Origin of the sequence: Anaerostipes butyraticus, from assembly GCF_016586355.1 — a bacterium.
GTDB lineage: Bacteria > Bacillota > Clostridia > Lachnospirales > Lachnospiraceae > Anaerostipes > Anaerostipes butyraticus.
Map to the genome: position 1 here is coordinate 173,015 of NZ_BLYI01000062.1, position 57,671 is coordinate 230,685.

Here is a 57,671-nt window from a genome sequence, read left to right on the forward strand (position 1 = left end):
GTAATCTTGGCAACCTCTGCGCCTTTTCTTGGAATCATCACAACCAGGCCTTCCAGTTCCAGTTTTCTGATGGCTTCTCTGACTGGCGTCCGGCTGACTCCCAGACGGTTTGCCAGGGCAATTTCCATCAGACGTTCTCCCGGAGCGAATTCACCGGTTATGATTGCCTGGCGCAGCGTATTAAATACCACATCTCTAAGAGGCAGGTATTCATTCATATTTACTTTTAATTTATCACTCATCGTTTCTTCCTCCTGCTTCCTCTATTGTTATACTGGTCTGACCACATAAGCCTGCTTGACATCCTGTATTCCTCTCAGAGATTCCAGCGCTCTGCGTGCCGTATGTTTCTCTTTATAAATTCCAAAAACCGTCGGCCCGCTTCCGCTCATGAGCGCCCCCTCTGCTCCGTGTTCCAGTAAATGTTCCTTCAGATCACGAATAACCGGATGCTTCGGAATCGTCACAGTCTCCAGGACATTTTCCAGTTTGCTGCAGATCCCATCCAGATCCTGATTCTCCAGGTCTCTTATCATTCCATCAATATCCGGATGTTTTTCCAGCTGATCCAGCTTCAAATTCTTATACGCGAACGCGGTAGACACACTGATCCCCGGTTTCGCGATCAGGATCCAGCAGTCCGGCATCGGAGAAAGCCTCGTCAGTTTCTCTCCGATTCCCTCCGCAAGAGCCGTCTTTCCCCAGATGCAGTATGGAACGTCCGCTCCCAGTGAAACTCCGATCTCGCACATTTCTTCTATGGAAAGATCCAGTCCGAACAGCTGGCTCATTCCTTTAATCGCCGCAGCGCAGTTGGAACTTCCCCCTGCCATGCCTGCCGCTACCGGGATCCTTTTCTTCAAATCAACTGCTACGCCGGAGGAAATATGATATCTCTCTTTCATAAGTTCGATGGCCTGATATACCAAGTTTTTCCGATCTGTGGGCAGGAAAGAAAGATCACACTTCATAGAAATCTTTTCTCCCTTTGTTTTTCTCATCGTCAGCGTATCACAAAGGCCGACGGTCTGCATGATCATACGAACTTCATGATATCCATCCGTCCGCCTTCTGACGACATCCAAACCAAGATTGATTTTCCCGAACGATTTTAGAACGATACGATCCATAATGTGCTCCTTCCGCATATTTGATCTGCAACTTTTTTATATCATGTATACAAAGTATTATAATATTGTTCTAAAAAAAATGCAATCTTTATTTCTTGCCTTTTCCTCTGTCCGCTCTATTGATTTCCCATTTCTTTCACGATCAGCAGACGATCCCCGGGATTTACCTCTTCCACTCCTCCGTTTTGCTCCTGAATGCTCTCCACTGTAGTAAAATAATTTTTTGCAATGGACCAGAGACTGTCGCCCTCTTTGACAATATACCCTACGATTCCGGGTATTTTCTGAATGGCGTCATAATCCAGGGGCTCTTCCTTAATATCTGTCATAACTCTCTGCTTTTTCTTTCGGAAAGAGATAAAATCAAACACCACCGCAGCCTTGATCTCGATTTCATTTCCTTCTGTCGGAACTGCTGTCATCTGATCCAGCCGGACATCCAGCTGATAATCATCTTCTCCTGTCAGCCCCTTTGCCTCGATAAAAAATGAAAACGGCTCCATATAAGAATCACTCATGACCGGCATCTGATCATCCGTTGAAAGGTACAGAACGTCTGCCATCCAGACTCCTTCTGCCTTTAATCCCTGCTCTGTCACTTCCACATCATCCACACTGCAGCTTCCCTTGACTGTCAGCACCTGGAGCAGCTTTCCCGGTTCCTGTTTGATTGGGAAATTTTTTACCGTTTTCATGATTGCCTGATTTTTTCCGATCAATGTTTCAAAATCAAAGATCTTGTATTCTGGAATGAGCTTTGCCCGCATTGTATAACCGTCATCTACATAGGAAAGAGTCTGATCTTCATAAATCTTAATATCACAGTCCAGTGTCGCGTCTACCGAGATTACCCGTTCTTCTCCATCTGCATCCGGCCGGACTTCCAGCTGCTGGCTTCCCAGTGTAAGCCCGATCCTTCCTACCATGCCCGGAGCACATTCATAACATTCCATCTCTGTCGCAACCGGCACTTCCCATCTGGCATACTGCACCGGCATCTGGTCATCTTCTCCGAGGTACAGCAGAAATACGTGCATTGTTCCCTGAATTTCAATGACATGATCTCCGATTTTTCCCTGAAGATTTTCCATATCGATCTGACTCCAGAGAATTTCATAAAGATTGGCTTTATTCGCCGGAAGAACCAGTTCTTCCTTCAGCCTTGCAATGTCTTTTTTATTCACAATCAGATCCGTTACCTGAATTTCTTTTTTCAGGGTAGAAACATCTTCGTCATAAATATCTACGATAGCTTCTTCTTTCATCTCCTCATTCACCTGAAGAATAAACGTCAGAAGCACACGAATGCTCAATTTCCTGGAATTAATCAGGACCGTGTTAATATCATCAATCGTATATCTTACTTTTACATAATCTGCCGGTATGACTCCGTCAATATGTATGTACTCCTCAAACGGGAGAGAATATTCCAGTGATTCCAGAAATGTGCGCGGATCACTGGTGCCATAAAGTCCCTGAAACTTCAATTCTCCTTTCATCCGGATCCGGTCTACCATCATTTCAGTTTCCTGAACCTGCACAATCCCCTTTGTCTGTATCATCTTTTCCACATCCGGTTTGGTATCCGGAACATTGCAGTCCTGATCTATGGTGATCTGTACCCGTTTCCTGTCTTTCGATGCAATTCCATAAAAATCTTTCTTATTAAATTCCATAAAAATTCCTCCCTGTCTGTATATACCAATATATTCAGACAGAGAGGTTTCTATGCCTTCATCATTCAATTAATTTTCCAGCAGTATCATCCGTACATCTTTCGTGATCACATCCTGATAACTGAAGCTTACGGTCTTATTCTGATCCTTTCCGGATTCATCTTCGATCTCCACCAGAAAAATGTTGGGATAGGTTTCTCTTATGATTCCCTGGGCAGTTTCAAACTTGTGCCGCCCCCGGTTTGCGCTGATTTTAATTCTGTTTCCGATTTGCTGATTAATTGACTGACGAACTCGTTGCAGGTCTAATTGTGTCATGAAATTCACCTCATTCCATATGCAGATTGTATACACGATCCACATAGTTTAAATATAATTTTATCATTTTGCCCATCTTTTGTCAAATTTATACAGCTTTGCAAATCTTTCTATTTCAGAATCTTTTCCAGCAGATTAACAGATGCCATAGCGTCCTCCGTATAATAATCCGCACCGATATCCTGTGCGATATCAGCTGTCAGAACCGCTCCTCCAACCCAGACCGGAACCTGGCATCCGTCTGCCCGCAGTGCCTGAATGGTTCTTTCCATAGACGCCACTGTCGTTGTCATAAGCGCGCTTAATCCGATGGCCTTTGGATGATACTTCCTGTTTGCTTCCACCACGTCTTCAATCTTCACATCTTTTCCGAGATCGATCACCCGGTATCCATAACTTTCCAGGACGACTTTTACGATATTCTTCCCTATATCATGGATGTCTCCTTCTACCGTTGCCATAAGAACCGGTCCTTTTTCTTCCCCTTCTTTCAAAGCGAACGATCCCTTTATGATTTCAAAAGCCATCTTTGTCGTTTCCGCTGACTGAATCAGCTGAGGCAGGAAGATCTTTCCCGTTTCATAATCTTTTCCTACGTCATCCAGAGCCGGTATGATTTCCTCATTGATCACAGCAAGAGGTTCTTTCTGGGACAGCTTTTCCCTCACTGCTGCCTCCACTTCATCTTTCAGCCCGTGCATGATCACATCTCTCAGCCCAAAAGACGTTTTTTCTGATGGTTCTTTCTTTATCGTCTCCCTGGACTGATTCCGGATATAAATCTGGCTGTCTATATCTTTGTAAAAAAGCACATGAAAAGCATCTATGGTTCCCATCAATTCTTTGTCCAGCGGATTGATGATCGGAAGATCCAGACCTGCTTCCATGGCCAAAGTCAAAAATGTCCGGTTCAGAAGCGGGCGGTTTGGAAGACCAAAAGAGACATTGGAAACACCAAGCACCGTATGAACTCCCAGCTCCTTCACCATTTTCATGGCGCGCAGCGTTTCTTTCACTTCTTTCTGCTGAGCAGATGCTGTCAGTGTCAGACAGTCAATGATGATATCTTCTTTTCCGATTCCGTATTCTTCCGCTTTCTTTATGATCTTTTTGGCAATTTCAAACCGTTCTTCTGCCTTCAGCGGGATTCCTTCATCCAGCGTCAGCCCGATCACAACCCCGCCATATTTTCGCACGATCGGGAACACAGCGTCCATAACCTCATCTTTTCCGTTAACTGAATTGATGATCGGTTTTCCATTGTAGTATCTGCAGGCCTTTTCGATTGCTTCCGGGCTGGAACTGTCAATCTGGAGAGGAACTGTCACAACTTCCTGAAGCATCTTTATCACCTTTTTCATGGTTTCCGGCTCGTCAATTCCCGGAAGCCCTACATTAACATCCAGCACCTGGGCTCCTGCTTCTTCCTGACGGATGGCTTCCACAACCAGCTCCTCATACCGTTCGTCCAAAAGCGCCTGTTTCATTTTCTTTTTTCCGGTAGGATTTAATCTCTCACCACAGACGATCACCTTGTCCCCAAAGACAACCGTCTGAGTCGGACCGGATGTTTTTGTCTTTTTCTTCACTGCTCTTGGCGCTGTCATTTTCGGCGCCGCCTGAGCCAGCTGACGGATAAACTCCGGTGTAGTTCCACAGCATCCCCCTGCTATGGCAGCTCCTTCTTCCATATAACCCTTCATCTCTTCCACATATTCTTCCGGCGTCACATGATAATGTGTCTCTCCATGTTCCAGGCACGGAAGTCCTGCATTTGGCTGCAGGATTACCGGCACTGACGCCTCATTTAAAATGCGGCTGATGATCGGTTTCAATTCCTTTGGACCGAGAGAACAATTGACGCCCAGCGCATCCACCCCCAGACCTTCTGCCACGTTTACAAAAGTCTCTGGATCATTTCCTGATAAGGTTCGGCCATTTTCTTCAAATGTCATTGTTACAAAAACCGGAAGATCTGTATTTTCCTTTACCGCAAGGACTCCTGCCTTCACTTCATACAGGTCACTCATAGTTTCAAACAGCACGACATCCACCTGGTCTTTTACTGCCATGATCTGCTTTTTAATAATTTCATAAGCCTCATCAAAAGTCAGCGTTCCCATAGGCTCCAGAAGCTGGCCGATAGGCCCGATATCCAGCGCAATATAAGCATCCTGCTCCCGTCCTGCTTCTCTTCTTGCCTCTTTCGCATTCTTTACTGCTGCCTGCAGCATCTCTTCTGCCTCATATTTCGCTTCTGCCATCTTCAGGCAATTACATCCAAAGGTATTGGTCGTAACAAAATCAGCCCCGGCTTCCAGATAACTTTTATGAATCTTCTTCAAAAGTTCCGGCTGTTCTATGTTCAGTTCTTCCGGGATGTCACCTGCGCCCAGTCCAGCCTTCTGAAGCTGGGTTCCCATGGCTCCGTCAAATATCAGCAGCTCTTTTCCTATTCTATCTCGTAGCATCTTTCTCCTCGCTTTCTAAAAGGGCAGTCTTTTTCTCTTACGCAGTCCCTGCAGTTCTTTTTCCGGCCGGTATTGCCAATCCCCACGACTCCCAGCATTGACTTTTGAGGAATCATAAGACCTGATTCTGTCATTGAAATCCCTAATTTTTTTGATACATCCAGGATCTTTGCAATTTTTTTATTAAACTCTATAGGAAAATCCCCATATCCCGGGCAGGCGCGGTATGTCCGGTCCGGAAATCCGAGATTTTCTTCGTATTCATCACAGAACACTTCCAGATAAGCGCTTGCCGCGGCATCCATGACCACAGCCTTCGTCATATTGACCTTCTCATACATCTTGATCTTTCGTTCCATGGCCGTCCCCAGGGTCCCGCCCGTCAGCAGACACTTTTCACAGTCTGCCAGGAGTTCTTCCATCTGTTTCCCCGGAATCAGATCCCCGGTCTCATGGATACAGAGAGGCTCATGATCCAGATGAAACAGCGCCGCCGCTGCTTTCGGCTGAGCCGTCTGTTTTATTTCTTCAATGCACTCATCCAAAAGGATTTCCACCTGCTGTGATGCCTTTTGGCTTCCATATCCCAGATATCTAAGTGCTGCCTTCTTAATCATGATGATTCAGTTCCTTCAGTACATTTGGAATATTTCGGAAAATGCTTTCTGCGATCTCCGGACGGTTCATTGTATAAATATGAATGCCGTCCACCCCGTTTGTAATCAGATCGATCATCTGCTGCGCCGCATAATTAATTCCGATCTCCTGCATAACCGCAGGATTATCATAATGAGCTTCAATCATGGTAGACAGCTGATACGGAATGGAACATCCGCACATCCTTGTCATACGAATCAGGGATTTTGCATTGGTAATTGGCATGATTCCCGCAAGAATCGGAACCTGGATTCCAATCTTTCTCGCTTCACGGACCAGACGGTAATAATATTTATTATCAAAGAAAATCTGACATACCAGATATTCTGCTCCTGCATCTACCTTCTTTTTCAGCGCCTGCAGATCATTTTTAAATCCATCCGCTTCCTGATGTGTTTCCGGATAACAGGCTCCGGACAGACAAAACTGCCCCGGAAAATGTTCTCTGATAAAATAGTCCAGTTCACTGGCATAGTGAAACTCCATGGCATCTGCGTCAAATGCCTGATCACCGCTTGGATAATCTCCTCTCAGCGCCAGGATATTATCAATCCCTGCTTCCTTCAGACTCTCACATTCTTTCAGAATATCTTCCCTGGTAGATGTGATGCAGCTTAAATGCGCAACAGATTCAATTCCATAGCGGTCTTTGATCATTTTTGCAATTTCTACAGTTTTTCCCTTGCTGGATCCTCCGGCTCCATATGTAACACTGATAAAATCCGGTGACAGATCCGCCAGTCTCTCTATGGTATGATAAATAGAGGAAATATCCCCATCCTTATTTTTAGGCGGAAACACTTCAAAAGAAATGGTCGCCTTTTTTTTCAATATTTCTGATATCTTCATCTAATCACTCCTGCCTTCATTTCTTAAAACTCAAAAAATCCGTATTTATATTTTACTCGGTTCAGCCGTTTCATGAAACCTGGAACCAGAATCCATAAAAAGAGAACATTAGAGACACAGTACTCGGCAGTCACCGGAAGAGAGGTGATAAAAACCGCTCCATACCGGATCCATTCAAGGCCCTCTCCCGCTCCGATCACAACCCACAGATTCATGACCAAAGAATACCAGATTCCTGCAAGGATTCCAAATACCGCTGTCCGTATCCTTCTCTTTTCCATCTGTCCCGTTCGATTTAACATGCCGGAAAACCATCCGATGCTTCCCCACGCAATCATCTGAAACGGCGTCCATGGCCCCTGCCCGAAAAAGAAATTCGATACAAAAGCTGACAGAGATCCGCAGAGAAAACCGGATTCCCTTCCAAATGCCATGCCGCAGATCATCACCATCGCCGCCACCGGCTTGAATCCCGGAACCGGAGCAAAAATCATCCTGGATATGACCGTCAGCGCAGTCATAACTGCCAGCACCACATGTTCTCTTGTCTGAGGTTTTTTCTTCTCATATTTATAATAGTATGGAATACATGATACTGCCGCCAGCAGAACAATCGGAATACTCACAGGTATCTCACCTCCTCCGGCAGCACGGCCGGCTTCGGCATATCTCTCGTAATTTTCGCCACCATCGTTGTATAAAAGTAATTTCCTGTAAAGAAATCCCGCGGTCTTTCCATCCCCTCCAGTTTCCCGTCAAACATCATTCCGACCCGGTCAGCAAACGCTGCGGCAAACTCCATATCATGAGTCACACACAATATCGACTTTCCCCGGCTGCACAGGATCTTCAGGATCCGTCCCAGTTTCATTTTATGAAATCGGTCCATACCTTTTGTAGGCTCATCCAGCATCAGAATATCCGGATCTGCCATCAGAACTTTGATCAGCGCCGCCATCTGCTGCTGACCTCCGCTCAAATCATAAGGATGTCTTCCCAGCTGTTCCCGCAGACCAAAAAGATCAATATACTCCTCCAGCTGACAGGGCTCTTCTCTCATATTTTCCTTCAGATCATCTTCTAAACGATCCTTTGCAAAAAGCAGTTCCGCCTCCTGGGGAAGAACGGCACATCTGCCTTTCATCCGTACTTTGCCCGACCGTTTCATCTGGCCGGAAATGCATTTCAAAAGCGTTGTTTTTCCGCTTCCATTGGCGCCCAGAACCGCAAGGAACTCACCCTGTCTCAAATCCATTGAAAAATTTTTCAGGATTTCCCGTTCCTGACAGCCTGCATACATTCCCCGGACCTTTAAAACGAGATCCCCGGAAACTTTACATTCCTTCCTGTAAATAATTTCATACGGCACCTTTTGCATCGTCCGGCGCAGGGACGCCATGGAAAAATCAGGCGTTCCTTTTATTCTTTTTGACAGGCGAATGGTCTGCGGCAAAAATGCCTCCATATCTTTCCCCTGTTCCCACAGTTTCTCTGCCGCATGAACAGGAGTTCCTTCTGCCAGAATCTGTCCGTCTTTCAGAAAAATACACTGGTCTGCTTTCTCCATGATATCTTCCAGGTCATGAGACGCCATGACGATGGTCATCTGAAATTCCTTCTGCAGCATTTCCACCATTGCCAAAAAGCTTTTTTTCCCCGCCGGATCCAGCCATGCCGCAGGTTCATCCAGAAGCAGAACCTTCGGATGCATGGCTGCCAGAGCCGCAAGATTTACCAGCTGTTTTTCCCCTCCTGACAGATCACAGACCGGCCTGTCATAAATCCTCTGCAGATTGCAGTAATTTACAATCTCCGCCACTGTGCGTTTCATCTGTCCGTAAGGCGTCCCCAGGTTCTCAAGTCCAAAGGCAATTTCATGCCATACCGTATCCATCACCATCTGATGAGAAGGATTTTGAAACAAATAGCCGATTTCAGCCGCGGAACGCTCCGGCTCCAGCTGTTTCAAGTCTGTTCCCTTGTACCAGATACTGCCGCTTCTCCTGCCGGCCGGCATCAGCTCTTTTTTCAAATGACGGAGCAGCGTTGATTTTCCGCTTCCGCTGGGGCCGGTCAGCAGAGTCAGGGTTCCTTCTTCAATTTCCATGGAAATATCCCTGAGAGCCTCCTTCTCTGCCATGGCATACTGAAACGACAGATGTTTTATCTGATACATAATTTCTTTCCTCCTTCCCAAAACAGCAATGGAAGCAATATCTGAATCCCCATACACAAGACAAAGCAAAAATCCTTCAAATCAAATCCGCCCCATCGGACTTCCGGATAGAAATAGAAATGAGCATAGAATTTCCAAAAACCATACAGATTGATCAAAAACAGAAGAACTGCTGCTGCCATAAAACATCCGTCCCGTTTTCCAAACTGAAACAAATGGAAATGACTTCTTTTGACGGTTCCATATCCTCTGGCATTCATGGAATCCAGCTGATCCATGGAAGACTCAAACGCCCATGTAAGTTCCATGGAGCAGACCGCCGCCGCTCTTCGAACAGCTGATTCCTTATATAATTCTTTTCTTACATTGGAAAATTTCTCCGCCTGCTTCCGATACTTCGGAATCAGATTCATTGCCATGGAAAGGATCACTCCCAGTTTGGGAAATGCAGAGCCAAACAGATACACCCAGTGTTCTTGTCTGAAACAGCGGTTCCAAAGAGAAAATAAAAACAGGACGTTCACAAGAAGAATTCCCGCATTCCCTCCATAAAGCAGGGCTTCCGCCGTGACTGTCCTGCCTGCAGCAGTCACGGCTGCGGTGTTCCCCCTCTGTACGAACACCCCGTTTAATACCGCCGATAAAAGAATGATTCCTATAAAAGGAAGTATCTTTCCAGGGCGTCTTTCATAGTAAAGATAAATTCCCCCAAGACATAAAAGCTGGGTGCATGTCATCCATGGATGACGGTTCAAAGCCGCCATGATCAGGATTCCCGCCAGATAGACAAATGCCGAAGCAGGATGCAGGCGGCTTAAAACAGTCTTCATTTAGAAATCCTCTTCATCACAGACATAATACCACTGGACTTTGTCGCCTTTGCTCACCTTGTATTCATCGGCTCCGACGTCCGGAACTTTGCCATTGACTTTATACATCCAGCCGCTGTAATCACCACAGTCACCTGCGTACAATCCATCGATTCCCTGAATGTATCCATCTTTCTTGTCAATCTTAACACCGGACTTCTCCAGCACAGACATTGCTGTCTCATCGTCTTTCACTTCTACATTCCCGCTGTAGATCTTTCCCTTCGATGGAATCTCGTAATTAGATTCCAGATCATCCTTATGATCCAGAAGATTTGCGCACGTCACTTCCACGCTGCAGGTCTCTTCTTTATTATCATTCTTTGAAGCTGTCTCGGCGGCTTCCTTCGTTGTTTTTGCCGCTTCAGAAGACGCATTCTGTTTCCCTCCTGAACAGGCGGTCAGTGATACCGCCATCAAAGCTCCAATAAGCCAGACCAATAGTTTTTTCATTGATATTTCCTCGCTTTCTTCTAATTGTAATTTTTTTTATTATCCCCTGTTCTCAAAACCTTGTCAACAAAAAAGAGTCCTGATTAACAAAATTCTTTTCCATAAAAAAAATATGAAATTGCCCACTTACGAACAATTTCACATTTTATTATGGAGGAAGTTAACGAAAGTTAACTTTTTATTGAATTTATATCTATCTAATAGATTAGCGTTATTCCTTTTTTCTTACAGATTTCTATCCACTCATCATCTGGTTTTCTGTCAGTCACCAGATAATCCAGATCTTCCAGATTTGCCAGATGAGCAAACGCTGTCCTTCCAAACTTTGTATGATCTGCAAGCAGTGCGACTTCCTTTGCCTGCTCTATCATACATTTTTTTACCTCTGCCTCATTTTCACTGGTATCCGTTACTCCAAGCTCGAGATCCAGCCCTTTGCAGCTGATCAGCGTCATATCCACATGGTAGCGCTTCACAGTATTCTTTGCTACGGATCCCTGGAGAGATAATGTTTTGTAATTAAACGTTCCTCCCGTCGATATGATCCTGACGCTGGTATCACTCAGCTGGGTAAAAATCTCTGTCGAGGCGCTTAATATGATCATTTCCTTGCTTTTTAACGGCTTGATTGCCTCCATTACCGTTGTACTGGCATCCGTTGCAATCGCTCGTTTTTTGCTTAAAATGTCACTAATCAGAGAAGCGATTCTTTTTTTCTCCTCCTGATTCATAGCGGCTCTCTTATAAAACTGAATATTTTCTTTCTGAGAGGTGTTATTCAACACTGCGCCTCCAAATGATCTGGTAAGAAATCCTTCGGCTTCCAGTTTATCCAAGTCTCTGCGTATTGTCTCTTCTGTTACTTTATACAGTTTACTCAGCTCGGATACGGTCACCTTTTTTTCAATGCTGATTTTTTCCCGAATTTTCTCTAAACGATTTTTCATCAGTTCCTCCGTTCTGCCTGCCAGGCTATGCAGTCCTAAAGTTTGTTTTGTTATCCTGTAACTAATCTTAATGATGTTTAAATTATAACACAGGATTATATAAATTTTTTATTTCAAAATGACATTTGCAAACTTTTCAACTGCTTTTCGGAGGATTTTCATATCATTGGCAAAACTGCAGCGCACGTATACCGCTTTTGTTTCACCATAAGAATCACTGGGAACACATACCAGATTTCCTTCTTCCAGAAACTTTTCACAGACCTGTTCTGAGGTAAGATCCGTATCCACCTTGATCCAGAGATAAAATGCTCCTTCCGGACACTTACAGGAAAGACCCGGTATCTTATTGATTTCTGTTACCATATAGTTCCGGCGCTCCTCATAAGTCTTTCTCATTTCTTCCAGTTCTGTCTCACATTCAAATACTTCCAGAGCTGCTTCCTGGATAAATGTACTAACGCCGGTAATCGAATGTTCAAACAAACGATACATAACGTCTGTGATTTCCTGACTGGCTGCTGTATAACCGATTCTCCATCCTGTCATTGCAGCACATTTTGAAAATCCGTTTACAGTAACAACAGCATCTTTGATTTCCGGAAACGATGCCAGACTGATATTTCTCTTCCCATCAAATACAATCTCGTCATAAATCTCATCTGCTACCGCATAAAGATTATATTCCAAGATTATATCCCTTAGGATCTCAGCTTCTTCCTGATGCAGAATTCTTCCTGTAGGATTATTAGGATAATTGATAATCAGCATTTTCGTTCGGTCAGTAATCTTGTCTTCCACAATTTTTCGTTCAATTTTGTAATCATTCTTGTCCGTCAGCGGTACAATAACCGGAACTCCTCCGCAGGCTTTAATGATTGGCACATATGACACCCAGTAAGGAGCAAATACAAGCACTTCATCTCCAGGATTCAGGATTGAAGTAAGTGCCAGATAAATTCCAAATTTTCCTCCCGGTGTTACAATAATCTGATCCGGGCCCACATAAATTCCGTTTTTTTCCTGAAGCTGTTTCGAGATTGCCTCTCTCAGAGGATAAATTCCCCTGCCTACCGCATAATGAGTATGTCCCGCGTCCAGAGCCTGTTTTGCTCGTTCCCTGATCTTAAGAGGCGTGTCAAAATCTGGCTCTCCTCCTGCCAGGTCAATGACCGGAACTCCTTTTCTTTTCAGCTCCGCCGCCATCTGCATCGACCGCATGGACGCAGAGCCTTCCATTTTTGAAATATATTGATTCATCATTTTCCGGGTTCCTTTTCATCTTTATATTTTTTCAGACAGACGATATCATAAGTATCCCAGTTCCTGCCATCCAGGCACTCAAACCATATATCTTCCTGTTCTGCTATAAAGTCCAGTTTTCCCAGAAATTCTTCGTTGTGCAGTTCTTTTGGAATGATGACGACACCGGAATCATCACATACGGCAATATTTCCGTCATACATTTCTTTGTGTGTCCGGTAAATTTCCGGATCTAAAGGTTCGTCAATTTTTACGTTAAAACATCCGATCGGAGTAATTCCTTTACACCATACCGGATAATTATGTTTGATCAGTCCGCTGCCATCCCTTAATTTGGCATTGCTTATGACTGCTTCTGCTCTCTGATGAAGGAGCATGAATTTTGTAACCAGTTCACCAATTGTAGCCCTCTCTCCGCAGTTAAATGCTTCAATCAGTACAATATCGCCTCTCTCAATGTCTCTTGCCTGCTCATGAATACTCCAGTTTGATTCATTATAAGCATAAATCCATTTAATATTTCCTACGGCAAAATGACCTCTGTTTACCGGGAAAGCATTTTCAAAAAGGCCTTTCTTTCCCATGATATCGGCGATTTCTTCCGTAGAAATGCGATTATGCCTGATTTTTTCTATTATTCTTTTCTTTACATCATTGACCATAACTTTTCTCCTCCGCATTTTTTGTACACCCCAGAGACTAAATTTCAATGAGAAATACCCAAAACAAGGAAAATTTACTCCAATGGACGGGGCTCCTCCGGAATCATACCGGCTGATATGCCAAAGGAGCCTCTTCCTGTTTTATTTTATTTTAGTCAAACACGACATTTCCTTTGTCCAGAATGACTTTTTCATCTACGAAGATCGTAGGTGACTGAAACATCATATCAATGTGAAACGGACAATCCTGTAAATTTGTATCATTGTTACCAAGGGCCACATGCACATACCCATAGCAGCCTTCGTCTTCCAGCATCCGGCCGCACAGGCTCGCATCGGGATTGAGTCCTACTCCGATTTCCCCTACCTGGTAGACTCGGGGATCATGAAATTCCTCCAGAACTTTTCGGAATTTCTCTGCCTCTTTTCCGCCTTTGATCTCCTGCACGATGCTGTCCTTTATCTCCAACGTAATAGGTTCCTTAAGGACTCCTATTTCCGGATGGGTTATGCTTCCATCCACAACGATCGTCCCGTTGGCCGTAAAGGGTATAGCTCCTGTTGCGCACTCGATATCAGGCGGCGAAGAAAACTCACCTTTGCGGGTACTCATCCCATATTGAGGCGAAACCTTGTGGCCCTTGATGCTTGCAGTGTAATCCGTTCCCTTGTCGGATATGATACGGCATTCACTCCCGTTTTCAAAACCTTTTGCAATCTGGTCTACAAACTTTCTGTTAGCCTCAAAATCCGTATAAAGTCCGCCTGATTCCAGCATAGACATTGTATAATCACAGCAATTCAAGTCTCGTGCGCCTGCCTGACAGGCTTTCTTTCTTGCCATTGTATGAGTCAGCGACATTTTTGTCACCCGGAAGATTACATCAGCCTGCTGCATCGCCGCAGCTACCAGATCTGTAGGTTCTTCACCGTGCATCTTTCTTGGATCCATCATGGTAAGTGTGCGGTTTGGAAAATCTTCAGCCGCATCCCACAATGCCATGGCCACTTCCATCGACGGTTCATCCGTCACAATTAAGATTTTTTCATCTTTTTTACATTGTGAACATACTGTCAAGAGCGTTTCACATGCCTTGTAAATTTTCTTTTCTCTTTTAATCGGTCTGCCTCTTTCTTTATCGTGTTTTATTTGTCAATGGATTCTGCTAATTCACGCATGTAAGCAACATCATCTGCTTCTAATTCAAGTTCTGCAGATTTAACATTTTCTTCGATTTCTGCTGTTGTAGTAGAACCACTTAATAAGTTCAGGAATTCACCCTGTGCAAGGATCCATCCTAATGCCAGGTTTGCGATTGTGCAGTTGTATTTTTCGCATAATGGTTTCCACTGATCCATCATGTCCATAGCAGCCTGCATATTATCCGGCTGGAACCATTTCTTTGGAATCTGAGCTCCAACTGGTTTGTAATCTCTTGGCATTGTTCCAGATAAAAGACCCATCTCCAATGGTGAATATGCCTGAATTGTCACTCCGTTTTCACGGCAGCATGGAATAATATCATTTTCAATTCCGCGGTCCAGGATAGAATATTTAGCCTGAACAATGTCCAGATCTCCCCATTTCAGATACTCTTCAATATGATGGATATCTACGTTTGCAGCACCGATTGCTTTAATCTTGCCCTGTGCTTTTAAATCATTTAACACATCCATTGTCTCTCTGATCGGAACATAATATTCAGATCCTTCGATGGCCTGCCAGTGTGTCATGTAAACATCAACATAATCTGTTCCCAGACGCTCTAAAGATGCTTCGATCTCTTTCTTTACAGATGCGCTGTTTAAGTTTTTGTATAACTGGATTCCGTTTACAACATTGAACATGTCACCTTTCATTTCCTGATCCCATGTAACACCACATTTTGTAATGATGACAACATCTTCACGGTTCATGCCTTCCAATGCTTTTCCAAGGATTTTTTCGCTGTTTCCAAAATTGTATCCCGGTGCTGTATCAATTAAGTTTACGCCCAGTTTCGGAGCTTCCCTGATTGTATCTACAACCGTCTGAAGTTCATGGTCTCCACCCCAGGCAGAACCTCCGCCAATAGACCAGGTACCAAGACCGATTCTTGAAATATCAATTCCTGTTTTTCCTAATTTCATTGTTTTCATTTCGGCATTCCTTTCTCGAATTATGTTTCGTTGCTATTTGTAATCTTCACGATATTTTGCAAGCATATCTTCTACCATCTGCTTGTTCTTAACACCAGTTGTCGCACCTACATACTGTACGGAAACAGCAGCTGTACAGTTTGCGTAAATTCCGCATTCCTTCAGATCTTTTCCATCCAGAAGTCCTGTGATGAATCCAGAAGCGAAATTGTCTCCTGCTCCAATCGTGTCGATGGCGGTAATTCCCTTCGCTGCAGGAACAATCATTGCTCCATCGGCATTTCGGATATAGCATCCTCTCTTGCCAATCTTCATGATCACGTTCTTTACGCCGCATCCGTATAATACGTCTGCTACTTTTTCTTCTTCTGTCTCTCCTGTCATCAGACACGCTTCCTCAAAGTTAGGGAAGAAATAATCTACATAACTTAATGCTTCCCGGATATCATCCAGAGTCTCACCAAGCCGAGGCTTGATCATATCTGCGCATATGGTCATGCCTGCTTTTTTCGCTTCCTTAAAAATCTTAACCAGCGTTTTTCCATCCAGCAGCGGATTATTGAAAATACTTGCCAGAGATAAGATCTTTGCCTGTCTCATCTTGTCAAAATCTACATGTTCAATATTTGTCTTCCACAAGCTGCCATTTCTGTTTGTAACAAATGTTCTTTCACCATCTGCTGTTACCAATCCCACATTCATAGAAGTATCAATGTTCGGATCCACTTTGATCCCTTCATAATCAATGTGATCCTTCGCACAGGATTCCAGAATAAAGTTTCCTGCCGCGTCGTCTCCAACGCAGCTGATGATGCCTGTCTTATGACCGAGGCGGCTGATGATCGTCGCCTCGTTCATAGCATCCCCGCCGACCGTCATTGCAATACGGTCGACAGGATAGGATTCAATATCAAAGATATCTCTGGATACTGGCTGAAGTGGAATATCTACAATCGCTGCACCAAGGCAGATTACATCTAATTTCTTTTCCACTTATTCATCAGCCCTTCCATCATCACCAAATAATTTGATCTTGTACATTGCACGTTCTTTTACTGCTTTGCGCACTTCACGCTCAAGAGCCAGGAACGGTTCATCTTTATGAGCATTGATTGCTTCCATAGCAGCCTGGCAAAGCTCTGTATGGATATTGATCTTAGCAATACCACAATGAATTGCCTTTTTGATATCTTCATCACCGATACCAGATGCTCCATGAAGAACAAGCGGTACACTGACTTCTTTCTTTACTTCTTCAATAATATCAAATCTGATTTTTGGTTCTGCAGTATAAACACCATGTACGTTGCCAACTGCTACAGCAAGAGAATCACAGCCTGTACGCTCTACGAATTCTTTTGCCTGTGCCGGATCAGTATAAGCATACTCAGCCAGCGCTTCTTCATATACTGTTTCATTTCCTACATGTCCAAGTTCTGCTTCAACCGGGATATTGTATCTGTGGAAATAATCAACACAGCGTTTTACTTCGGCAATATTTTCTTCAAATGGCAGAGCAGAAGCGTCACGCATAACAGAATTCATGCAGTGATCTGCCGCATTTTTCAGAATTGTCCAGTTGCGGCCGTGATCCCAGTGTAAAATAACCGGTACAGTTGCTTTCTTAGCCATGGATTCCATCATATAGCAGAAATCTTCAAAAGAAGTATTTCCAACGAATCCTGTACCAAAAGAGATGATGATCGGTGCACGGAGTTCTTCTGCCGCATCGATAACTCCCATTAACATTTCTGCATTCCATACGTTAAAATGCGGGATTGCATAATGTCCTTCACTTGCTTTCTGTTCCCAAAATCTAATATCTGCAATCATATTTTTTCTCCTTATTCTCCTGTTTACTCAGCTACCTTAATAACACCTTTTACCATGTCAGCTTTCTTCACCGGATCAATTGCATCTTCGAATGCCTGCTGAACATCTTTATAATCATAGATATGTGTTACCATGTCTTTAACATTAAATTTACCTGTTGCGATTGCTTCAATCGTCTGTGGATAGTTATTGCAGTAACGGAATGATGTCTGGATCGTAACTTCACGATTGATCTTTAAGAAGTCAATCGGTACCGGACCGGACTGAGTTCCAACCATCATAATCTTTCCACCACGAGCTACGATCTGAACTGCCTGTTTTGCTGTAAATTCAGATCCGGCACATTCGAATACTAATTCTACTCCATGGTCTCCATACATTTCTTCAGAACGAAGTACTTCTACTGTATCCTGTTCTTTTCCGTTGATGACTCTTGCAGCTCCCAGTTTCATTGCCAGATCCAGTCGTTTCTGCATTACGTCTACAACCGTAATATCAGTTGCTCCAAGACTCTTGCATGCCTGAAGCACCATAAGTCCGATGGTTCCTGCTCCCAGAATCACAATGCTCTTTCCAAGTCTTGCTTCTCCTAAGATTGCTGCGTGCATACCAACAGCTGCAGGCTCTACCAGAGCGGCTTCCATTGTGGACATTCCTTCCGGAACATGATAAGTCCATTCTTCCGGATGCGTCATATATTCACATAATGCTCCTTTGTAGTTTGGCTGTGTTGCCATGAAATCTACGTCAGGGCAGATGTTGTAACGTCCGGTACGGCAGTATTCACAAGAATCATCCGGTACACCTGGCTCAATCAGCACTTTATCTCCCGGTTTAAATTTTGTAACTTTCGCTCCGACTTTTACAACTTCACCAGCTACCTCATGTCCCAGACCGATTTTCTGATTTGGATCTTTTGGAGGGATAAATGGTCCAAACTCAAATCCGTGGATATCTGATCCACACATTCCAACATATTCAACTTTCATCAGAATTTCATGATCTTTCGGTTCTGGAACCGGGCACTCCTGGATTTCAAATTTCTTTGGAGTTACCAAAATCGCTTCGGTATTCTTCATTTTATCTACTTCCTTTCCGTTTTTGCGATATGACTTAATCTACATTACCAATGTCTTCAACAGATTCTCCTCGTGTCTCAATACCGAAGAGTCCTACACAGATTGCAAGGATAACTGCAACTGCTGAAATTAATACGAACACTCCTGTGCTTCCCCATGAACTTGCTGCAACAGCAGTTACAAGGAATGGGAAGAAGATATTGCTTAAACGTCCCACTGCGTTACAGAATCCGGATCCGGATAATTTTGCGGATGTTGGCCACATTTCCGGTACATATACAGCAGAAGCATAGCATACATACATATAAATAGTTGTGTTCAATAAGAAAGTAGTTACAATCAGCGCAGTCATTGTTGTCTGCTGTCCTGTGATAACTCCCAGAACCGCCATGGCAAGCAGAAGAACAACACCTAAAACTCTTCGCGGCACTTTATCCATATATAAGGATGCAAGGAAAATTCCAAACGGAGCTCCAAACAATCCGAACATTGTCATGAACTGTGAGCTGGATGTATCATATCCAAGGGATGCTAACAGAGAAGGCATCCATGTCATCAATGTATACTGAATTGTATTCATACCAACCAGTACAAGAGATCCTACAATCGTTCTTCTTAACAGTTTTCCTTTAAACAATGCAGAATATGGAAGGTTCTGTACCGCTTTTGTTTCTACTTCTTCTACTGGAGGAAGTGGTTTTCCTGTAGATGCTTCGATCTCTTTCTCTACCTGATCAAGAATTGCATCTGCTTCTTCCGTTCTTCCCTGAGCTTCCAGCCATCTAGGAGATTCCGGATATTTCTTGATGATAAAGATACAAGCAATAATGGAAAGAATGGATGGAACCGCATACTGGATTCTCCAGTTCATTGCCATGCTCACACCTGTTGTACCGATTACAAATGCAATACCGTTGCAGATCGGATGAGCCCAGTTTCCGATGAAAGAGTTTCGACTTGACCATACACCACGGTTTCTTCCTGGTACATACTCTGTAAATGCCGCAAACAATACGACCAGCAAAGCACCCAGTCCAAATCCCTGTACAAGCCTGAAGATATAAAGGACATAAACGTTTGGTGAAACCATGCCACCGATCATTGCAACGATATGAATTGCTTCATATAAAAGAATACTCTTCTTACGGCCAATCTTATCACCGATCGGACCTCCAACTAATGCTCCGAACAGCTGACCAACTGTATATGTAGTTCCCCACATAGCCAGAAGAGTAGATCCCGGCTCTAACCAATGTATCTCATTCAAAAGAATGTTCTGTACCGCACCACTGATACCGTTAGACCAGCATACCAGCAATGCGAAGGCTGATACCAGCCACATTTTGATATGCCAGCTGGAGTTTGGAAGACGATCGAGTCTTGCTCCAACACTGACACGTCCAGTATTATTATTACTCATAGTTTTTCCTCTTTTCTTAGCTGTTGTTTTTCGCTATTCCAATGCCTCTTTTAATTCATTTTCCATGATGTTCCAGGCTTCCTCAAAATCCTCTGCTTTGTTCCATAATGCCGGAGGTCCAAGAACTACCATGTCAGCTCCTGCCTCATACAATGGACGATATACATCCTTGTTCATAGAGCCGTCCGCTTCGATCAGGAAGTTCAGTCCCTTTTCTTCACGGATCTTTACAAGATCACGAATCTTATCAAATGTCTGCTCAATTACTTTCTGCCCTGAAATACCTGCGTCCACGATCATAACCGTAACCTTATCAAGGAGCGGCAGATAGTATTCAATTGTAGTCAACGGAACAGACGGATTTAAAGCAATTCCTGCCTTGCATCCCAGAGATTTAATTTTATTTAATGTAACAAAGGCATCACCCTCAATACAATCTGTATGCGGGGTTATGTATGCCGCTCCTGCTTTTGCAAATACTTCCAGATATTTCTGCGGATGTTTGATCATCAGATGCGCATCCATCGGAGTTTTTACCTTATCTTTCAGCGCTTCCAGAAATTCCGGACCAATTCCAAAACTTGGCACATAAACACCGTCTTTAATATCCATATGAAGAAAATCAGAATTTTCATCAATGATGCGAACCTGCCGTTCCATATCAAACAGGTCACAGCATCCCATAGACGGTGCGATCATTAATTTTCTTTCCATACTGTCTCCTTTGTATTAATGATTAATCATCAAAATCATAGTGGAAGATAACCTTGATTGCTTCTTTAGAAGCCATGGCATCAAATCCTTTTTCGTATTCAGAAAGACCCAATCTGTGTGTAATCATCGGCTGAACCTTGATCTGTCCAGATGCCAGCAAACGAATTGCATTTCTCCAGGAAGTAGAATCATATGCCATATGACCAATGATGCTCTTATTCCATGAAGTAATGTCATTGATAGAGAACTCTAATGGTTTGAATCCCATACCAACACGAACGATTTCAGCGTTTGGTCTTGTCATTTCAATTGCCTGTTTTAATGCGATGTTTGCACCAGAACATTCAATTACCAGTCCTAAGTTGTCTCTTCCGCAGATCTCTGTACATCTTGCTACAACATCTTCTTTAGATCCGTTTACAACATGTGTTGCGCCAACTTCTAATGCAACTGGGAAACGTGTTGCTACATCATCGTCAAGACCTACCATGACAATGTTAACTGCTCCCATGATCTTTGCGATCTGAACTGAGAATAATCCTAATGGACCTGTACCAAATACAACGACATCCTGTCCTGGAAGCAGATGAGCCTGCTGAGCAACTGCTTTATATGCATTACAAATCGGATCAAGTACAGCTGCTTCTTCATATTTTACGTTGTCAGGGATTTCCCAGATTGCATGTTTATGGATTCGAAGGATTTCTCCAGGAATCTTACATAATTTTGAAAATCCGCCGCCCCATGTGTTGTTGTCAAGACCAAGATTTACTTTCTCTTCGCAGCAAAGGAAATCTCCCTGTTCACACGCCGGGCATACTCCACATACATGTGCGCTGTTATCAGATACAACTCTCTGTCCTACTTTCCAGTCTGTTACCTTTTCACCAACTTCAACAATCTCACCAGCAAATTCATGTCCACGGATTGAGTTGAACTCATCAGATCCATTATCAACTCTCCAATGTTTCATATCTGCACCGCAGATAGCTGCTGCTTTGATTTTAACGATAATATCTTCTGGTCCGCATGTTGGCTCCGGCACATCCTTCATCGTATATCCGCCGAATTCCTGCCCATATCTTACAATTGCTTTCATAGATTTATCTCCTTTTTTCATAACACCTTAGTTACTAAAGATTGCTGCAGCACATCTCTTTGTTTGTGTCTTTATTTTAATACAATTTAACTTTTGAGTCAATCATTTTGTGTCTGTTTTACAGATTTTTATTACTATTTCACAGATTTATTGTCTTTGTTTTACAAATTCATGCTAGTTTCTGTGCAATTTTAACATATAATTTCTGTGTTTCAAAAATAATCAGAAAGTTTTTCGAATGAAATCTGAAATTTTTTCGTTTTCAAAGCAGCTAAACTAAGAATTTTTCTGATTTTTCGCACAAAAAAAGAAGGATTCCAACATAGAAATCCTTCTTTACAGATTTTTGATTTATTTGCCGTTCTTATTCGTCTTCGCCGTCATCTTCAACCCAAGGCGCATATCCCGTCTGAAATGAGCTGCCGGATGTTTCCATACTCTTCGCCGTCTCATCCTCTGACTGCTCAGATTCTTCCGGTTCCCCGGATTCCTGTGCCTCTTCCGGCTGTTTTGAATCCTCCGGCACATCTGCTGTTTCCGGCTCCGCCTGTTCCTCCCCGGTCTTTTCTTCAGGTTTTTCTGCTTCCTGCGGCAGCTCCTGGGAAGTATCCTCCTCCGGCTTCTTATATTTATTAAAAATTTCCATAAACTCTTTTCCTGTGATTGTTTCCTTCTTAATCAGGAACTGAGCCGCTTCATCCAGAATATCCATATTATCCCGGATATAAGCCAGGGCTTTCTGATAAGCCTCTTTCAATATCTTCATAACAACTTCATCGACTTTTGCCGCCGTAGACTCCGCGCAGTTCATAACCGCTCTGCCATCCAGATACCGATTGGTAATTGACTCCAGACCGATCAGGCCAAACTCGTCAGACATACCATACTGGGTTACCATTGCCCTTGCAATGGAAGTTGCCCGTTCAATATCATTAGATGCGCCAGTGGTAATGGAATTAAATTTCACTTCCTCTGCGGCACGGCCGCCGAAAAATGCAACCAGATCTGCCAGCATCTCATCTTTGGAATTCAGATATTTTTCCTCTTCCGGACGCTGCATGGTATAACCAAGCGCTCCCATAGTACGAGGAACGATCGTAATCTTCTGCACCGGTTCGGACTCTTTCTGAAGCGCCATTACGAGTGCATGTCCTACTTCATGATACGCAACGATCTGTTTCTCCTCATCGCCTAAAATCCGGTCTTTCTTTTCTTTTCCGGCAATGACTACCTCGACCGCCTCAAACAGATCCTGCTGGGAAACTGCCTTTCTTCCGGCTTTTACCGCTCCCAGGGCCGCCTCATTGATCATATTCGCCAGATCAGATCCCACAGCTCCGGAAGTTGCCAGCGCAATCTCTTCAAAATCGACCGTTTCATCCATCTTAACGTCTTTCGCGTGAACTTTCAGAGTCTCAATCCTTCCTTTTAAGTCCGGACGCTCTACGATTACGCGCCGGTCAAAACGTCCCGGACGAAGCAGTGCTTTATCCAGCACTTCCGGACGGTTGGTTGCCGCAAGGATAATGATTCCCTTAGAAGTATCAAATCCGTCCATCTCTGCCAGCAGCGCATTCAGCGTCTGTTCCCGTTCATCGTTTCCTCCGCCGTGGATTCCATTGTCACGGCTCTTACCAATCGCATCGATCTCATCAATAAAAATAATACACGGAGCCATCTGCTGTGCCTGTTTAAACAGATCTCTTACTCGGGAAGCTCCTACACCAACAAACATTTCTACAAAGTCAGACCCTGACAAAGAGAAGAACGGTACATTCGCCTCTCCAGCGACCGCCTTTGCCAGCAGAGTCTTACCTGTTCCAGGAGGGCCCACAAGAAGCGCTCCTTTCGGCAGTTTTGCTCCGATCTGCGTATATTTCCCCGGATTATGCAGGAAGTCAACCATCTCTGTCAGTGTTTCCTTTGCCTCATTCTGTCCGGCTACATCCGCAAATGTAACTCCTGTCTTCTTTTCTACATATACTTTGGCATTGGATTTTCCTACTCCCATCATGCCGCTGCTTCTTCGCATCATCAGGACAAGGAAGCCAAAAATAAGAATTGTAGGAATCAGGTTCAGCAGGATTGTCCAGAATGTGCTCATCGGATCATCCGGTTCCTGATAAAATTCTACATTCTTACTGTTGGACAGCCGTTCTACCAGCTGATAATCCCCACTGATTCTTTCTACGATATATGTCGTCTTCTGAATCGGGTTTTCAGAATTCTTCGGCGTCACTTTCAGCTGATTGTCTGTGACTTCAACACTTTTCACTTCATTATCATCCAGCATCTCGATAAATTTATCATAAGTAATGGTTGTTTCTGTCCCATTCTGCCATTTCGATAATACCTGGTTAAAGAAGAACGTTCCAAGAATTGAAATCACAAGAAAGATGCCAAGCATCTTCGCAGTCTTTTTCTTGTTTTCATCGTCTTTTTTATTTTTGTTATTCTGTTGATCCTTCAAATTAGTTCCTCCTTCGATTCATAAGCACCATTATATGTTTTCTTATTTTATAAATCAATAAAACTATTCTAAACTTTTTATTATTTTTAACGGAAAACAGCGTCTTTTTCATAGTACTGGCTTTTCAGTACCAGATACGGATACGACGTCCCTTCTTTCTGGTGCTCTTTCGTTACACCGATCAAAGTTGTATCAATATAAATATGGCTCTCATCCATCTGAAAACTCTTCACTTTGATCTGATATCCCTTTCCTTTCTGTCTGCCATATCCAACAACATAATAAGTGTAATCCTGAGTAGAATACGTAAAATGACACGCCTCTTTTTTCTCCTCTTTGATGATCTGTTTCAGTTCTTTCGGCAGCACACTTTGTCTGCATACTGCATACTGTACATCTTCTCTCTGACTTTCATTTTGCTGTTTTTGACAGCCTGTGACTGTCAGAATCAGAACCCCCATTATGCATATCAGTTTTTTCATGGTTTTCTTTCCTGCTTTTTGATTATTCTATGCAGTTTCCAGAAAAATAAGACGCTTTCTATTATAGCATAACTGCACCTGTACTGTCACACCCTCTTTCCTGCCAGAATGCACAGCGTTTTCGTGTATTATTTTTCCAATATGGTTTATAATATGGTAAGAAGCTTCTTACAAAACCAGCTTGACTTTTTCTAGAATTGTATTACAATAATAGTAACAGTTATTATTTTTATTTAGGAGGTTAATGATTATGCCAGAATTAAAAGGAACGAAAACAGAAGCAAATTTAATGGCCGCTTTTGCCGGCGAATCTCAGGCCCGTACAAAATATGATTTCTACTCCAGCAGGGCAAAAAGCGATGGATATGTACAGTTTGCCAATATCTTTGCAGAAACCGCTTTGAACGAAAAAGAACACGCAAAAATCTGGTTTAAACTGCTCCATGGCGGCAGCGTTCCATCTACACCTGAAAATCTGAAGGATGCTGCCAGCGGTGAAAACTTTGAATGGATAGAAATGTACCCGACCTTCGCTAAAGAAGCAAGAGAAGAAGGATTTGATGAGATCGCAAACCTTTTCGAAATGGTTGCCGATATTGAAAAGCATCATGACGAACGTTATCAGAAGTTAACTGCCAACCTAGAGGATGATATCGTTTATAAGAGAGATGTTGAAGTTGCATGGATCTGCACCAACTGCGGACATGTCCATTATGGAAAAGAAGCTCCAAAAGAATGTCCGGTCTGCGCGCATCCTCAGAAATATTTCAAGCTTGATGTAAAAGACTACTAAAATCTTCTTATTTTTCTTAATCATTCACAAGGCCGGACGTCTGATCAACAGACATCCGGCCTTGTTTCGTATATTATATTTATGAGATTATTGGGGCCTGTTTCTTTTACGGAAAGCAACCGCAGCCCAGACTGCAGCTGCTACCGCCGCACCTGCAAGAATCTTCTGACCTGCGCTGTGTCTTGGCGCTCCCGCGCTGCTCTCTATGATGCCGGCTTCCCGATCCATTGCCTTTAACCTCTCTGCGTTTCTGATTTCTTCAATCGTTAAATATTTTCTCATTATTCCCACCTCTTTATCGCAAACCTTCAACAGTGTGACTTTTTTCATTATCCTTGTTTTTCTTTATTATACGCAAAAAAGATGAACGATTTGTGACAGAAAAGCTGAAAAAGTCTTACTTTTTCCTTAAGCAATTATTTGACCGAAATTATTTTCCGATTTATCTGCCCCTCCACTGCTCCATACGTGAATGTGATCTCGCTGCCTTCTCCTTTCTGATTCAGAACTTCCCTTACGCTGTCATCTTCCACAAAGAAAGTCTGATATCCCCCTTCCTGCATTTTTATTTCCACAGATCCGGAATCCGCCCATCCGTCAAAAGTCCCCTTTCCTTCCTTCGGCTGTTCCTGCTCGTCTTTTTCAGTGGCAGTATTTTTTTCTTCGGCGGTATCTGATGGTACTGATCTTACTCTCTCAGTTACCGGAACTTCCGAGGCCTTTTCATCTCCCCAGGCTGTAACCCCGTTTCCTGTCTCCCTTTTTGCGCAGCCTGCGATCAGCAGAACCCCTGCCGTCAGCGCAGCAGCAGCCAGTAATTTCCTTTTCATTTATTTCATACTCCCTTCCTATGATTTTCACAGTATATCGTATTCCTTCTGTCAGAGCAAGCGCCATTATTTTCCTGTGGAATCATCATATTCCTTTTCGTTTTTTCATATCATTAGAGGTAGAACTTTGAGGAGGATATATGTTGAACGAAAAATATCAAATGCTATTAGATCAATATGATATTTGTGTAAACCGTCTGAAAAGAGGACGCGGCGGAATCTTATGCTTTACCGGACGTGAAGTATATGCCCTTTCACAAACATCACTGTCTGAAGAACGACTTCTGGCTGTTTCTAACTGGACGAAAACCCTGCAGTCAGCCGGATTTCCATATACAGATCAATACATCATTAACAAAAGCGGCTGTTTCCTTTCCTATGATAAATACTATGAATCCTTTGCCTTAAGAAAAACTTTTTCCGGATCTGAATGTGACATCCACTCCTTAAAAGACCTTAAGGCGGCTGCCTGCACTCTGGGAAATCTGCATAAAATATCCGCAGAACTTTCTTACTCATCTGATCATCTGCGGAAATATACCTCTGTTTTCAAACATTACCAGCAGAAATATTCTGAAATGAAGAGCATCAGCCGCTTTATCCGCGGCAAAAAGAACAAAGGCACCTTTGAATACCGGTTTCTGGAACATTTTCCTGAATATCAGAAACAGATGGAGACATCACTGGAGCTTCTGCGCAGCTCACCTCCTTCAAAAAACGGGTGGTGTCACGGCGCGTGCAGCCATCACAATGTCATCATGACAGAAGGCGGTCCCGCACTGATCCATTTCGAACATTTTTTCTATGGATATCCGATTCTGGATCTGTACTGCTTTCTGAGAAAAGTTCTCGAAAAGAATGATTATCGGTTTTCCTGCTGTGAAACTGTCATCCGGAGTTATACCCGCGAATTTCCTCTTACCATAAGGGATCTGCGCTGTCTGTACGCCCTCCTGCTCTTCCCGGAGAAGTTCTGGAAAATCTCAAATCAGTATATGTCTCATAAAAAACACTGGGTTTCCCCCCGTTATATCAATAAATTAGAAGAATTTACCCTGGCAAAAGAGCTTCGAACGATTTTTCTCGAAAAATATGTACAAATTTATAATGTATTTTAGTCGCATTTAGGGTATAATTAAACAAAGGCATTTTTAACAACTAAAGGAGGAGTAATTTATGAACTACAAAGAAACCTATCAGGAATGGCTTACCAATCCTTATTTTGATGAAGACACCAAAAAAGAATTAAAAGCCATTGAAAATGATGACAATGAGATCAAAGAGCGTTTTTACGCTGATCTTGCCTTTGGTACCGCCGGTCTCCGTGGAATCATCGGCGCTGGTATCAACCGCATGAATATTTATGTTGTAAGAAAAGCAACTCAGGGTCTGGCTGATTATATTTTAGAGCAGAACACAGACAAAAAACGTGTTGCGATCGCTTTCGATTCCAGACATATGTCTCCGGAATTTGCGGATGAAGCTGCACGCTGCCTTGCTGCCAACGGAATCAAAGCTTTTATCTTTGAATCTCTTCGCCCTACACCGGAATTATCTTTCGCAGTAAGACATTTAAACTGCATCGCCGGTATCAACATTACCGCAAGTCATAACCCTCCGGCTTATAACGGATACAAAGTATACTGGGAAGACGGAGCACAGTTCACAGACCCTCACGCATCTGGAGTTACCGCCAAGGTTAACGCTATCACAGATATCTCCACCTGCAAGACAATTTCCAAAGAAGAAGCAATGGAAGCCGGATTATATGAAGTGATCGGTGCCGAAGTAGACGATGCTTACATTGCTGAAGTAGAAAAACAGGTATTCAATCAGAAAGCCATCGATGAGATGTCTTCCAAACTTAAAATCGTATATACTCCTCTTCACGGTACGGGAAATCTTCCAGTACGGAGGGTGCTGAGCGACCTGGGATTCGAAAATGTCTATGTCGTTCCTGAACAGGAACTTCCGGACGGAGACTTCCCTACCGTAAGTTATCCAAACCCAGAGGCAAAAGAAGCATTTGAGTTAGGTCTTGCTCTTGCAAAAGAAAAAGACGCTGACCTGGTTCTTGCTACTGACCCTGATGCTGACCGTCTGGGCGTATATGTAAAAGATTCCAAGAGCGGCGACTATATTCCATTGACAGGAAACATGTCCGGATCTTTATTATGCGAATATGTTTTGAGCCAGAGAAAAGCTATCAATGGTTCTCTTCCGGAAGACGGCGCTGTTGTTAAATCTATCGTTACTACAAACCTGGTAGACGCTATCGCAGATGCCTATAATGTAAAACTGATCGAAGTTCTGACAGGATTCAAATGGATTGGAAAAGAAATCCTCGGATTCGAAAAATCCGGAAAGGGTACATATCTCTTCGGACTGGAAGAAAGCTACGGATGCCTGATCGGTACTTACGCAAGAGATAAGGATGCCGTATCCGCAACTGTTGCTCTGTGTGAAGCTGCTGCTTACTATGCAACTCAGGGCAAGACATTATGGGATATTATGCTTGAAATGTATGAAAAATACGGATACTATCTTGACCGCATCACCGCTATGGACTTCCCTGGACTGGAAGGAATGGATAAGATGCAGAGCATGCTGAATGCATTCCGTGAGAATCCGCCAAAAGAGATTGCCGGATATAAAGTTGAGAAAGTACGTGACTACAGCAACGATACAATCTTAGATGTTTCTACAGGAGAAACATCTCCGATCGGACTTCCAAACTCCAATGTTCTTTACTATGAACTGGAAGGCGGAGCATGGGTATGCGTTCGTCCATCCGGAACAGAGCCTAAGATCAAATTCTACTATGGCGTAAAAGCCGACAGCATGGAAGCTGCACAGGCTGAAAGCGACAAGCTGGACGCATGGGCAAAGAGCCAGGGCTAAAAAACTGATATTTAAGCAGAATTTAAGACGGCGCCTGAATCGATTGGTTCAGACGCCGTCTTTTAATTTTTTGATTTTTCACCTGCTGATTTATCTATGTTTAACACTCGTCAGACAAATCTGCCCCATTAGTAGCAATGACTTTCTTATACCAGTAGAAGGAGTCTTTGCGGTAGCGGTCCATTGTCTTTAAGTCAAATTCATCTCTGTCCACATAGATGAATCCATATCTCTTGACCATTCCTTCATGAGTGGAAATCAGGTCAATCGCTGACCATGGACAGTATCCCATCATTTCACAGTCATCTGTGATTGCCAGCTGAATCTGTTCAATATGCTTGCGCAGATATTCGATGCGGTACGGATCATGTACTTTTCCGTCCTCTGTCAGCTTATCGTAAGCTCCCAGTCCGTTTTCTGTTACCAGCATCGGCAGATGATATCTGGAATAGATTTCCCGGATCGTTCCGCGGAATCCTACCGGGTCAATTTCCCAGCCAAACTCTGTCGTCTTCAGATATGGGTTCTTCACTCCATCAAATAGCCCTGCTTCTCCTGAATTCTCCTGCTGTGAAACTGCTCCGCCTTTCTCTGTTCCGTCGCTTTCTTTGCACACAGATGTATTGTAATAATTAAATCCGATGAAATCCGGATGTGCGTTTTTCAGGATTTCTTCATCTCCCGGAGCAAATTCCGGGCAGGCATCCTTTTCTTCCAGCCATGCCCATACCAGATTGTTGTATTTTCCATAGACATAAGCGTCCAGATACAGCCAGTTGCGCATTGCATTGGCGTTCTGAGCCGCGATGGTATCTTCCGGTCTGCAGCTTTCCGGATAAATAATGGAAATGTTCGGCGCAGGACCGATTTTAGCATCCGGAAGCATTTCATGGCACAGCGCCATTGCTTTGGCCTGGGCTACCAGCATATGATGATTCTGCTGATAAATCTCTTTTAACTCATTGGTGCATCCTTCCGGAATTGTCATAGTTCCGATCACCGGACCTACCAGCGTCAGCATGTTCTGCTCATTGATGGTCAGCCAGTATTTTACTCTGTCGCCAAAGTTCTCAAATAAGATTTTGGAGAAATTTACAAACCAGTCAACAGAGTCCCGGTTGGACCATGATCCTCTCTGATCCAGGGCAGCCGGCATATCAAAATGGAACATGGTGACGATCGGTTCTATGTTATATTTCAGGCATTCATCGATCAGGTTATTATAAAATTCAATTCCTTTCGGATTCACTTCTCCGGTTCCTTCCGGCAGAATTCTTGTCCATGCGATGGAGAAACGGTATGCTTTAAATCCCATTTCTGCCATCAGCGCAATATCTTCTTTATAGCGGTGGTAATGATCCGCGCATACTTTCAGATCAGAAGTTCCCTCCGGCACTTCTTTTACATCCTGACAGGATGGACCTTTTCCGTCTTCCAGGCTGGCTCCTTCCACCTGATATGCGGAAGTACTGGCTCCCCAAAGGAAATTGTCCGGGAATGATTTTAATGTTTTATGAAGCATGTTTCCACCTCTTTCTTAAAATTTCAACGATTCAATATCTTTATTGTATCACCGGCCGGATTCCTGTAAACACTTTTTGCACAGAACGAAACGCTGTACACAAAATTTCGTGAAATTCTTTCTTTTTCTGTGTACAGCGTTTCTCTTTTATCTATTTTTATTTCTCTCTGCGGTGTCAACTCCCAGATATTCTTTCCGGTAATCTTCCACATTTTCCAGGGTTTCATCATAATTGGACGCATAGTAACTTGCAATGATGCAGTCCAGAAGATATTTCACCGAAGTATAAAACATGCAGTCTCCCAGTTTTTTAAAACTATGAACATAAGACGCCGTGACTGTTTCTGTACAGTAGGATGACACAATCGTTTTCTTTGATTTGCTGAACAATACAGTAAACATTCCCCGATTATGCATAATCCTGGCGGTCTTTACCATTCTCTTAGAAGCGCCGCTTCTGCTGATCATAAAAATCATATGGTCTTTTGGATCTGCATTCATAGCAAACAGAATCTGTTCATCTATACTTGTATATACATTACAGATTTTCCCTGTAATAAAAAAGTAGTGAGAAGCATATTCCGCCAGTGCCTTGTTTGCATCATAAACGATAAAATCCACATATTTTCTGCGATTCATTTCTTTCAGGATCTTCTGCATCTGGGAAATGGAAAGCCTCTTCTTAGTTTCTTTTACTACATTGCGGTACAATGCTTCCATTTTATTTACTGTATGTATCACCTGCTCAGAGTTGCGAATCATAAAATCATCATATCTCAGCTCCTTCAGATCATTTTGAATCCTTCCCTTAAATTCTGTAAATCCTTCATATCCGAGTTTTTTATAATAGCGTACCACAGTATTGGGATGCGTTCCGGCCTGTCCTGCCAGTTCCCTGATTGTCAGATGCTGGATTTCATCCAGATGGGAACAGATATATTTATGAAGTTCTTTTTCAGATTTTGAAAATTTAGCTGAATGATTTATGACGTCATCTTTCATGTTTTACTCCTTCGTGCCGGTATTCTTCCACCCCCGGCGGCTCCTGTTATTTTTTCTTCCGGTCAAAGAAGATATTTTTCCCCGTCGCACTCAGGGCAATCCCCTGCCATGCCGTATCTTTTAATGATTTCCCCATTTCCATCCATGCTTTTCCTGCAGAAAACATGATCCTGTTATCAATTCTTGCGTCTGCCGCCACTGCAGCGGCAGATCCCAGAGCTATGCCAAGGTCGACATAACCAAAGGCACACCGGCCTCCTTCCTGCTTACAGGCGCCACAGTTATCAAATCCACAGAAAGAGCACCCTGCAATTCCCCGGTATTCTTTTTTTACACCAATCAATACCACTGCCTGGGCATCTTTCACATTCTGAGCATCTCTCAAATACCAGTCGGCTGCATTCGCTCCGAAATCTCTTTCTCCGATTTCTTCCATTTTTTCCGCAAGGATCTCTTTTTCTTTCCCGGTCAGCACCACTGTGCAGATTTCATCGATTCCTTTTGCTTTTGGCGCTGTTCTTGCCGCGGCACACATCTGAGCCGCCGCCTGCAGAACGGCCTGTTCTTCCATCTGTTCACTTCGATAAATCATTTTTTCTCCTTTCTATACATTCTCCTGAAGTTCCATTGCTTTTCATCTTTCTTCCATCAGTTTCCCTAATAACTCCTGCAGCTTTGACACGCCGGCTTTTCCAAGGCGTCTTTCAATCTCTTCCTGCTCCTGATGCCAGATTGTCCTTCCTTTTTTCACAATTTCTTCTCCTTCTGCTGTCAGGCAAAGATCTTTTTTCCGTTCTCCTTCATCTGCCAGATCTTTCACAAATCCTTTTGCCGTCAGAGGTTTCAAGGCCCTCACAACAGTCGTCCTTTCAAGTCCTGCGTATTCCGCCAGTTCACTGACGCTGCAGTGGGGAAAATGCCCCAGATCACTGAGAAGAGAATACTGATTAACTGTAATTCCTATCACTGCCATATGGGCATCATATAAGTCAGAAATTGTCTGCGCTGCTCTTCGCAGAGTAATACAATAGCAGTCACTTTTTCTTTTCTGCATATTATGCCTCCGTTTTCGTGTATATACACTATCTCATAGTTCCTTTCCTTTGTCAATCTTCCTGGCATTCTCCCTTTTTGTCAAATTTTCGCTATTTTTGTCAATTTTGTTGCATCAGTCAATTTTTTATCGTTTTTGTCAATTTTAGGACAGGCACATAAATTCTCCTCTGTTTTCCAGCGGAAATAAAAGGATTTCTTTTTTCCTGATCAGATGATTCAGATCGACATAGCGGATTTGCAAATCATCATAGGTATTCCAGTAAAACCTCAGAGATTCCGGGCACATAACTGATGTGTACACAGTATAATCATATGGTGTTACCTCTTTGTCATATTCCGTGATATGTCCCTGATCTGTTACACGGACTGCCCCCAGTGGAAATGAAACATTTTGAAGCAGGCGAAACATATAAACCACGCCGTCCTCTTCATTCCTTCCCTTTACTGCATATTTCTTTAAAAACGCCAGTCGCACAAACCGGGAAGGAGAGGTAAAATCACCGGGAAGTCCCTGGGCGCCGCTGCCGGAAAAGCACTGCTGCATTTTCTCTGTTCCAAAGTCAGCTTCCTCATAATCCAGATCCCGCAGCCCGGCATAATTCAGCAGATTTATCCGGTGCCACTCATAGCCCGGACTGTTGGTCATAATCCCGATGGTACTGCGGTAAATGCGAACTCCATTTTCCTCTGGCTCCAGGACTGCCATCTCTCCCATCCGGTCATAAAAAGCCCAGTGAAGAGGCGGTACTGTTCCAAGCAGTTTTGTATCCATCAGAGTAATTTTCTCTTCTATCATCTCTACCGCTTCTTTTACCGTCCCACACTGAGCCAGCAGGTGCAGCACGACAAACGGAGGCTGCAGTTTCCGGGTTCCTGACTTACACGCAGACTCATACCTGGCAAATCCCCGGTAATAAAGCTGACCTCCTGCCAGCCCCTTCTCATTGATTCCCTCATACAATACCGGCGCCTGCCAGATTCCCGTAAAACCAGTCCCAAGGCAGGCATATTTTGTTTTGTCCTCTTCCCCTGATTTCAATTCCGGCCGCCACATAGTATATGAAGTTCCTTCTGGAAGATAGATGATCTGACTTCCTTCTGCAATCCTGCTGTGATCGAAATTCCGTCCCCACAGATGTTTTCCGTCTTGCGTCTCCCAGGCCATGGCACTGCATCCTGCCTCCATATCGTGCATTTGCATTTTCAAATTTCTGTAATCTTCCATAATATGTCCTCCTGGACATATTATATGGATTTCACCTCAAATCATTCCTTGTTATCTTTCAAAATCTCTGTAATATTTTCCAAAGTATCCACAATGACATCCGGTTTTACATCACTTTTTTCCACATCCTCCATCGTACTTTCTCCGCTTAATACTAAAATAGATGTGACCGGACTCCCATCCGCCACCGCAATATCGGTATACAGTCTGTCGCCTACGATGGCAATTTCCTCCGGCCTGCATCCTGTTTCTTCTATTATGTAGTCCAATGTATGTTTGGATGGCTTGCCGAAAAATTCCGGAAATCTTCCCGTGGACGCTTCGATCATCTTTGCCATGGAGCCGCAGTCCGGTATGAAATCCCCTCCTTCAATCGGACAATTCCAGTCCGGATTGATTCCATAATAGGTACATCCATTTCTTACATAATGACAGGCTTTTGACATTTTCTCATAGGTCAGTGTCGTATCAAATCCAAGAATCACAATGTCCGGATCGATTTCCGTCAGCGGCATATCATAAGCTTCAAATTCTTTTAACAATGACGGGGTTCCTACCACATAGAGACTCTCTCCGGGATGATGCTGCTTCAGATACTGAATCATCACATGACTGGAAATCATCATCTGTTCCGGCCGAATCATAATCCCCATTCCGGCCAGCTTGTCAATATATGCCTGCTGACTCTTGGATGAATTGTTAGTGAAAAAATAGTATTTTCTTCCGGTTTCCTCCACGGTTTTTAAAAAATCCTGTGTATAATCAAACAATTCATTTCCAAGATAAATGGTTCCGTCCATATCTAAAATAAAGCTTTCGATCTGTCTGATTTTGTCTTTCATCTGGCAGTCTCCTTTCTGCTGTTTTGTCCTGATCAGTTTCAATATTTCTCCATGATGGTGAAAAGGCTTTTGTCCGCAAGGACAAAAGCCTTTTCAACAGCGTTATAACATATTTTGTAAACCAGTTTTCACTGAAATTTACCTGTGTTTATTTTCCCGGCTGACCATAGTATGCATTTGCGCCATGTTTCCGGAAAAAGTGTTTATCCTGCAGATATCCCGGCGCTCCGACTGTCTGGTTTTTCAGCTGCTCTGTCCGGTAAGCCATCTTTGCCACCTCTTCCAGCACTACTGCATTGTGTACTGCCTGAGCCGCATCTTTCCCCCAGGTAAACGGACCATGATTGGTACATAAAATGCCCGGCACATAGTCTGGATTCCCATCTGCAAAAGTTTCTATAATGACTTTTCCAGTATTCTTTTCATAGTCATTTTCAATCTCTTCCTTTGTCAGCGATCTTGCGCAGGGAATCTCACCGTAAAAATAATCTGCATGTGTTGTTCCATAACATGGAATGGATCTTCCTGCCTGCGCCCATGATGTAGGACGGATTTTGCGGACATTCAAAATAAAAAAGAATGTGGAGGTAACAGACAATGGCAAAATCATTATTTGAGGAACTGGGCGGCAAATACGAAAGGCAAGGGGATTATTTGATACCGTGCTTAACTGTACCCGCCGAAGAAGAACAGGCAATAGGCATCTGGGGGCAACGGCATTTAGATTATCTAAAACAGTACCGTAAAGTTACATACACCAATCTTCTTACAAGCGGCAGGCTAAACGCCTACCTTGCCGACATCAACAGACAGGCACAGGAACGCTTTGAAAGGCTCATAGAGGGTATGAAACAGGCACAGGGCATAACGGAACAGCTAAAGGCAGAAAACGCCTTAGAATGGACAGGATGCCTCAATAACATAAGGGCTTGTGCGAGGGAGATTGTGGAAAAGGAAATTATTTTTGCATAAACAGATGATTAGTGGCAGGGGGAAATCCTGCCGCTTTTTCTGCTTTAGTTTGTCAGCTTGACAAATAAAGGGTTAAGGAATATAATTAGATTCAGTATTATACAAGGAGTTAATAAATATGCGGCAAGGTATTCTTAAATAAACTGTCAATTTGATAGTGGGAACAAAAAGTAGCAGTCCCGTTTCACTTTTAATATGGGGCTTAGTTTTTTGTACCCAGTTTAAGAATACTTTTATCATGTAATTTTATATGCCCGAAAACATATAAGTGTTTTGGGGCTATTGGAGTTATTTACCCAGTGATAGGAGTATTTATCACTGGGTATTTTTATGCCCTTTTTTGGGTGTTGATAGGAGGAAAATCACATGAAAATAATTAACTTAGGCATTCTGGCTCACGTTGACGCAGGAAAGACAACATTAACGGAAAGTTTATTGTATACCAGTGGTGCAATTGCAGAACTAGGGAGCGTAGATGAAGGCACAACAAGGACAGATACAATGAATTTGGAGCGTCAAAGGGGAATCACTATCCAGACAGCAGTGACATCTTTTCAGTGGGAGGATGTAAAAGTCAACATTATAGATACGCCAGGCCATATGGATTTTTTGGCGGAAGTATACCGTTCTTTATCCGTATTAGACGGAGCAGTATTATTAGTTTCTGCAAAGGATGGCATACAGGCACAGACCCGTATACTGTTTCATGCACTACAGATAATGAAGATTCCGACAATTTTTTTCATCAATAAAATTGACCAAGAGGGGATTGATTTGCCAATGGTATATCGGGAAATGAAAGCAAAGCTTTCTTCGGAAATTATAGTGAAGCAAAAGGTTGGGCAGCATCCCCATATAAATGTAACGGACAATGACGATATGGAACAGTGGGATGCGGTAATTATGGGAAACGATGAACTATTAGAGAAATATATGTCAGGGAAACCGTTTAAAATGTCAGAACTGGAACAGGAAGAAAACAGGAGATTCCAAAACGGAACGTTATTTCCCGTTTATCACGGAAGCGCTAAAAACAATCTGGGGATTCGGCAGCTTATAGAAGTAATTGCCAGTAAATTTTATTCATCAACGCCTGAAGGTCAATCTGAACTATGCGGGCAGGTTTTTAAGATTGAATATTCAGAGAAAAGGCGGCGTTTTGTTTATGTGCGTATATATAGCGGAACATTGCATTTGAGGGATGTTATTAGAATATCTGAAAAAGAGAAAATAAAAATCACAGAGATGTGTGTTCCGACAAACGGTGAATTATATTCATCCGATATAGCCTGCTCTGGTGATATTGTAATTTTACCAAATGATGTTTTGCAGCTAAACAGTATTTTGGGGAACGAAATGCTGTTGCCGCAGAGAAAATTTATTGAAAATCCTCTCCCTATGCTCCAAACAACGATTGCAGTAAAGAAATCTGAACAGCGGGAAATATTGCTTGGGGCACTTACAGAAATTTCAGATTGCGACCCTCTTTTAAAATATTATGTGGATACTACAACGCATGAGATTATACTTTCTTTTTTGGGGAAAGTGCAGATGGAAGTCATTTGTGCCATCCTTGAGGAAAAATATCATGTGGAGGCAGAAATAAAAGAGCCTACTGTTATATATATGGAAAGACCGCTTAGAAAAGCAGAATATACCATCCACATAGAAGTCCCGCCAAATCCTTTCTGGGCTTCTGTCGGGTTGTCCATAGAGCCGCTCCCTATTGGAAGCGGAGTGCAGTATGAAAGCAGAGTTTCACTTGGATATTTAAATCAATCGTTCCAAAATGCGGTTATGGAGGGGGTTCTTTATGGCTGCGAGCAGGGGCTGTATGGATGGAAAGTGACAGACTGTAAAATCTGTTTTGAATATGGATTGTATTATAGTCCTGTAAGTACCCCCGCAGACTTTCGGCTGCTTTCCCCTATCGTATTGGAGCAGGCTTTAAAAAAAGCAGGGACAGAACTATTAGAGCCATATCTCCACTTTGAAATTTATGCACCGCAGGAATATCTCTCACGGGCGTATCATGATGCTCCAAGGTATTGTGCAGATATTGTAAGTACTCAGATAAAGAATGACGAGGTCATTCTGAAAGGAGAAATCCCTGCTAGATGTATTCAAGAATACAGGAACGATTTAACTTATTTCACAAATGGGCAGGGAGTCTGCTTGACAGAGTTAAAAGGATACCAGCCAGCTATTGGTAAATTTATTTGCCAACCCCGCCGCCCGAATAGCCGTATAGATAAGGTTCGGCATATGTTCCACAAGTTAGCTTAACAGCTTGCAAAAGTCATATAAAATGAGATTTGAAAGGATTAGAGACTAATTATGATGAAATGTGAATGGATATTGTGTCCTGTTTGTGGGAGCAAAACCCGTAATAAAATTAGGAAGGACACTGTTTTGGAGAATTATCCTCTTTATTGTCCAAAATGCAGACAAGAAAGATTGATTAAAGTTGACAACTTGAAGATAACTGTCATCAAAGAGCCAGACGCTTAAGACGCAGAGCCGATGAAATTGTGGAACAATTCACGAATCATCGGCTCTTTTTGTTTCGTATTTGAAAGAACAAACTCACCAAATAAAAAAAACGATATTCGGGTGGGTTATTTTGTTATACCCTAAATTACCCTCTGAATTTGTTTTTAAATTTGGAGGGATTTTTTTATGTCCTTTTTTCGGGCGGTTATTCATCTGCTCATACGAAGTAAAATTTATCAATACATAGCATATCAGAGAACGGCAGGAAACCAGTTAAAAAAATTTCTGCCAGTGCAGCGGTACTTCTCACCTTGAAAGTAGAAGTACAATCTCCATACAACAGAATTATAAATTCCTATAACCGTAAAGGTCACAGAGCCTTTGCGGTTTTTCTTTTGTCGATTTTTGTTGGAAAGTGCCGCAGGATTGTTTCTGATGTGCGTTGCCGCTCCCCGCCTCTCCATCTGGATTTTAAGCATTTCAAAAATTCAGATGGGAGGTACTTACGGTGAAGTATGCACCAAGAAAAGTATATATCAAAGAAAGTGGCGGCTATGTGGAATTATCCTACACGGAGTTTTGTCGTTGCAGGGAATCCGACCAGACTTATATGGACAAGCTGTTTATCCCCGTTCAGGGCTGTCTGCTTGAAGTTGTGAGGGAGCAATACACAGACTTCTACCGAGATAAGGAACGGTGGCGTTATCTGCAAAAATTAGATACGAAGAACAGCCTGCTTTCTCTGGATGGATTTACGGACAGCGAGGGGAATCCTCTGGACTTTATCGCTGATGAAGCGGCGGACATTGCGGAAACCGTTGTCAATGCGGTCATGGTGGACAGGCTGAATGCCGCCCTGCCTTTGCTGTCGGATAGTGAACAGGAGTTGATACAGGCAATCTTTTTTGACGGACTTTCCGAGCGTGAAGTCGGGGCGAGGTTGGGCATAACCCAGAGCGTTGTAAACAAACGAAAAGCCAGAATCCTAATAAAACTAAGAAAGATAATAGAAAATTAAAATTTAAGGCGTTCAGCCCCCTTGTTTTTTCCTTTGGGAAGATGAGGGGGCTTTTCTCTGCCCTCTCAATCAATTCTGATTGGAGGAAGTAAGAATGGCATACAACCACGGACGGGAGGACAGGAAATGGCGTATCTGGAAAGAAGCGGAGGAAAAGCTGCTGCGTGAGTGCGGCGTTGATGAAGCGACCATTGAGCAGATACGCATGGCGGACAGGGCAGACTTCAATTCCAACAGGCGGTTTTACCGATGGACGAATGACGTTGCGGAATATCTTGAGGACATGGCAGGCAGGGAGCGGCAGGCGGAAGTGGGTACGGTTGCGGAGTTACTGGAAGAGATTGAGAGCGAAAATCTCTATCAAGTATTAGTCACGGTGGACGGGCGTACCTTGAAAATCGTCCTGCTGAAAATGCAGGGGTATTCCACAAAGGAGATTGCCCCGCTTGTGCATTTGACGACTGGTGCCATCTATGCGAGGTTAGACCATCTGCGGAAGAAGCTGCGGAAAATTTTATAGCTTCTAAAACAGCCTGCCATCCTGCGGGCTACTGGGTGAGGGATGGAAATCCCCTCACTCATTTTTTGCAGGAGGACAACAGGATGGCATACAGGGTTAAGGCATACACGCTTCGGGAGGAATCCACGGAAAGCGGCACAAGGTATTTTATCAGCTTTAAGGACGGGCAGGGCAAATCCCACGAGTTGGAAGTGTCGGAACAGTTCTTTATGGAGTTTCGGCAGATGGAGCGCAGGAACAGGAATCTTTTCTAATGGGACGAGCGGCACAGGGAGTTTAACGAGGTATGGGACGAAACCCTTTACAGACGGGCGTTGCGTGTGCCTAAGAGCCTTGATGAACGCATGGTTGAGGAAGAACGGAATGAAACGCTCTATAAGGCGGTTGGGAGCCTTCCAGAGATACAAAGGCGGCGTTTCCTGCTCTACTACGAGTATGAGTTCAATTTTTACCAAATCGCCGCTATGGAGCATTGCACCGCTTCGGCAATACAGAAATCTGTTGCGATTGCAAAGGAGAAAGTAAAGGCGGAAATTGAAGAAATATCTCCAACCGTGACCGACACCGCCCGAAAAAGAAATCTGTTTTTTATTTGTGTGGGATTGGCGGCATTACATACTCTCACTTTTTTCCGTGGGAGTAAATCTATTTTTAAGGAGGTCAACGCCTATGTGCAACGAAAACAAAGACACCGCCCGAAAGGAGGAAAGCCATGCAGAAGTTACAGACAGTCAACGCCGAAACGCTCCTTTATGAACCGCTTGAGAAACCATCCTTTGTGGTGGACAGCCTTATCCCGACAGGCTTATCGCTGTTCTGCGGCTCACAGAAGATAGGCAAAAGCTGGCTCATGCTGAAGCTATGCTTATGCGTGTCGCAGGGAATCCCTTTATGGGATATGCCGACAATGGAGGGCGATGTGCTTTACCTCTGCCTTGAGGACACGTTCTGCCGCATACAGGACAGGTTATTTCGTTTGACGGACGAAGCAAGCGGGCGGCTCCACTTTGCCGTGGCAAGCTGCAAGCTGTCAGACGGTCTTATCGTGCAGCTTGAAGATTATCTGAAAGATTACCCAGACAGCAGGCTCATTGTCATTGATACCTTGCAGAAAGTCCGTACAGCTTCAAAAGACAATGCCTATGCAAGCGACTATGGGGACATCTCCCTCATCAAAGACTTTGCCGACAGGCACTCTCTGGCGGTCATTGTCGTACACCACATCCGAAAGCAGAATGACAGCGACGTGTTCAACAAGGTGTCTGGGACGACAGGATTAACGGGGAGTGCGGACGCTACCTTTGTTCTGGAAAAGGAGAAACGTGCGTCTGACACCGCCAAGCTGTATGTGACGGGCAGGGACACGCCTTATCAGGAATACACGCTGCGTTTCCGTGATTGCCGTTGGGAGCTTGTGGAGCGGAAAACGCAGGAGCAGCTTGCGAAAGAAACGATACCAGATGTCCTTTTTCGGTTGGTGGATTTTATGAGGGATAAGGAAGAATGGATAGGCACGGCAACGGAACTGTTAGCCGCTATGGGGGAAACGGAAACCATACCCACGGTGATTACGAAATGGCTGAATGAATACCGCACCACATTTTTAAGCGAGAACCGTATCTGCTACCAGTACAGCCGCAGGAAAGACGGCAGGCGGATTGCCCTTGCAAGGAGGGCGGGTGACAGCGGTGATGGTGGTGACAGCGATATTAGGATACCCCCCTGTTACTGTCATTGACGCTTAAAGCCATGTAAAGCTGGCGGCTCTGCCCTGCGGGTGACAGCAGTGACGGTGGTGACAGTGATTTTAGGATACCCTGCCGCTGTCATCCCTACGGGAGAACACCCCGTAAACGCAAAATGCAGGCGTGAGATTTACTCGCCCTTTTCGGTCGTGTAAAACCACCCCTGCGGTCAGAAAAATCATTCCGATTTTTCCGACTGCGTTTACAGGGTGTAACACACTACACTTTGCCCTGCAAAGTCGTGTGCCAGACGTTCCCTCTGGACTCCCTTAAGGCAGGGCTGTGCCCTGCTATCCTACGCCTTACGGCTTCGGATAAAAGAATGGCGGCATGACGGTGACGGCTCTTGCGAGGGGGGTATCCCAAAAACACCGTCATCATCGACATGACCGTCATGCAGGGGGTGAGGGTGACAGTTGCGGCAGTCGGCAGGGGGTATCCCAAAACTGCTGTCACCACCGTCACCGCTGTCACCCCAAAGGACGGTCACCCGCCGAAAGAAAGGAGGAATCCGCCTATGCCTTATGCAATCCTGCGTTTCCAGAAACGAAAAGCGGGCGGCGTTGCGGCTTGTGAACGCCACAACGAGCGGAAGAAAGAAGCCTACAAAAGCAACCCAGATATAGATATGGAACGCTCTAAAAACAATTACCATCTCATAGCACCACCAAAGTACACCTACAAGAAAGAGATTAACCGCATGGTAGCCGAAGCGGGGTGCAGGACAAGGAAAGACAGCGTGATGATGGTGGAAACGCTCATCACAGCTTCACCAGAATTTATGAACCAGTTACCGCCCGAAGAACAAAAAGCGTATTTCCAGACGGCTCTTGACTTCATTTCGGAGCGTGTTGGAAAGCAGAATATCCTCTCCGCTGTCGTCCATATGGACGAGAGAACGCCCCATATGCACCTCTGCTTTGTGCCGATTACGCCAGACAATAAGCTGTCAGCGAAAGCTATCTTAGGCAACCAGAAATCATTATCCGAGTGGCAGACCGCCTACCATGAGCGGATGTCCTCACGGTGGAATCAGCTTGAACGGGGGCAGTCCTCAATGGAAACCAAGCGGAAACACGTCCCCACATGGCTCTATAAATTAGGCGGCAGGCTTGATAAACAGTATGAAGAAATCGTGTCTGCCCTATCCGACATCAACGCCTTTAACGCAGGGAAGAAAAGGGATAAAGCGTTAGATTTACTCTCTGCATGGCTGCCAGACGTGGAGAAATTCTCTAAGGAAATCGGGAAACAGCAGGCGTATATCGACAGTTTGAAAGAGAGAATTGGGCAGGAATCAGACTATGCGGGGCGTATGCGTGATGAAAAGTACGAGCAGGAACTAAAGGTGCAGAAAGCGAATCAGAAGATATTTGAATTGCAGAGAACCAACGAGCAGATGGGGCGGCTGCTGTCAAAAATACCGCCCGAAGTGTTGGAAGAATTGCAGAAAAATCATAGAAGCAGAGCGAAAGAAAGGTAGATATGTGAATGAAGAAACAGGATTTTAAGGTGTTAAAGACCAAAGACTTGTACCCGTTCCCCGACAATCCGTTTCATGTGGCAGAAGATGAAACACTGTCAGAGTTAGCGGAAAGCATCAAGGAATTTGGCATTGTCACGCCGATAATCACACGCCCGAAAGAGGACGGGGACGGTTATGAAGTGATTGCAGGACAGCGGCGTGTCCGTGCTTCTGAACTTGCAGGGATAAATACCGTGCCTGCGTTTGTCCTGCCCTTAGACCGTGACCGAGCCATCATCACCCTTGTAGACAGCAATTTGCAGCGTGAGAATATCCTGCCATCGGAGCGGGCGTTTGCTTACAAGATGAAATCCGAAGCCATGAAGCGGCAGGGTTTCCGCACAGACTTAACCTCGTCACAAGTTGTGACGAAGTTGCGGACGGACGACAAGGTGGCACAGGGCTTCGGCGTGGGCAGGATGACCGTGCAGCGTTTTATCCGCCTGACGGAACTGATACCGCCGATTTTGCAGATGGTGGACGAGGGGAAAATCGCCCTCACGCCTGCGGTGGAACTGTCCTTCTTGAAGAAAGACGAGCAGGAAAACCTCTTTGCCACGATGGAGAGCGAAGAAGCAACGCCCTCACTCTCACAGGCACAGCGGATGAAACAGTTAAGCCAGAGCGGGCGGCTTGACATGGATACGATATTTGCGATTATGACGGAGGAAAAGGGCAACCAGAAAGAAACCTTGAAAATCAACACAAGCAAGCTGAAAAAATACTTTCCGAAGAACACAACGCCGAAGCAGATGGAGGAAACCATCATCAAACTTTTGGAGCGTGAGTTGCAGAGGAAACGCAACCGTGACAGCCGCTAATCTTCTTTTTTCGGGAAGTAAATACAGAGAGTTGAGGTATGGAGAATGAGAGAAATCCAGTATGAAATCGTAAAGGAAATCGCAGTATTGTCTACGGGCGACAGTGGCTACACAAAGGAAATCAATCTCATTTCATGGAATGGGAAAGAGCCGAAGTATGACATCCGCAGCTTTTCCCCGAACCGTGAAAAGTGCGGCAAGGGAATCACGCTGAACGCTGATGAAGCGGCGGCACTCCTTAAAGCATTACAGAAAGAATTAAACAGCGAGGATTAATGGTATCTGATTGGCAGGGCGGGGACATTTCCAAACTCTTCCCTGCCCTGTCTGGAAAGGAAGATTTAAGTATGGGCGAGGATAAGAAAGCAGATAAAAAGAGAAAGCGTATCGTGCCAAAAGCACCAGTGCAGATGATAATCAGCCGTGAATATGTCGGCACACAGACCGTTACAGAAGCGTTTGTCCCGATTATCTCCGAGGATATTCGGAAGAAGATTGCCGAGGGCGACACCTTCGACAATGAGGGGCTGTCCGCTTAGAATGTACGCAATGGGACATGAAAACAGATAGGACAGATACGGAGGTTTTACAGTATGGCAGGAATCAAAGAAGAAAAGAAAATCTATTTAGTCGGCATTTATTGCCGCTTATCTAAAGACGATGGTACGGATAACGAGAGTGCGAGCATTGCGACACAGAAATCCATCCTCACGGATTATGTGAAAAAGCAGGGATGGCACATAGCAAAAACGTATGTGGACGATGGTTATTCTGGTACAAATTTCCAAAGACCAAGTTTCCAGAATATGATAAAAGACATTGAAAGCGGTCTGATAAACTGCGTGATTACGAAAGATTTATCCCGTCTGGGGAGAAACTATCTTGATTGTGGGTTATATCTGGAAGTTTTCTTCCCAGAGCATAACGTGAGGTATATAGCGGTCAATGACGGCGTAGATACCTTGAATAAATCTGCTATGGACATCACGCCTTTCCGCAACATTTTAAACGAAATGTATGCCGCTGACATATCTGTTAAGATAAAATCGGCATATCGGGCGAGGTTTCAACAGGGGAAATTCATGGGAACTACCGCCCCTTATGGCTATATCAAAGACCCTGCCGACCACAACCATCTGCTGATAGATGATAAAGTGGCACATGTTGTAAAAGAGATATTCGACCTTGCATTAAAAGGGAATGGAGTTGCCAAAATTTGCAGACATCTTAATAAACAGCATATCCTACGCCCTGCCGCTTATGCGGCGGAGCGTGGCGAAACAGGCTTTGAACGTCATTTTGAGGGGAACGAGGACAAACGCTATATTTGGAGTGGGAACAGCGTGAGGAGCATTTTAAGAAGCCCGATATATGCGGGAAATCTTGTAGGCTACAAACGGATTGCCGCCAATATGAAAAGCAAGAAACGCCCCTCTAAGCTGCCCGAAGAATGGGAAGTGATACCCAATACCCATGAGGGAATAGTCACGCAGGAGGAATTTGATATTGTCCAACAGCTTATTACAAGTCGTAGGCTTCCACAGAACAAGGGAGGATTTGTAAATATTTTTGCAGGCGTTATCAAGTGTGTGGACTGCGGATGTGCTCTGCGGGCAATGAACGTACACAGGAGGAAACGCCCAGAGATTATCGACTGTGTACAGTATTCATGTAATAATTATGCAAGAAACGGAAGAAGCGAGTGTAGTGCCCACAATATAGAAGCAAGGGATTTATTCAATGCCGTTCTTGCCGACATCAACTGTTTTGCGGATATGGCAGTGAATGATGAAAAGGCGGTCAGGGCCATAGAAAAGCGGCTCACGGAAACAGACCAGAGCAGGGCGAAAGCATTAGAGAAAGAACGTAAGAAGCTGAACAAACGCCTTGCGGAACTGGACAGGCTGTTTTCCTCTCTCTACGAGGATAAGGTCATGGAGCGTATTACCGAGCGGAATTTTGAGATGATGTCGGGGAAATACCAGAAAGAGCAGCTTGAAATTGAAGCAAGGCTGAAAGAGGTGACGGAAACTCTTAATGAAAGCTACGAGAAATCACGGGGAATCCGTGACTTCCTCGCCCTTATCCGAAATTATCAAGGCTTAAAAGAACTGGATGCAACAGTTATAAACGCACTCATAGACAAGATACTTGTTTCGGAGCGTGAGAAGATGGCAGACGGAACAGTGAAGCAGGAAATCAAGATTTACTATAAATTCATCGGCTTTGTCGATGAATTACATATCATACCTACAAAACGGTGGGCAGCAATGCCCGCTAAAAATTGTACGGTGTGCGGCGTTGAATATGTCCCGGGCTCTGGTGCATCAAGGTATTGTCCTGCTTGTGCCAAGAAGATACGGAGGGAGAAATCAAACGAGAGCAAACGCAGGAGCAGAGAACAGAAAAGGATAGCATGTATGAACTGTCCGCAAAAAATGACCGACTGAAGTTGCCCATGGTGAATGAGTGTGTACGATGCCTCCCAGAGTTTCAAAGGCCCGATACAGTTCCAGATGTGTCGGCGTATCAGAAGAAGGGTTCATTTCACCTTCTACCTTCTCCCCCTGCAGATTCATGACAACCATATCTTCCGGTTTTAATTCTTCATACGGCACGCCGCTTGGCTTAATTACAAATAATCCTTTCTCCCGGTCAATGCCGCTTACATTTCCCCATGTATAAGTGATCAGCCCTTTGGCAGGCAGTTCCATATTTGCTTCATATACCTGCTGCTTTAATTCTTCTAACATGATATGACCTCCTCATAGAAATCATAGAATTTCAGAAGTCTCATAAAAGTGATTCTTGCCCTGACATACGGTGACAGATTTGCGTTTTTCGCCTGGTAGCTTTCATCAAATCCAAGGTCTTCCAGAGATTTTACTCCCTTCACTTTCTCGATCATTTCAACCAGTTCCTCTGCTGTCGGAATTTCCCGGATTATAGAAATAATCTCCTCGTTCTTTTCCACCAATTTTGCCGGATCCACTTCATCCAGAAGGTTTGGTGTATTTTCCTCCATAATGATCTCAAACATTCCCGGTTTGCTGAAGTTTTTCCGGATCAGTTCTTCTTCCACCGGCATGGCATCTTTTACTTTAAAATCTCCGGTTTCCATTTTTTCTGCCGCTTTATGATAAATTTTAGAGGCAAGCACTAAGCCGACGCCAACCTTTTCTCCATGATAAAAATCGATATAATCGTTGATTACTTCCATTTCCCACAAATGGGACATATGATGTTCCGCTCCGGACGCTGGTCTTGAATTGCCTGTCATCTGCATTGCAAGACCGGAAAGGAGCAGTCCGTACATCAGATTCTCATATGCATCTGCATCTCCTGTGGTCAGTCCATCCAGACTTTCTTTTAACCGGTCAAGAGCCTCATATTCCATGCTGCAGATCTCATCACAGATATATTCTCCAGTCAGCAGATGGGTGATCTTCCAGTCAGCCAGCGCTGTATATTTTCCAAGGAGATCAGAGACCCCGGATGCTGTCAGACGCAGCGGTGCTTTCTTGAAAATATCCGTATCTGCCACAACAACGACCGGTGATACAGCAGTAAAACTTTTCTTAAAGCCGTGCCATGTCATTGCAGCCACTGTTGAAACAAATCCATCTACACTTGCGGCTGTCGGTACAGAAAAGAATGGAATTTTCATCTCATACGCATGATATCTTGTAATATCATGAATCGTTCCAGAACCAACCGCGATCATCAGATCCGCTCCGCCGACTTCGTCCAGACCTTTTTTCGCTGCTTCTACTCCATGTTCATTGGCATGAAGATTTTCCGGATTCAGTACGATCTTTTTCAAGCCTGGAATCAGTTCTTCTACCTGTTTTCCTGCAGCTTCATATGTATTTTCATCGCAGATCATTACCAGTGATTTCTTGTCCGCATATGCAGGTCTCTTTAAAATATCCGGAAGCTGTGAGATGGCTCCGCTTTCAATAATAATGTCATCTACGACAATTTCATGTTTTCTTCCGCAGCTGCATGGTTTTAAAAATTCATTGACATCTATTTTCATTCCTATACTCCTTGCTGTTCTGTGGCTGTGTCATTTTTATCTGCCTGGCGGTCCAGATATTCCACAATCTGCTGATTCTTTGTCTTAAAGATGATAAACGCAACTGCGTAAACCGCAACCGCAATTCCAATAAACAGTGGATTTCCGGATAAGAATGCCAGGAAAACAAATCCGAGCATTGGTTTTCCAAGAATATTGAAACTTGTGATCATGGCAGCCCCTGCCGGGATCGCGAATCCTGCGGATCTTGCTACTTCTGTGAACAGCGGCGCTGTATAGGTACACATTAACAGTCCAAGGCTGAACCAGATGATTCCTGCTACCAGGATCTTAGACATATTTCCTTTATATACTGCTACCAGTCCCTGTACCATATACGGAATTGCCAGCAGATCGACAACCGGAAGAACCTGGTTTCCAGGAAGGATCGTTGCGATGATAACCATGATTGGAATCAGGAGCAGTCCACTGGTCAGTGTTGCCGGCTCACCATATCCAACCGCGTCATTAACGGCAATATACCACTCTCTGTCCCCGGATTTTCCCATAAATACTCTGGCTGCTTCTGTGATCGGAGCGAATGCCTGTGCAAACATACTTGCGATTTTCGGAAAAATTGCCATGATCGCTGCTGTTGCGATAGCGGCTTCCAGCACATCTCCCCAGCCGGCTAAAGTACCCAGCTTATCAATGCTTCCAAGGATTCCGATCAAAGCTCCAAGAATAAATCCAAGAGTCATCGGTTCTCCGATAAATCCAAGTTTCTTTTCAATGGATTTTGGATTCAGTTTTACTTTATTTAAACCTAATTTATTCAGAATAGGATCGATTGCGATTGCAAAGATTGCCGGTTCTACGTTATGCATGGCAATGATCGTACAATTCGGATAATTGTAATATTTAGACCAGCGTTTTGCTACTAATTCTGAAATCAGAAGACTGTACAGATTCAGAAGAATCATACATGCGATTCCCAGAGCAAAGTTGTGGGTGCTGAAGATTACCATAGCTCCCCATACAATGTAAGAATAGTTATTCCACAGATCAGACGGCTGGAAAATGTTCGTCCATTTTACAAGGAATAAGATGGTCTGCAGGGCGATTCCAAGTCCCAGATAAATCATTCCCGCACTGGTTGCAAACGCTACAACTGAAGTCGCCTGCCATCCTACGTCAAAGGTATTTAAGTGAACACCTGTGATATTGGACATAACATCTGACATGTTCTGTACCAGCGGTGTAATGATCGGCGTATAAGCGCCAATGATCAGTGTAAAACCTTCCAGAGATACTCCGGCGTATAACCCTGACAAAAATGCCTTTGCTGGTTTTACACGGAATATCAATGCTATGATAAAAATGATAAATGGAACTACAATGGCAGATCCAAAGTTATCAATAACGGCCTTTAATGTTTCTAATATAATCATATAGCTTCCTCCCTATATTTCAGAATGACTCCGGCTATCTTCTACTTTCCAACAGATTTCAAAGCTTCTTCCACCTGATCAAAAAACTGATCCTCTCCTATTCCTGTAATACATGCAAACGCATTCACTGCAGGGATTCCATAGTCACCATCTGGAAGCGGACTCGTGTGGGTAATAATATCAAATCTTCCTGACTGGGCAAGATTTAAGGCTTCCGTTGGTCTGGCCTCTGTTGTAGATACAGAATATCCTCTGTCTCCTAATTTTTCTTTTAATTTTGCTGCTACCATGGATGACGTTACTGTTCCTGATCCACATACGGATAAAATGTTTACTGCTTTCATCTGATTTCCTCCTTACTTATAGCTGCTCTTCTTTTTCTTTGATAATGTTTATAATTTCCTGCTTGTTTTTAGTCTCGATCAGCTGCTTCAGCACTTCCTGATCCTGCAGGACCATCAGAATCCTCTGCAGGAAGACCAGATGCTCTTTCGGATCTTTGACCGCAAGCATAAAAATCAATTTTGCTTCTACGTTTTCATCATTGGTTCCCATCTGATAGAAATGCACCGGTTCCTTTAAAACTCCGATGGCAACCGCGCCTTTTATAACATGTTCTTTGTCTGTGTGGGGAATGGCAATCCCTATATTTCCCATATTAATCCCGGTAGGAAAATCTTTTTCTCTCTCTGTTAATGCCTGCACGTAGCTGGATTTGCAGTATCCTTCTGATACCAGAAGTCCCCCTAACTGCTGAAATACTTCGTCTGAACTTCCAGCTTTCAGATCTGGCATAATCAGATTCTCATTTAAGTCTTCCCAAATCATATTCCTTTACCTCGTTTCATACTCATATTGATTGATTACTTTAAAAACTTCTTCCGGCGTTTTACTCTCCTGGATTTCCTTTCGGAATTTTGGATCATAAAACAGGTTGACCAGCTGAAACATTGCTTTCAGATGTGTTTCTTTATTGATCGCGCTCAGACAGCATACCCATTCAACGGGATCCATTTCTTCTTTTCCAAAAGGAACCGGATGCGCCAGACGGATCAGACTCATACCGACCTTCACTGCTCCTGCGTTTAAAGCTTCATGAGGAAGCGCAAATCCCGGGGCCAGCACAATATATGGCCCGTTTTTCTCTACATTCTGCACCATGGCTTCTACGTAACGTTCCGTCACTGCTTTTTCCTTCAAAAGATATTTTGCCGATGCCCGTATGGCCTCTCTCCAGTCGCCGCACTCCACATTCAGCGAAATAGCCTGTGGCCTCAAAAGGTCTGTCAGAAGAACCTCTTCTTTTTTCTGAAAAAATTCATCGATCACATCCTGAATTTCTCCTAACCTGGTTTCCTGCTGGTTCTCTTCCAGAATTGTCCTGATTTTTTCCAGATATCTGACCGGTTCTTCATTTCCGGCGGAAACCGGTTCACTTTTTTTCTGGTTTCTCGGCTTAATTTTCGAAAGTTTTTCTCCTACCCGGATGCAGTCTTCATCATTCAGCAGCGGATCAACCTGAATATATTCCACGTTTTCCTGATCCAGAGAGATGGTCGAAATAATCACATCCACATTGCTCATATCCACATTTTTTATATCATGCGCCGGGATGATATCCAGAACATCCAGATGGAAAAACTTTTCCAGTCTTGCCAGAAGCAGCTGGGATGTTCCAATTCCGCCGTTGCAGACAAGTATGACAGAATATCTCGTCGCTTCATTGTTATTGCGCTCAATGGCCGCGCAGACATGGATAACAATATAGGCAATTTCTTCTTCTGAAAGTTTCCTTCCGATATATTCCTCCAGCACATATACGTTCCGTTTGACTGCCTCCTGCACTTTCGGATATCTCTGAATTACTTCATCCACAACAGAACCGATTCCCGGTCCTTTCCCTACTGCGGAAAATGTAGATTCCAGATGGTTGATCAGATTCTCATAAAAAATATAATCACCCTGCAGGTTTCTCCCGATATCCTTTGAAATATTTTCAATAAATGTCCTTGTGATCACCTGCATTTTTACGATTTCCTGATTGCTCGTAGTCTTTTTTATGTACTTGACTCGATTGAGCACTTCCGCTAAAAAAGCGCTTTCTGTTTCCGGCACTTCTTTTACGATAAATCTCTGGATCTGCTGCATAATCCCCTGCGCCATAGGATACTTACTGTTTTTTTCTCCCATGCTCTCCACATAATGTCCCCGCAGAAGACGATACAGCGATATTTCAAAGTAAATCCGTATCTGCATAAAAGCCTGATCAGTCAGGAACCGGCCATATGCATGCTCTGCTTCATTGATAATTTTCTCGATCATCGTCCGGTCTTCCAGATCCACCTGCGCGTTTTTAGATAAACACTCCATCAGATGCTGAAAAATCGGTTCTTCCCTGAAAACACTGCTGTTAGACTGAATCATATCGAAAATCAGTCTTCTTTTATCAATCTCCCTTCCTTCCAGCAATACTCCTTTATTAGAATGTGACAACAGATACAGCTGATGTCTGCGGAAGAATTCCTTAACATGTTCTAAATCCTGTATGACGGTCGACCTGCTGACAAACAGCCAGTCCGCGATATCAGACAATGTAATATAGTCATCCGCTCCAATCAAAAGCACTGCTGTAAAAAAAATACGTTCGTTCCTTGAAAGTTTAAAAGAATAAAAGCCTTCATTCATCAATGACGTCTTTGCATTCCGAATATCCGGTGTTGTTTCAATAATCCCCTGATTTCCCAGACGAACCTGCTCCAGACCATTTTCTTTGAGAAAATCATTGACCTGATTGATGTCATATCGAATGGTCCTTATGGAAACATCAAACATTTCTGCCAAATTTTGAATTGATAAATTTTGGCCATATTCATTTTTCTTGATTAGCTGAGATAATATTTCCCGAGATCTCTTATTCATATGTTCACCTCACCTGTAATTGCAGTATATCATTCAGCACTTTCAAAAAACAGTTTGATGTTTTGCAATCTTTTTGAAGAAAAATATCAAAAAAATATTTTTCTTCACTCTTTTGTGCAAAAAAATAAAGTCCGGAAGGAAATGACCATTTCCTTCCGGACTTTGTATCTATCCTGTTTTTTGCTATTTGCTGCTCTCTGTTGTCGCTGCAGAGCTTCCATCTTCCGCTGTCGTGGAAGAATTCTCTGTCGTTGAAGCCGCTGTTGTTGCTTTGTAAGTAAATTCTACTTCATCCCACAGCTTCTGGTTAACTGATTTTTCATCATCCCATTCTTTATCTGCGTCTTTGGTCCATTTTTTATAGACTTTTTCGTAAGCTTCCTGCTGCTTTTCCTGCAAAAGAGTCTGCTTATTCGCAGCCATTGCGTCTGTATCATTTGGATTGATCATCTTGATGATGACATAAGCGTCATCTGTCTGAACAATACCGCTGATATCATTGGTTCCCAGCTTGGAAGCTGCTTCTTCAAACTTGCTGCCTAACTCGGATTTTCCTTTTGTGTAAGATTCTTCTCCGCTTGCATCACTGACTCCGAACTTATTAGCGACAGAACTGGCTCCTTCTCCCGCCTTCAGAGCGCTGAGAGCTGACTGGGCTTTCTTCAGCTGGCCCTTTTTCTCAGAATCAGACATATCTTTTTCTTTTCCTGTTTTACTGTCTGTTTTCTTTGTTGTAAATACCAGCTTGTAAACAGTGGCAGTCTTGGCTTCCTCATCTGATACCGTTACATTGGCGTCTTCAATGATCGCCTGCATCACCTTATTGGCCAGGGTGATCTCCCGGTACAGATTCATGATTGCGTCCTTATCGGCTTCCGTGTCTTTCATGACTTTCTTTCCAATGTCCGTCTTTACCAGAGAATCTACATTATCCTCCAGTTCACTCTTTTCAGACTTGGTAAGCTTTACATCATAATCATCCGCGTGAGCCACAAGCACTTTTACCTGCTTCAGCTGATTGATCACGCCGTCTTTGACAGATTCCTGCATGGTGATGGCATTGCCGCTGGTATCTGTTCCCGCCTGCATCTTCCACATGTCATCCCCAAAATACGCGCCATACTGTTCTTCTGTCTGATACTGCATGATCCTCGCATATATATGGGCTTCCTGGAACTTCACTTCCTGTCCGGCATATTCAAATAATGTTCTTTCATTCTTCGGTGTACATCCGGTAAAAAGAGAAACTGACAAGGCAAGGACTGCTGTGAAACACAACAGCTTCTTTGCTAATTTCTTCATTCCTATTTTCCTCCATAATTTTTACTGTGAGTATTATACTACAATACTACCTCATTATCAATCCATTCAAAGCGCCGATGCAGGATTCGATTTTTCCCAGTCTCTGCTTCTTCTTTGTATTTTCCAGATTTAATACAAAGGTCGGAACTTCTCCTGCCCGCAGGGACAGCTCTCCATCAAATTCTTTCAGCACATCTTCAATCCGGTCCACATCTGCTTTTGCATCCGGTTTCATCTGAAAGGATACATTTTCACCTTTCTGTTTTACATCAATGATACATGCCGTATGGGCCATTGCCTTCAGGAATGCGATATACAAAAGATTATGCACAGCTGCCGGAAGATCTCCAAACCGGTCGATGAGCTCATCCGTCATGTCTTCCATCTCATCTTTTGTTTCGATTGCGGAAATTCTCTTATACAGCTCCAGTTTCTGCGATTCATTGCGCACATAAGACGATGGTATAAACGCATTGACGTCCAGATCCAGCGCCGTTTCAAACTCTTCTTCCCTGATCTCGCCTTTCAGCCGCATAACGGCATCATTTAACATCTTGCAGTACATATCATATCCCACTGCTTCCATATGCCCTGACTGCGCCTGTCCCAGCAGATTTCCCGCTCCGCGGATCTCCAGGTCTCTCATGGCAATCTTATATCCGGATCCCAGATCAGTAAATTCACGGATTGCCTGCAGTCTCTTTTCTGCTGTTTCTTTCAGCAGTGTATTCTGCCGGTACATTAGAAAAGCAAACGCATTCCGATTAGATCTTCCTACTCGTCCTCTCAGCTGATACAGCTGAGACAGTCCCAGCTGATTGGCGTCATGGATGATCATAGTATTGACATTTGGAATATCCAGACCAGTCTCAATGATCGTTGTTGATACAAGCATATCAATCTCTCGTTCCATAAACTGCATCATGATCTTTTCAAGTTCCCGTTCTTTCATTTGTCCGTGGGCAAACGCGATTCTCACATCCGGCATAAGCTTCCGAAGCTGTGCCGTGACTTCCGCAATATTATTGACCCGGTTATACACATAATAAACCTGTCCTCCACGAGTCAATTCCCGATAGACCGCTTCTTTTACCAGTTCTTCATTGTACTCCATCACATAGGTCTGGATCGCTCTCCTGTCATGAGGCGGTTCTTCCAGAAGACTCATATCACGGATTCCGATAAGGCTCATATGAAGTGTTCTTGGAATCGGTGTGGCAGACAGAGACAGAACATCCACATCCTTCTTCATGGTCTTAATCTTTTCTTTGTGCGTTACGCCAAACCGCTGCTCCTCATCAATGATCAAAAGCCCCAGGTCTCTGTACTGGAGATCTTTTGAGAGAAGCCTGTGGGTTCCGATCACCACATCCACCGTACCATTTTTCAGACCCTCGATTGTTTCCCTTTGTTCTTTCGGAGTACAGAACCGGGACAGCATGCGGACTGTAATCGGATACTGCTGAAATCTCTGGACAAAGGTATTGAAATGCTGCTGGGCAAGAATCGTAGTCGGAACCAGATAGGCAACCTGCTTTCCATTGTCCACCGCCTTAAATGCTGCACGGATAGCGACTTCTGTCTTTCCATATCCTACATCCCCACAGATCAGGCGATCCATGATCTTCCTGCTTTCCATATCCCGTTTAGTATCCGCAATTGCCTGAAGCTGATCATCCGTCTCCTCGTAAGGAAACATTTCCTCAAATTCCTTCTGCCAGATGCTGTCTTTATCATACACATATCCTTCTTTTGCCTGACGGATCGCATACAATTCCACCAGCTCCTTCGCGATATCCTGAACCCGTCCCTTGACACGGTTCTTGGTTTTCTTCCACTCACTTCCACCCAGTTTGTGAATCTTTGGTTTCTTCGCGTTGGCACTGGCATATTTCGCAATCTGATCCAGAGCAGATGCAAGGATAAACAGATTGTCTCCGCCCTGATATTCAATACTGATATAATCTTTTTCCACTCCGCCCACTGTAATCTTTTCAATTCCACGGTAAATGCCAACACCATGTTTTTCATGGACTACATAATCTCCAATGCTGATATCAGAGAAATTCTTGATCTTCTCTCCTTTCAGCGCACTGTTTTTCTTTCTTCGTTTTTCTTTTCTTCCTTTGAAAATATCACTTTCTGAAATTAATACCCATTTTGTCTCAGGATATTCAACTCCTGCTTTCAATTTTCCTGCTGTGACAACAATCTGTCCCGGCGCCACAGACGATGATAACGTTTTATCGTAGGTAACCGTCAGCTGATTGGCTCTCATATCTTCTGCCAGACGTTTCGCCCTGGTCACAGAAGGAGATACTACAATAATCCGGTACTCCTTTTCCTGATATGAAGCCAGATCTTTCAAAAGCCTCTCAAAACTGTTGTTGTAAGACTGAATGGACCTCGCTTCCATAAAGAAGGTCTTTGCTGCCGGTATTTCTTCGATCTCTGCCAGGATCATACTCAGACACACCATTGGATGCTTCTCCATCTGCCGTACCGCTTCTCCGAATTCTGTTACCGTATCCGCCTGTTTCGGAAGCAGATATCCTCTTTCCAGACGGCTCTTCATACTCTCGGTAAATTCCAGGAAAAATGCTTCTGCCCGTTCTTTTATATGTTTCGGTTCATCCAGGTAAACCAGTGTATCTTCCGGGAAATATGTTAAAACACTGGTTAACTTGTCATAAAAATACGGCAGATATCCTTCCGCTCCAATCAGCATATGGAGTTCTGAAAGTTCTTCTCTGATTCGTTTGATTTCTTTTTTGAGACGAACCTCTTTTTCTGTTTCCATTTTTTTATGGAACTCTTCAGCCAGTTTCTTATAATCTTTTTCCATTTGAGAAAGACCAAACGCAATTCGTTCCTCTTCCAGAATGATTTCCGTTGCCGGATCGATGACCAGAGTTTCAATTTCTTCAATAGAACGCTGGCTTTCAGCGTCAAAACTTCGGATAGAGTCGATTTCATCGCCCCATAATTCGATTCGGTACGGGCAGTCTGCTGTATACGGATAAACATCTAAAATTCCCCCGCGGACAGCAAACTCTCCGGCTGCTTCCACAAATCCGGTCTTTTCATATCCCAAGGCGACCAGTTTTTTGGAAAATGCCTCTTCTTCCAGAATATCTCCGGCTTTTAATAAAATTCGATATTTTTCTATTTCTTCCAGAGGCACCACCCGGTCCATGGCCGCGTCTACCGCCATGACAAAAATACCGCCGGATCCTTCCATGATCTTCTGGATGCATTTCATTCTTTCTTTGGCGATTGCGTTGCCGTGAACATCCGCGCTGTAAAACAACGGATCCTTTGCCGGGAAAAAATAAACATCTTCACCAAAGAAGCCGCAGCCTTCCGCCCACTGTCTTCCTTTGATCTCATCCGGCACAATCACGATCTTCCATTTTCCAGATGTTTCCTGACTCTTTAACGAACTGCACAGATGCCATTTCGCTGTATCCGTACATCCTGATACAAAAACAGGACCCTTGTTCTCCTCAAGTCCTGCCTGAATCTGCTGATATACTTTATCATTTTTTAATATTTGTTCTAACACCTTCATCCCCTACTTCTTTTTATTATGACGATTCATCGCTTCCGTTATATCATCTCCGACAATCAGCTTCACGGCGTCATAAACATCTTCAAATCGTTCCTGCAGAATCTCCTGATCTGCCTTGCTGAAATGGCCTAATACATAATCTGCCAGATCATATCCCGGCGGCTTCGCTCCGACTCCGATCTTGATTCTTGGAAACTCCATGCTTCCCAGATGGCTTATAATGCTTTTGATCCCATTGTGACCTCCGGCGCTGCCTTTTCTGCGGATCCGGATTCTTCCCACATCCAGGTCGATATCATCAAAAATCACCAGAAAATCTTCCGGTTCCAGTTTGTAAAAATCCATGATCGGCCGCAGACTTTCCCCGCTCAGATTCATAAAGGTCTGTGGTTTTACAAGCAGTACTTTGACTCCGTCTATATATCCGCTTCCCACCAG

At 43.8% G+C, this 57,671-nt stretch carries 53 protein-coding genes and 4 pseudogenes (2 of these 57 running past the window's edge); 15 read left to right on the forward strand and 42 right to left on the reverse strand.

What is annotated here, in order from left to right:
- The 24 genes from JMF81_RS13740 to JMF81_RS13855 all read right to left on the reverse strand — a co-directional run.
- Positions 1-242, reverse strand: partial view of a GntR family transcriptional regulator gene (locus JMF81_RS13740; protein WP_201312001.1) — the 5' portion only. 433 nt of this gene lie to the left of the window's left edge; the window shows 242 of its 675 coding nt (coding positions 1-242); its start codon is at positions 240-242; the stop codon falls past the left edge of the window.
- 27 nt (positions 243-269) lie between these two features.
- Complete coding sequence (gene ispE / locus JMF81_RS13745) at positions 270-1,130, reverse strand: 4-(cytidine 5'-diphospho)-2-C-methyl-D-erythritol kinase (protein WP_201312002.1); 861 nt, start codon at positions 1,128-1,130, stop codon at positions 270-272.
- 116 nt (positions 1,131-1,246) lie between these two features.
- Positions 1,247-2,806, reverse strand: coding sequence for a DUF3794 and LysM peptidoglycan-binding domain-containing protein (locus JMF81_RS13750; RefSeq protein WP_201312003.1), 1,560 nt, complete (start codon positions 2,804-2,806; stop codon positions 1,247-1,249).
- 69 nt (positions 2,807-2,875) lie between these two features.
- Positions 2,876-3,124 (reverse strand): Veg family protein, encoded by a 249-nt coding sequence (locus JMF81_RS13755; protein ID WP_201312004.1) that lies wholly within the window; start codon positions 3,122-3,124, stop codon positions 2,876-2,878.
- A gap of 110 nt (positions 3,125-3,234) precedes the next feature.
- A complete protein-coding gene (locus JMF81_RS13760) occupies positions 3,235-5,595 on the reverse strand; it encodes a homocysteine S-methyltransferase family protein (protein WP_201312005.1) in 2,361 nt (786 codons plus the stop codon).
- Positions 5,577-6,212, reverse strand: a complete 636-nt coding sequence (locus JMF81_RS13765) for a vitamin B12 dependent-methionine synthase activation domain-containing protein (RefSeq protein ID WP_201312006.1) — start codon at positions 6,210-6,212, stop codon at positions 5,577-5,579. Before JMF81_RS13765 ends, JMF81_RS13760 begins: the two co-directional genes overlap by 19 nt.
- On the reverse strand, positions 6,205-7,101 hold the full coding sequence (gene metF / locus JMF81_RS13770; protein WP_201312007.1) for a methylenetetrahydrofolate reductase [NAD(P)H]: 897 nt from the start codon (positions 7,099-7,101) through the stop codon (positions 6,205-6,207). Before metF ends, JMF81_RS13765 begins: the two co-directional genes overlap by 8 nt.
- Before the next feature lie 23 nt (positions 7,102-7,124).
- Complete coding sequence (locus tag JMF81_RS13775) at positions 7,125-7,727, reverse strand: ECF transporter S component (RefSeq protein WP_243282676.1); 603 nt, start codon at positions 7,725-7,727, stop codon at positions 7,125-7,127.
- Positions 7,724-9,277 carry an ABC transporter ATP-binding protein gene (locus JMF81_RS13780; protein ID WP_201312008.1) on the reverse strand — a complete coding sequence of 518 codons (1,554 nt, stop codon included), beginning with the start codon at positions 9,275-9,277 and terminating at the stop codon, positions 7,724-7,726. Before JMF81_RS13780 ends, JMF81_RS13775 begins: the two co-directional genes overlap by 4 nt.
- Complete coding sequence (locus tag JMF81_RS13785; protein WP_201312009.1) at positions 9,265-10,107, reverse strand: energy-coupling factor transporter transmembrane component T; 843 nt, start codon at positions 10,105-10,107, stop codon at positions 9,265-9,267. Before JMF81_RS13785 ends, JMF81_RS13780 begins: the two co-directional genes overlap by 13 nt.
- The gene (locus tag JMF81_RS13790; RefSeq protein WP_201312010.1) at positions 10,108-10,599 is read right to left on the reverse strand and encodes a DUF4430 domain-containing protein; all 492 of its coding nucleotides are present in this window, start codon (positions 10,597-10,599) and stop codon (positions 10,108-10,110) included. It lies immediately after the preceding gene.
- Positions 10,600-10,796: 197 nt separating this feature from the next.
- Complete coding sequence (locus tag JMF81_RS13795; RefSeq protein WP_201312011.1) at positions 10,797-11,546, reverse strand: DeoR/GlpR family DNA-binding transcription regulator; 750 nt, start codon at positions 11,544-11,546, stop codon at positions 10,797-10,799.
- A 108-nt stretch (positions 11,547-11,654) separates the two neighbouring features.
- Positions 11,655-12,809, reverse strand: a complete 1,155-nt coding sequence (locus JMF81_RS13800; protein ID WP_201312012.1) for a pyridoxal phosphate-dependent aminotransferase — start codon at positions 12,807-12,809, stop codon at positions 11,655-11,657.
- Positions 12,806-13,471, reverse strand: coding sequence for an RraA family protein (locus JMF81_RS13805; RefSeq protein ID WP_201312013.1), 666 nt, complete (start codon positions 13,469-13,471; stop codon positions 12,806-12,808). Before JMF81_RS13805 ends, JMF81_RS13800 begins: the two co-directional genes overlap by 4 nt.
- A gap of 151 nt (positions 13,472-13,622) precedes the next feature.
- Positions 13,623-14,549 (reverse strand): aminopeptidase, encoded by a 927-nt coding sequence (locus JMF81_RS13810; protein WP_201312014.1) that lies wholly within the window; start codon positions 14,547-14,549, stop codon positions 13,623-13,625.
- A gap of 68 nt (positions 14,550-14,617) precedes the next feature.
- The gene (gene ydjG, locus JMF81_RS13815; protein WP_201312015.1) at positions 14,618-15,610 is read right to left on the reverse strand and encodes an NADH-dependent methylglyoxal reductase; all 993 of its coding nucleotides are present in this window, start codon (positions 15,608-15,610) and stop codon (positions 14,618-14,620) included.
- A gap of 33 nt (positions 15,611-15,643) precedes the next feature.
- Positions 15,644-16,603, reverse strand: coding sequence for a carbohydrate kinase family protein (locus JMF81_RS13820; protein ID WP_201312016.1), 960 nt, complete (start codon positions 16,601-16,603; stop codon positions 15,644-15,646).
- The gene (locus JMF81_RS13825) at positions 16,604-17,443 is read right to left on the reverse strand and encodes a class II fructose-bisphosphate aldolase (RefSeq protein ID WP_201312017.1); all 840 of its coding nucleotides are present in this window, start codon (positions 17,441-17,443) and stop codon (positions 16,604-16,606) included.
- A gap of 23 nt (positions 17,444-17,466) precedes the next feature.
- Complete coding sequence (locus tag JMF81_RS13830) at positions 17,467-18,522, reverse strand: NAD(P)-dependent alcohol dehydrogenase (protein ID WP_201312018.1); 1,056 nt, start codon at positions 18,520-18,522, stop codon at positions 17,467-17,469.
- A gap of 34 nt (positions 18,523-18,556) precedes the next feature.
- Positions 18,557-19,942: an MFS transporter gene (locus JMF81_RS13835; RefSeq protein WP_201312019.1), complete on the reverse strand. Its 1,386-nt coding sequence runs from the start codon at positions 19,940-19,942 to the stop codon at positions 18,557-18,559.
- A 33-nt stretch (positions 19,943-19,975) separates the two neighbouring features.
- Complete coding sequence (locus tag JMF81_RS13840) at positions 19,976-20,656, reverse strand: beta/alpha barrel domain-containing protein (protein ID WP_201312020.1); 681 nt, start codon at positions 20,654-20,656, stop codon at positions 19,976-19,978.
- 22 nt (positions 20,657-20,678) lie between these two features.
- Positions 20,679-21,755, reverse strand: coding sequence for a zinc-binding dehydrogenase (locus tag JMF81_RS13845; protein WP_201312021.1), 1,077 nt, complete (start codon positions 21,753-21,755; stop codon positions 20,679-20,681).
- A 364-nt stretch (positions 21,756-22,119) separates the two neighbouring features.
- Positions 22,120-24,225: an ATP-dependent zinc metalloprotease FtsH gene (ftsH, locus tag JMF81_RS13850; RefSeq protein WP_243282677.1), complete on the reverse strand. Its 2,106-nt coding sequence runs from the start codon at positions 24,223-24,225 to the stop codon at positions 22,120-22,122.
- An 86-nt stretch (positions 24,226-24,311) separates the two neighbouring features.
- Positions 24,312-24,707, reverse strand: coding sequence for a protease complex subunit PrcB family protein (locus tag JMF81_RS13855; RefSeq protein ID WP_201312022.1), 396 nt, complete (start codon positions 24,705-24,707; stop codon positions 24,312-24,314).
- Positions 24,708-24,957: 250 nt separating this feature from the next.
- Between JMF81_RS13855 and rbr the strand changes: the two genes are divergently transcribed.
- The gene (gene rbr, locus JMF81_RS13860; RefSeq protein WP_201312023.1) at positions 24,958-25,500 is read left to right on the forward strand and encodes a rubrerythrin; all 543 of its coding nucleotides are present in this window, start codon (positions 24,958-24,960) and stop codon (positions 25,498-25,500) included.
- Between the two features lie 87 nt (positions 25,501-25,587).
- Here the strand turns inward: rbr and JMF81_RS13865 are convergent, their stop codons facing one another.
- Positions 25,588-25,782: a hypothetical protein gene (locus JMF81_RS13865; RefSeq protein WP_201312024.1), complete on the reverse strand. Its 195-nt coding sequence runs from the start codon at positions 25,780-25,782 to the stop codon at positions 25,588-25,590.
- Between the two features lie 134 nt (positions 25,783-25,916).
- A complete protein-coding gene (locus tag JMF81_RS13870; RefSeq protein WP_201312025.1) occupies positions 25,917-26,330 on the reverse strand; it encodes a nucleolar protein 3 in 414 nt (137 codons plus the stop codon).
- Positions 26,331-26,470: 140 nt separating this feature from the next.
- Here JMF81_RS13870 and JMF81_RS13875 point away from each other — a divergent pair, with 140 nt between their 5' ends.
- The gene (locus tag JMF81_RS13875; protein WP_201312026.1) at positions 26,471-27,448 is read left to right on the forward strand and encodes a phosphotransferase; all 978 of its coding nucleotides are present in this window, start codon (positions 26,471-26,473) and stop codon (positions 27,446-27,448) included.
- A gap of 58 nt (positions 27,449-27,506) precedes the next feature.
- Positions 27,507-29,231, forward strand: coding sequence for a phospho-sugar mutase (locus JMF81_RS13880; protein WP_201312027.1), 1,725 nt, complete (start codon positions 27,507-27,509; stop codon positions 29,229-29,231).
- A 100-nt stretch (positions 29,232-29,331) separates the two neighbouring features.
- On the opposite strand, the gene JMF81_RS13885 is transcribed toward JMF81_RS13880, so the two are convergent.
- The 7 genes and pseudogenes from JMF81_RS13885 to JMF81_RS13915 form a co-directional block, all read right to left on the reverse strand.
- The gene (locus JMF81_RS13885) at positions 29,332-30,753 is read right to left on the reverse strand and encodes a glycoside hydrolase family 1 protein (protein WP_201312028.1); all 1,422 of its coding nucleotides are present in this window, start codon (positions 30,751-30,753) and stop codon (positions 29,332-29,334) included.
- Between the two features lie 147 nt (positions 30,754-30,900).
- The gene (locus tag JMF81_RS13890; protein WP_201312029.1) at positions 30,901-31,755 is read right to left on the reverse strand and encodes a MurR/RpiR family transcriptional regulator; all 855 of its coding nucleotides are present in this window, start codon (positions 31,753-31,755) and stop codon (positions 30,901-30,903) included.
- A gap of 46 nt (positions 31,756-31,801) precedes the next feature.
- Complete coding sequence (locus JMF81_RS13895; protein ID WP_201312030.1) at positions 31,802-32,347, reverse strand: ferredoxin domain-containing protein; 546 nt, start codon at positions 32,345-32,347, stop codon at positions 31,802-31,804.
- A 42-nt stretch (positions 32,348-32,389) separates the two neighbouring features.
- A complete protein-coding gene (locus JMF81_RS13900; protein ID WP_201312031.1) occupies positions 32,390-32,809 on the reverse strand; it encodes a MarR family winged helix-turn-helix transcriptional regulator in 420 nt (139 codons plus the stop codon).
- 144 nt (positions 32,810-32,953) lie between these two features.
- Complete coding sequence (locus tag JMF81_RS13905; RefSeq protein ID WP_201312032.1) at positions 32,954-34,036, reverse strand: linear amide C-N hydrolase; 1,083 nt, start codon at positions 34,034-34,036, stop codon at positions 32,954-32,956.
- A 41-nt stretch (positions 34,037-34,077) separates the two neighbouring features.
- Positions 34,078-34,878: an HAD-IIA family hydrolase gene (locus JMF81_RS13910; protein ID WP_201312033.1), complete on the reverse strand. Its 801-nt coding sequence runs from the start codon at positions 34,876-34,878 to the stop codon at positions 34,078-34,080.
- A 148-nt stretch (positions 34,879-35,026) separates the two neighbouring features.
- Positions 35,027-35,425 (reverse strand): annotated as a pseudogene (locus tag JMF81_RS13915) (class II aldolase/adducin family protein); the annotation flags it as partial.
- 50 nt (positions 35,426-35,475) lie between these two features.
- On the opposite strand from JMF81_RS13915, the gene JMF81_RS13920 reads away from it, so the two are divergent.
- From JMF81_RS13920 to JMF81_RS13975, 12 genes and pseudogenes are all read left to right on the forward strand, one after another.
- Positions 35,476-35,850: a TnpV protein gene (locus JMF81_RS13920; RefSeq protein WP_001129922.1), complete on the forward strand. Its 375-nt coding sequence runs from the start codon at positions 35,476-35,478 to the stop codon at positions 35,848-35,850.
- Between the two features lie 366 nt (positions 35,851-36,216).
- Positions 36,217-38,136, forward strand: coding sequence for a tetracycline resistance ribosomal protection protein Tet(O) (gene tet(O), locus JMF81_RS13925; RefSeq protein ID WP_201312034.1), 1,920 nt, complete (start codon positions 36,217-36,219; stop codon positions 38,134-38,136).
- A gap of 54 nt (positions 38,137-38,190) precedes the next feature.
- Complete coding sequence (locus JMF81_RS13930) at positions 38,191-38,361, forward strand: cysteine-rich KTR domain-containing protein (protein WP_004614788.1); 171 nt, start codon at positions 38,191-38,193, stop codon at positions 38,359-38,361.
- A 490-nt stretch (positions 38,362-38,851) separates the two neighbouring features.
- Positions 38,852-39,361, forward strand: a complete 510-nt coding sequence (locus tag JMF81_RS13935) for a sigma-70 family RNA polymerase sigma factor (RefSeq protein WP_201312035.1) — start codon at positions 38,852-38,854, stop codon at positions 39,359-39,361.
- Positions 39,362-39,455: 94 nt separating this feature from the next.
- A complete protein-coding gene (locus JMF81_RS13940) occupies positions 39,456-39,881 on the forward strand; it encodes an RNA polymerase sigma factor (RefSeq protein ID WP_000323895.1) in 426 nt (141 codons plus the stop codon).
- Between the two features lie 83 nt (positions 39,882-39,964).
- A pseudogene (locus tag JMF81_RS13945) lies at positions 39,965-40,439 on the forward strand (RNA polymerase sigma factor).
- Positions 40,440-40,593: 154 nt separating this feature from the next.
- A pseudogene (locus tag JMF81_RS13950) lies at positions 40,594-41,626 on the forward strand (AAA family ATPase).
- A 517-nt stretch (positions 41,627-42,143) separates the two neighbouring features.
- Positions 42,144-43,109: a MobV family relaxase gene (mobV, locus tag JMF81_RS13955; RefSeq protein WP_001820668.1), complete on the forward strand. Its 966-nt coding sequence runs from the start codon at positions 42,144-42,146 to the stop codon at positions 43,107-43,109.
- 8 nt (positions 43,110-43,117) lie between these two features.
- Entirely contained in the window at positions 43,118-43,972 is an 855-nt protein-coding gene (locus JMF81_RS13960; protein WP_000743700.1) for a ParB/RepB/Spo0J family partition protein, read from the forward strand.
- Between the two features lie 45 nt (positions 43,973-44,017).
- The gene (locus JMF81_RS13965) at positions 44,018-44,248 is read left to right on the forward strand and encodes a YdbC family protein (protein ID WP_001206986.1); all 231 of its coding nucleotides are present in this window, start codon (positions 44,018-44,020) and stop codon (positions 44,246-44,248) included.
- Between the two features lie 71 nt (positions 44,249-44,319).
- Complete coding sequence (locus tag JMF81_RS13970) at positions 44,320-44,511, forward strand: hypothetical protein (RefSeq protein ID WP_001820669.1); 192 nt, start codon at positions 44,320-44,322, stop codon at positions 44,509-44,511.
- A gap of 54 nt (positions 44,512-44,565) precedes the next feature.
- Positions 44,566-46,422 carry a recombinase family protein gene (locus JMF81_RS13975; protein ID WP_001820670.1) on the forward strand — a complete coding sequence of 619 codons (1,857 nt, stop codon included), beginning with the start codon at positions 44,566-44,568 and terminating at the stop codon, positions 46,420-46,422.
- Here the strand turns inward: JMF81_RS13975 and JMF81_RS13980 are convergent.
- The 9 genes and pseudogenes from JMF81_RS13980 to pth form a co-directional block, all read right to left on the reverse strand.
- A pseudogene (locus tag JMF81_RS13980) lies at positions 46,420-46,725 on the reverse strand (class II aldolase/adducin family protein); the annotation flags it as partial. The gene JMF81_RS13975 and the pseudogene JMF81_RS13980 overlap by 3 nt on opposite strands.
- Positions 46,719-48,011, reverse strand: coding sequence for a sn-glycerol-1-phosphate dehydrogenase (locus JMF81_RS13985; protein WP_201312036.1), 1,293 nt, complete (start codon positions 48,009-48,011; stop codon positions 46,719-46,721). The gene JMF81_RS13985 and the pseudogene JMF81_RS13980, both read right to left, overlap by 7 nt.
- 2 nt (positions 48,012-48,013) lie before the next feature.
- On the reverse strand, positions 48,014-49,441 hold the full coding sequence (locus tag JMF81_RS13990) for a PTS galactitol transporter subunit IIC (RefSeq protein WP_201312037.1): 1,428 nt from the start codon (positions 49,439-49,441) through the stop codon (positions 48,014-48,016).
- A gap of 41 nt (positions 49,442-49,482) precedes the next feature.
- Positions 49,483-49,785, reverse strand: coding sequence for a PTS sugar transporter subunit IIB (locus JMF81_RS13995; RefSeq protein ID WP_201312038.1), 303 nt, complete (start codon positions 49,783-49,785; stop codon positions 49,483-49,485).
- A gap of 16 nt (positions 49,786-49,801) precedes the next feature.
- Positions 49,802-50,269 carry a PTS sugar transporter subunit IIA gene (locus JMF81_RS14000; RefSeq protein ID WP_201312039.1) on the reverse strand — a complete coding sequence of 156 codons (468 nt, stop codon included), beginning with the start codon at positions 50,267-50,269 and terminating at the stop codon, positions 49,802-49,804.
- A gap of 6 nt (positions 50,270-50,275) precedes the next feature.
- Entirely contained in the window at positions 50,276-52,360 is a 2,085-nt protein-coding gene (locus tag JMF81_RS14005; RefSeq protein WP_201312040.1) for a BglG family transcription antiterminator, read from the reverse strand.
- Positions 52,361-52,543: 183 nt separating this feature from the next.
- Entirely contained in the window at positions 52,544-53,662 is a 1,119-nt protein-coding gene (locus JMF81_RS14010; protein WP_201312041.1) for a peptidyl-prolyl cis-trans isomerase, read from the reverse strand.
- Positions 53,663-53,708: 46 nt separating this feature from the next.
- Entirely contained in the window at positions 53,709-57,233 is a 3,525-nt protein-coding gene (gene mfd / locus JMF81_RS14015) for a transcription-repair coupling factor (protein WP_243282679.1), read from the reverse strand.
- Positions 57,234-57,236: 3 nt separating this feature from the next.
- A protein-coding gene (pth, locus tag JMF81_RS14020) for an aminoacyl-tRNA hydrolase (protein WP_201312043.1) crosses the window boundary here: on the reverse strand, positions 57,237-57,671 show its 3' portion. 132 nt of this gene lie beyond the right edge of the window; 435 of the gene's 567 nt are visible here — the last part of the coding sequence; the start codon falls outside the window, past its right edge; its stop codon occupies positions 57,237-57,239.

Coding starts and splice junctions, on each gene's coding strand:
- JMF81_RS13930 (WP_004614788.1), top strand. CDS start 38,191: ATGAAATGTGAATGGATATTGTGTCCTGTTTGTGGGAGCAAAACCCGT.
- JMF81_RS13905 (WP_201312032.1), bottom strand. CDS start 34,036: ATGGAAGATTACAGAAATTTGAAAATGCAAATGCACGATATGGAGGCA.
- ydjG (WP_201312015.1), bottom strand. CDS start 15,610: ATGAAAACAATGAAATTAGGAAAAACAGGAATTGATATTTCAAGAATC.
- JMF81_RS13890 (WP_201312029.1), bottom strand. CDS start 31,755: ATGAAAGATGACGTCATAAATCATTCAGCTAAATTTTCAAAATCTGAA.
- JMF81_RS13855 (WP_201312022.1), bottom strand. CDS start 24,707: ATGAAAAAACTGATATGCATAATGGGGGTTCTGATTCTGACAGTCACA.
- JMF81_RS13755 (WP_201312004.1), bottom strand. CDS start 3,124: ATGACACAATTAGACCTGCAACGAGTTCGTCAGTCAATTAATCAGCAA.
- mobV (WP_001820668.1), top strand. CDS start 42,144: ATGCCTTATGCAATCCTGCGTTTCCAGAAACGAAAAGCGGGCGGCGTT.
- JMF81_RS14000 (WP_201312039.1), bottom strand. CDS start 50,269: ATGATTTGGGAAGACTTAAATGAGAATCTGATTATGCCAGATCTGAAA.
- JMF81_RS13885 (WP_201312028.1), bottom strand. CDS start 30,753: ATGCTTCATAAAACATTAAAATCATTCCCGGACAATTTCCTTTGGGGA.
- JMF81_RS13830 (WP_201312018.1), bottom strand. CDS start 18,522: ATGAAGAATACCGAAGCGATTTTGGTAACTCCAAAGAAATTTGAAATC.
- JMF81_RS13780 (WP_201312008.1), bottom strand. CDS start 9,277: ATGTATCAGATAAAACATCTGTCGTTTCAGTATGCCATGGCAGAGAAG.
- JMF81_RS13970 (WP_001820669.1), top strand. CDS start 44,320: ATGGGCGAGGATAAGAAAGCAGATAAAAAGAGAAAGCGTATCGTGCCA.
- JMF81_RS13960 (WP_000743700.1), top strand. CDS start 43,118: ATGAAGAAACAGGATTTTAAGGTGTTAAAGACCAAAGACTTGTACCCG.
- mfd (WP_243282679.1), bottom strand. CDS start 57,233: ATGAAGGTGTTAGAACAAATATTAAAAAATGATAAAGTATATCAGCAG.
- JMF81_RS13825 (WP_201312017.1), bottom strand. CDS start 17,443: ATGATTGCAGATATTAGATTTTGGGAACAGAAAGCAAGTGAAGGACAT.
- JMF81_RS13965 (WP_001206986.1), top strand. CDS start 44,018: ATGAGAGAAATCCAGTATGAAATCGTAAAGGAAATCGCAGTATTGTCT.
- JMF81_RS13975 (WP_001820670.1), top strand. CDS start 44,566: ATGGCAGGAATCAAAGAAGAAAAGAAAATCTATTTAGTCGGCATTTAT.
- JMF81_RS13990 (WP_201312037.1), bottom strand. CDS start 49,441: ATGATTATATTAGAAACATTAAAGGCCGTTATTGATAACTTTGGATCT.
- JMF81_RS13795 (WP_201312011.1), bottom strand. CDS start 11,546: ATGAAAAATCGTTTAGAGAAAATTCGGGAAAAAATCAGCATTGAAAAA.
- JMF81_RS13875 (WP_201312026.1), top strand. CDS start 26,471: ATGTTGAACGAAAAATATCAAATGCTATTAGATCAATATGATATTTGT.
- JMF81_RS13870 (WP_201312025.1), bottom strand. CDS start 26,330: ATGAAAAGGAAATTACTGGCTGCTGCTGCGCTGACGGCAGGGGTTCTG.
- JMF81_RS14005 (WP_201312040.1), bottom strand. CDS start 52,360: ATGAATAAGAGATCTCGGGAAATATTATCTCAGCTAATCAAGAAAAAT.
- JMF81_RS13845 (WP_201312021.1), bottom strand. CDS start 21,755: ATGAAAGCAATTGTAAGATATGGGCAGGAATTCGGCGGATATACGATG.
- JMF81_RS13790 (WP_201312010.1), bottom strand. CDS start 10,599: ATGAAAAAACTATTGGTCTGGCTTATTGGAGCTTTGATGGCGGTATCA.
- JMF81_RS13995 (WP_201312038.1), bottom strand. CDS start 49,785: ATGAAAGCAGTAAACATTTTATCCGTATGTGGATCAGGAACAGTAACG.
- rbr (WP_201312023.1), top strand. CDS start 24,958: ATGCCAGAATTAAAAGGAACGAAAACAGAAGCAAATTTAATGGCCGCT.
- JMF81_RS13865 (WP_201312024.1), bottom strand. CDS start 25,782: ATGAGAAAATATTTAACGATTGAAGAAATCAGAAACGCAGAGAGGTTA.
- JMF81_RS13835 (WP_201312019.1), bottom strand. CDS start 19,942: ATGAGTAATAATAATACTGGACGTGTCAGTGTTGGAGCAAGACTCGAT.
- JMF81_RS13800 (WP_201312012.1), bottom strand. CDS start 12,809: ATGATGAATCAATATATTTCAAAAATGGAAGGCTCTGCGTCCATGCGG.
- JMF81_RS13880 (WP_201312027.1), top strand. CDS start 27,507: ATGAACTACAAAGAAACCTATCAGGAATGGCTTACCAATCCTTATTTT.
- JMF81_RS13840 (WP_201312020.1), bottom strand. CDS start 20,656: ATGGAAAGAAAATTAATGATCGCACCGTCTATGGGATGCTGTGACCTG.
- JMF81_RS13760 (WP_201312005.1), bottom strand. CDS start 5,595: ATGCTACGAGATAGAATAGGAAAAGAGCTGCTGATATTTGACGGAGCC.
- JMF81_RS13785 (WP_201312009.1), bottom strand. CDS start 10,107: ATGAAGACTGTTTTAAGCCGCCTGCATCCTGCTTCGGCATTTGTCTAT.
- ispE (WP_201312002.1), bottom strand. CDS start 1,130: ATGGATCGTATCGTTCTAAAATCGTTCGGGAAAATCAATCTTGGTTTG.
- metF (WP_201312007.1), bottom strand. CDS start 7,101: ATGAAGATATCAGAAATATTGAAAAAAAAGGCGACCATTTCTTTTGAA.
- JMF81_RS13940 (WP_000323895.1), top strand. CDS start 39,456: ATGGCATACAACCACGGACGGGAGGACAGGAAATGGCGTATCTGGAAA.
- JMF81_RS13900 (WP_201312031.1), bottom strand. CDS start 32,809: ATGCAGAAAAGAAAAAGTGACTGCTATTGTATTACTCTGCGAAGAGCA.
- JMF81_RS13895 (WP_201312030.1), bottom strand. CDS start 32,347: ATGATTTATCGAAGTGAACAGATGGAAGAACAGGCCGTTCTGCAGGCG.
- JMF81_RS13920 (WP_001129922.1), top strand. CDS start 35,476: ATGGCAAAATCATTATTTGAGGAACTGGGCGGCAAATACGAAAGGCAA.
- JMF81_RS13910 (WP_201312033.1), bottom strand. CDS start 34,878: ATGAAAGACAAAATCAGACAGATCGAAAGCTTTATTTTAGATATGGAC.
- JMF81_RS13805 (WP_201312013.1), bottom strand. CDS start 13,471: ATGGTCAATGATGTAAAGAAAAGAATAATAGAAAAAATCAGGCATAAT.
- JMF81_RS13750 (WP_201312003.1), bottom strand. CDS start 2,806: ATGGAATTTAATAAGAAAGATTTTTATGGAATTGCATCGAAAGACAGG.
- JMF81_RS13985 (WP_201312036.1), bottom strand. CDS start 48,011: ATGAAAATAGATGTCAATGAATTTTTAAAACCATGCAGCTGCGGAAGA.
- JMF81_RS14010 (WP_201312041.1), bottom strand. CDS start 53,662: ATGAAGAAATTAGCAAAGAAGCTGTTGTGTTTCACAGCAGTCCTTGCC.
- JMF81_RS13765 (WP_201312006.1), bottom strand. CDS start 6,212: ATGATTAAGAAGGCAGCACTTAGATATCTGGGATATGGAAGCCAAAAG.